The sequence below is a fragment of the Deinococcus sedimenti genome (assembly GCF_014648135.1).
In the GTDB taxonomy this organism is placed as follows: Bacteria; Deinococcota; Deinococci; order Deinococcales; family Deinococcaceae; genus Deinococcus; species Deinococcus sedimenti.
Window position 1 is genome coordinate 1 of record NZ_BMQN01000005.1, and the last position, 56,893, is coordinate 56,893.

Annotated in this window: 51 protein-coding genes, 3 tRNA genes, 1 rRNA gene and 1 pseudogene; 33 read left to right on the forward strand and 23 right to left on the reverse strand. The window is 63.7% G+C overall.

The window, feature by feature from the left end:
• The first annotated feature begins 100 nt into the window (after nt 1–100).
• The 7 genes from rrf to IEY69_RS11905 all read left to right on the forward strand — a co-directional run bounded on the left by rrf (nt 101) and on the right by IEY69_RS11905 (nt 9,213).
• Nucleotides 101–217, forward strand: a 5S ribosomal RNA gene (gene rrf, locus IEY69_RS11875).
• A gap of 68 nt (nt 218–285) precedes the next feature.
• Nucleotides 286–361 (forward strand) — tRNA-Gly (locus IEY69_RS11880).
• A 237-nt stretch (nt 362–598) separates the two neighbouring features.
• Complete coding sequence (gene tgt / locus IEY69_RS11885; RefSeq protein ID WP_189073378.1) at nt 599–1,786, forward strand: tRNA guanosine(34) transglycosylase Tgt; 1,188 nt, start codon at nt 599–601, stop codon at nt 1,784–1,786.
• A gap of 288 nt (nt 1,787–2,074) precedes the next feature.
• On the forward strand, nt 2,075–5,272 hold the full coding sequence (locus tag IEY69_RS11890; RefSeq protein ID WP_189073379.1) for an S-layer homology domain-containing protein: 3,198 nt from the start codon (nt 2,075–2,077) through the stop codon (nt 5,270–5,272).
• 104 nt (nt 5,273–5,376) lie between these two features.
• Nucleotides 5,377–6,321 (forward strand): manganese-dependent inorganic pyrophosphatase, encoded by a 945-nt coding sequence (locus IEY69_RS11895; RefSeq protein WP_189073380.1) that lies wholly within the window; start codon nt 5,377–5,379, stop codon nt 6,319–6,321.
• A 74-nt stretch (nt 6,322–6,395) separates the two neighbouring features.
• The gene (locus tag IEY69_RS11900) at nt 6,396–7,667 is read left to right on the forward strand and encodes a bifunctional folylpolyglutamate synthase/dihydrofolate synthase (RefSeq protein ID WP_229783907.1); all 1,272 of its coding nucleotides are present in this window, start codon (nt 6,396–6,398) and stop codon (nt 7,665–7,667) included.
• Nucleotides 7,668–7,728: 61 nt separating this feature from the next.
• Nucleotides 7,729–9,213: a carboxypeptidase M32 gene (locus IEY69_RS11905; protein ID WP_189073381.1), complete on the forward strand. Its 1,485-nt coding sequence runs from the start codon at nt 7,729–7,731 to the stop codon at nt 9,211–9,213.
• 71 nt (nt 9,214–9,284) lie between these two features.
• On the opposite strand, the gene IEY69_RS11910 is transcribed toward IEY69_RS11905, so the two are convergent.
• Nucleotides 9,285–9,536 (reverse strand): hypothetical protein, encoded by a 252-nt coding sequence (locus IEY69_RS11910; RefSeq protein WP_046843587.1) that lies wholly within the window; start codon nt 9,534–9,536, stop codon nt 9,285–9,287.
• A gap of 298 nt (nt 9,537–9,834) precedes the next feature.
• On the opposite strand from IEY69_RS11910, the gene IEY69_RS11915 reads away from it, so the two are divergent.
• Nucleotides 9,835–10,224 (forward strand): helix-turn-helix domain-containing protein, encoded by a 390-nt coding sequence (locus IEY69_RS11915; RefSeq protein WP_189073382.1) that lies wholly within the window; start codon nt 9,835–9,837, stop codon nt 10,222–10,224.
• Nucleotides 10,225–10,294: 70 nt separating this feature from the next.
• Here the strand turns inward: IEY69_RS11915 and IEY69_RS11920 are convergent, their stop codons facing one another.
• The 4 genes from IEY69_RS11920 to IEY69_RS11935 all read right to left on the reverse strand — a co-directional run bounded on the left by IEY69_RS11920 (nt 10,295) and on the right by IEY69_RS11935 (nt 14,275).
• Complete coding sequence (locus IEY69_RS11920; protein ID WP_189073383.1) at nt 10,295–11,980, reverse strand: polymer-forming cytoskeletal protein; 1,686 nt, start codon at nt 11,978–11,980, stop codon at nt 10,295–10,297.
• 15 nt (nt 11,981–11,995) lie between these two features.
• Nucleotides 11,996–12,493: a cyclic pyranopterin monophosphate synthase MoaC gene (moaC, locus tag IEY69_RS11925; protein WP_373291039.1), complete on the reverse strand. Its 498-nt coding sequence runs from the start codon at nt 12,491–12,493 to the stop codon at nt 11,996–11,998.
• A gap of 37 nt (nt 12,494–12,530) precedes the next feature.
• Nucleotides 12,531–13,136: a YceD family protein gene (locus IEY69_RS11930; protein WP_189073385.1), complete on the reverse strand. Its 606-nt coding sequence runs from the start codon at nt 13,134–13,136 to the stop codon at nt 12,531–12,533.
• A gap of 80 nt (nt 13,137–13,216) precedes the next feature.
• Nucleotides 13,217–14,275: a glucose-1-phosphate thymidylyltransferase gene (locus IEY69_RS11935; protein ID WP_189073386.1), complete on the reverse strand. Its 1,059-nt coding sequence runs from the start codon at nt 14,273–14,275 to the stop codon at nt 13,217–13,219.
• Between the two features lie 203 nt (nt 14,276–14,478).
• Here IEY69_RS11935 and IEY69_RS11940 point away from each other — a divergent pair.
• From IEY69_RS11940 to IEY69_RS12005, 14 genes and pseudogenes are all read left to right on the forward strand, one after another.
• A pseudogene (locus tag IEY69_RS11940) lies at nt 14,479–14,958 on the forward strand (mannose-1-phosphate guanylyltransferase); the annotation flags it as partial.
• Nucleotides 14,955–16,628: a polysaccharide biosynthesis tyrosine autokinase gene (locus IEY69_RS11945; protein WP_189073387.1), complete on the forward strand. Its 1,674-nt coding sequence runs from the start codon at nt 14,955–14,957 to the stop codon at nt 16,626–16,628. The pseudogene IEY69_RS11940 and the gene IEY69_RS11945, both read left to right, overlap by 4 nt.
• Before the next feature lie 3 nt (nt 16,629–16,631).
• On the forward strand, nt 16,632–18,065 hold the full coding sequence (gene wbaP / locus IEY69_RS11950; protein WP_189073388.1) for an undecaprenyl-phosphate galactose phosphotransferase WbaP: 1,434 nt from the start codon (nt 16,632–16,634) through the stop codon (nt 18,063–18,065).
• Nucleotides 18,066–18,142: 77 nt separating this feature from the next.
• Entirely contained in the window at nt 18,143–19,444 is a 1,302-nt protein-coding gene (locus IEY69_RS11955; RefSeq protein ID WP_189073389.1) for an oligosaccharide flippase family protein, read from the forward strand.
• Nucleotides 19,441–20,283 (forward strand): glycosyltransferase, encoded by an 843-nt coding sequence (locus IEY69_RS11960; RefSeq protein WP_189073390.1) that lies wholly within the window; start codon nt 19,441–19,443, stop codon nt 20,281–20,283. The genes IEY69_RS11955 and IEY69_RS11960 overlap by 4 nt, the downstream gene beginning before the upstream one ends.
• Complete coding sequence (locus tag IEY69_RS11965) at nt 20,258–21,103, forward strand: glycosyltransferase family 2 protein (RefSeq protein WP_189073391.1); 846 nt, start codon at nt 20,258–20,260, stop codon at nt 21,101–21,103. The genes IEY69_RS11960 and IEY69_RS11965 overlap by 26 nt, the downstream gene beginning before the upstream one ends.
• Nucleotides 21,104–21,218: 115 nt before the next feature.
• A complete protein-coding gene (locus IEY69_RS11970; protein WP_189073392.1) occupies nt 21,219–22,328 on the forward strand; it encodes an O-antigen ligase family protein in 1,110 nt (369 codons plus the stop codon).
• On the forward strand, nt 22,328–23,113 hold the full coding sequence (locus IEY69_RS11975; RefSeq protein WP_189073393.1) for a glycosyltransferase family 2 protein: 786 nt from the start codon (nt 22,328–22,330) through the stop codon (nt 23,111–23,113). Before IEY69_RS11970 ends, IEY69_RS11975 begins: the two co-directional genes overlap by 1 nt.
• On the forward strand, nt 23,110–24,345 hold the full coding sequence (locus IEY69_RS11980; protein ID WP_189073394.1) for a glycosyltransferase: 1,236 nt from the start codon (nt 23,110–23,112) through the stop codon (nt 24,343–24,345). Before IEY69_RS11975 ends, IEY69_RS11980 begins: the two co-directional genes overlap by 4 nt.
• Complete coding sequence (gene rfbB, locus IEY69_RS11985) at nt 24,342–25,367, forward strand: dTDP-glucose 4,6-dehydratase (RefSeq protein WP_189073395.1); 1,026 nt, start codon at nt 24,342–24,344, stop codon at nt 25,365–25,367. The genes IEY69_RS11980 and rfbB overlap by 4 nt, the downstream gene beginning before the upstream one ends.
• Nucleotides 25,364–26,263, forward strand: coding sequence for a glucose-1-phosphate thymidylyltransferase RfbA (gene rfbA / locus IEY69_RS11990; RefSeq protein WP_189073396.1), 900 nt, complete (start codon nt 25,364–25,366; stop codon nt 26,261–26,263). The genes rfbB and rfbA overlap by 4 nt, the downstream gene beginning before the upstream one ends.
• The gene (locus IEY69_RS11995) at nt 26,256–26,804 is read left to right on the forward strand and encodes a dTDP-4-dehydrorhamnose 3,5-epimerase family protein (RefSeq protein ID WP_189073397.1); all 549 of its coding nucleotides are present in this window, start codon (nt 26,256–26,258) and stop codon (nt 26,802–26,804) included. Before rfbA ends, IEY69_RS11995 begins: the two co-directional genes overlap by 8 nt.
• Nucleotides 26,801–27,517: an SDR family oxidoreductase gene (locus IEY69_RS12000; protein WP_189073398.1), complete on the forward strand. Its 717-nt coding sequence runs from the start codon at nt 26,801–26,803 to the stop codon at nt 27,515–27,517. Before IEY69_RS11995 ends, IEY69_RS12000 begins: the two co-directional genes overlap by 4 nt.
• Nucleotides 27,518–28,456, forward strand: a complete 939-nt coding sequence (locus tag IEY69_RS12005; protein WP_189073399.1) for a hypothetical protein — start codon at nt 27,518–27,520, stop codon at nt 28,454–28,456.
• On the opposite strand, the gene IEY69_RS12010 is transcribed toward IEY69_RS12005, so the two are convergent.
• Nucleotides 28,339–29,541 carry an O-antigen ligase family protein gene (locus tag IEY69_RS12010; protein ID WP_189073400.1) on the reverse strand — a complete coding sequence of 401 codons (1,203 nt, stop codon included), beginning with the start codon at nt 29,539–29,541 and terminating at the stop codon, nt 28,339–28,341. The two genes, IEY69_RS12005 and IEY69_RS12010, sit on opposite strands and share 118 nt — an antisense overlap.
• 52 nt (nt 29,542–29,593) lie before the next feature.
• Here IEY69_RS12010 and IEY69_RS22110 point away from each other — a divergent pair, with 52 nt between their 5' ends.
• Complete coding sequence (locus IEY69_RS22110; RefSeq protein WP_373291046.1) at nt 29,594–29,953, forward strand: hypothetical protein; 360 nt, start codon at nt 29,594–29,596, stop codon at nt 29,951–29,953.
• On the opposite strand, the gene IEY69_RS12025 is transcribed toward IEY69_RS22110, so the two are convergent.
• The 4 genes from IEY69_RS12025 to IEY69_RS12040 all read right to left on the reverse strand — a co-directional run bounded on the left by IEY69_RS12025 (nt 29,913) and on the right by IEY69_RS12040 (nt 34,026).
• Nucleotides 29,913–29,987 (reverse strand) — tRNA-Glu (locus IEY69_RS12025). The two genes, IEY69_RS22110 and IEY69_RS12025, sit on opposite strands and share 41 nt — an antisense overlap.
• Nucleotides 29,988–30,171: 184 nt before the next feature.
• Complete coding sequence (lpdA, locus tag IEY69_RS12030) at nt 30,172–31,578, reverse strand: dihydrolipoyl dehydrogenase (RefSeq protein WP_189073401.1); 1,407 nt, start codon at nt 31,576–31,578, stop codon at nt 30,172–30,174.
• Nucleotides 31,579–31,735: 157 nt separating this feature from the next.
• The gene (locus IEY69_RS12035; RefSeq protein WP_229783908.1) at nt 31,736–32,401 is read right to left on the reverse strand and encodes a response regulator; all 666 of its coding nucleotides are present in this window, start codon (nt 32,399–32,401) and stop codon (nt 31,736–31,738) included.
• A 5-nt stretch (nt 32,402–32,406) separates the two neighbouring features.
• Complete coding sequence (locus IEY69_RS12040) at nt 32,407–34,026, reverse strand: ATP-binding protein (RefSeq protein WP_229783909.1); 1,620 nt, start codon at nt 34,024–34,026, stop codon at nt 32,407–32,409.
• Nucleotides 34,027–34,341: 315 nt separating this feature from the next.
• On the opposite strand from IEY69_RS12040, the gene IEY69_RS12045 reads away from it, so the two are divergent.
• Nucleotides 34,342–35,670, forward strand: a complete 1,329-nt coding sequence (locus IEY69_RS12045; RefSeq protein ID WP_189073402.1) for a dicarboxylate/amino acid:cation symporter — start codon at nt 34,342–34,344, stop codon at nt 35,668–35,670.
• 71 nt (nt 35,671–35,741) lie between these two features.
• On the opposite strand, the gene IEY69_RS12050 is transcribed toward IEY69_RS12045, so the two are convergent.
• The 5 genes from IEY69_RS12050 to mqnE form a co-directional block, all read right to left on the reverse strand.
• Nucleotides 35,742–36,680 carry a pseudouridine-5'-phosphate glycosidase gene (locus IEY69_RS12050; protein WP_189073403.1) on the reverse strand — a complete coding sequence of 313 codons (939 nt, stop codon included), beginning with the start codon at nt 36,678–36,680 and terminating at the stop codon, nt 35,742–35,744.
• Nucleotides 36,681–36,753: 73 nt separating this feature from the next.
• Complete coding sequence (locus IEY69_RS12055; RefSeq protein WP_189073404.1) at nt 36,754–37,899, reverse strand: carbohydrate kinase; 1,146 nt, start codon at nt 37,897–37,899, stop codon at nt 36,754–36,756.
• Nucleotides 37,900–38,310: 411 nt separating this feature from the next.
• A complete protein-coding gene (locus IEY69_RS12060; RefSeq protein ID WP_189073405.1) occupies nt 38,311–39,246 on the reverse strand; it encodes a menaquinone biosynthetic enzyme MqnA/MqnD family protein in 936 nt (311 codons plus the stop codon).
• 29 nt (nt 39,247–39,275) lie between these two features.
• Nucleotides 39,276–39,611, reverse strand: a complete 336-nt coding sequence (locus IEY69_RS12065) for a nuclear transport factor 2 family protein (RefSeq protein ID WP_189073406.1) — start codon at nt 39,609–39,611, stop codon at nt 39,276–39,278.
• Between the two features lies 1 nt (nt 39,612).
• The gene (mqnE, locus tag IEY69_RS12070) at nt 39,613–40,755 is read right to left on the reverse strand and encodes an aminofutalosine synthase MqnE (protein WP_189073407.1); all 1,143 of its coding nucleotides are present in this window, start codon (nt 40,753–40,755) and stop codon (nt 39,613–39,615) included.
• Between the two features lie 132 nt (nt 40,756–40,887).
• On the opposite strand from mqnE, the gene IEY69_RS12075 reads away from it, so the two are divergent.
• Genes IEY69_RS12075 through IEY69_RS12085 form a run of 3 tightly spaced genes read left to right on the forward strand, consistent with a single transcriptional unit; the run spans nt 40,888 to nt 43,399 of the window.
• Nucleotides 40,888–41,898: a GGDEF domain-containing protein gene (locus tag IEY69_RS12075; RefSeq protein WP_189073408.1), complete on the forward strand. Its 1,011-nt coding sequence runs from the start codon at nt 40,888–40,890 to the stop codon at nt 41,896–41,898.
• Nucleotides 41,899–41,942: 44 nt separating this feature from the next.
• Nucleotides 41,943–42,293, forward strand: a complete 351-nt coding sequence (locus tag IEY69_RS12080) for a DUF3006 domain-containing protein (protein WP_189073409.1) — start codon at nt 41,943–41,945, stop codon at nt 42,291–42,293.
• Complete coding sequence (locus IEY69_RS12085) at nt 42,290–43,399, forward strand: ComEC/Rec2 family competence protein (RefSeq protein ID WP_229783910.1); 1,110 nt, start codon at nt 42,290–42,292, stop codon at nt 43,397–43,399. Before IEY69_RS12080 ends, IEY69_RS12085 begins: the two co-directional genes overlap by 4 nt.
• A gap of 55 nt (nt 43,400–43,454) precedes the next feature.
• Here the strand turns inward: IEY69_RS12085 and IEY69_RS12090 are convergent, their stop codons facing one another.
• The 4 genes from IEY69_RS12090 to IEY69_RS12105 form a co-directional block, all read right to left on the reverse strand.
• Nucleotides 43,455–45,266, reverse strand: a complete 1,812-nt coding sequence (locus IEY69_RS12090) for an ATP-binding cassette domain-containing protein (RefSeq protein WP_189073410.1) — start codon at nt 45,264–45,266, stop codon at nt 43,455–43,457.
• Nucleotides 45,263–47,065: an ABC transporter ATP-binding protein gene (locus IEY69_RS12095; protein ID WP_189073411.1), complete on the reverse strand. Its 1,803-nt coding sequence runs from the start codon at nt 47,063–47,065 to the stop codon at nt 45,263–45,265. The genes IEY69_RS12090 and IEY69_RS12095 overlap by 4 nt, the downstream gene beginning before the upstream one ends.
• 200 nt (nt 47,066–47,265) lie before the next feature.
• On the reverse strand, nt 47,266–48,486 hold the full coding sequence (locus tag IEY69_RS12100; RefSeq protein WP_189073412.1) for an MFS transporter: 1,221 nt from the start codon (nt 48,484–48,486) through the stop codon (nt 47,266–47,268).
• Complete coding sequence (locus IEY69_RS12105) at nt 48,483–49,805, reverse strand: GH1 family beta-glucosidase (RefSeq protein WP_189073413.1); 1,323 nt, start codon at nt 49,803–49,805, stop codon at nt 48,483–48,485. Before IEY69_RS12105 ends, IEY69_RS12100 begins: the two co-directional genes overlap by 4 nt.
• Nucleotides 49,806–50,037: 232 nt before the next feature.
• Between IEY69_RS12105 and hemC the strand changes: the two genes are divergently transcribed.
• The 3 genes from hemC (at nt 50,038) to IEY69_RS12120 (ending at nt 52,317) form a co-directional block, all read left to right on the forward strand.
• A complete protein-coding gene (hemC, locus tag IEY69_RS12110; protein WP_189073414.1) occupies nt 50,038–50,967 on the forward strand; it encodes a hydroxymethylbilane synthase in 930 nt (309 codons plus the stop codon).
• 2 nt (nt 50,968–50,969) lie between these two features.
• Nucleotides 50,970–51,176, forward strand: a complete 207-nt coding sequence (locus IEY69_RS12115) for a hypothetical protein (protein WP_189073415.1) — start codon at nt 50,970–50,972, stop codon at nt 51,174–51,176.
• Nucleotides 51,177–51,330: 154 nt separating this feature from the next.
• A complete protein-coding gene (locus IEY69_RS12120) occupies nt 51,331–52,317 on the forward strand; it encodes an asparaginase (RefSeq protein WP_189073416.1) in 987 nt (328 codons plus the stop codon).
• 69 nt (nt 52,318–52,386) lie between these two features.
• Here the strand turns inward: IEY69_RS12120 and IEY69_RS12125 are convergent, their stop codons facing one another.
• The 3 genes from IEY69_RS12125 to nth form a co-directional block, all read right to left on the reverse strand.
• Nucleotides 52,387–53,109 (reverse strand): zinc ribbon domain-containing protein, encoded by a 723-nt coding sequence (locus IEY69_RS12125; protein WP_189073417.1) that lies wholly within the window; start codon nt 53,107–53,109, stop codon nt 52,387–52,389.
• 71 nt (nt 53,110–53,180) lie between these two features.
• Nucleotides 53,181–54,437: an MFS transporter gene (locus IEY69_RS12130; RefSeq protein WP_229783911.1), complete on the reverse strand. Its 1,257-nt coding sequence runs from the start codon at nt 54,435–54,437 to the stop codon at nt 53,181–53,183.
• On the reverse strand, nt 54,434–55,114 hold the full coding sequence (gene nth / locus IEY69_RS12135) for an endonuclease III (RefSeq protein WP_189073418.1): 681 nt from the start codon (nt 55,112–55,114) through the stop codon (nt 54,434–54,436). Before nth ends, IEY69_RS12130 begins: the two co-directional genes overlap by 4 nt.
• 87 nt (nt 55,115–55,201) lie before the next feature.
• Here nth and IEY69_RS12140 point away from each other — a divergent pair, with 87 nt between their 5' ends.
• The 3 genes from IEY69_RS12140 to IEY69_RS12150 all read left to right on the forward strand — a co-directional run bounded on the left by IEY69_RS12140 (nt 55,202) and on the right by IEY69_RS12150 (nt 56,404).
• Complete coding sequence (locus tag IEY69_RS12140; RefSeq protein WP_189073419.1) at nt 55,202–55,423, forward strand: hypothetical protein; 222 nt, start codon at nt 55,202–55,204, stop codon at nt 55,421–55,423.
• Nucleotides 55,424–55,509: 86 nt separating this feature from the next.
• Nucleotides 55,510–55,585 (forward strand) — tRNA-Trp (locus tag IEY69_RS12145).
• Between the two features lie 183 nt (nt 55,586–55,768).
• Nucleotides 55,769–56,404: a hypothetical protein gene (locus IEY69_RS12150; RefSeq protein WP_189073420.1), complete on the forward strand. Its 636-nt coding sequence runs from the start codon at nt 55,769–55,771 to the stop codon at nt 56,402–56,404.
• 54 nt (nt 56,405–56,458) lie between these two features.
• Here the strand turns inward: IEY69_RS12150 and cutA are convergent, their stop codons facing one another.
• A complete protein-coding gene (cutA, locus tag IEY69_RS12155; protein ID WP_189073421.1) occupies nt 56,459–56,779 on the reverse strand; it encodes a divalent-cation tolerance protein CutA in 321 nt (106 codons plus the stop codon).
• Nucleotides 56,780–56,893: the final 114 nt, after the last annotated feature.

Below are 56,893 nucleotides of genomic sequence, written 5' to 3' on the forward strand. Positions count from 1 at the left end.
GCCGCTTGCGGCCGAGACGCACGACCCCGCTCGTTTCACCTCGTCTTGCTTCACTCCCGACGGTCAATTGACCGCCGTGAGGAATGACAAATCAAGACACCCCCGTGCCCATAGCACTGCGGAACCACCCCACTCCATGCCGAACTGGGTCGTGAAACGCAGCCGCGCCAATGATACTCGGACCGCAGGGTCCCGGAAAAGTCGGTCAGCGCGGGGGTTTTTTCTATACCACCACCGTCACTCACGAGTGACGTGCACAGACCGCGCCGCTTCTCGGCGCGACATGCGGGAGTAGCTCAGCTGGTAGAGCACTACCTTGCCAAGGTAGATGTCGCGAGTTCGAATCTCGTCTCCCGCTCCACATTCACCCCCCACCTCGAAAGAAGTGGGGGCTTTTTTATTGCCTGCACTCGAAAGGGCCGCCCTCGTTGATCTGGAGGGCGGCCTGTTTTCTCTTGCTGGATTTACTTGATTTCCACTTCCAGCGGATCAAAGGAAACGTGCGGGTACTGCGGTTCCATGCCCTTCAGGGTGTTCAGCAGAATTCGCGTCATCCTTTCAAAGACGCTCTTGCGGCGGTCTGCGGCACAATAGAGGGATGTTCGAGTTCGATATTCAGCACCGGGATGGCCGGGCGCGCATCGCGCAGTTTCACACGCCGCGCGGCACCGTCACAACCCCAATGTTCATGCCAGTTGGTACGCAAGGCACCGTGAAGGGCATCAGCCCGCAGGAACTGACTGACATCGGGTCACAGATGATCCTCGGCAATACCTATCACCTCATGCTCCGCCCAGGGGAAGCTCTGGTGGCTGCACATGGCGGGCTCCCGGGCTTCACCGCCTATCCTGGCCCCTTCCTGACCGATTCTGGAGGTTTCCAAGTCATGAGTCTGGGGCACATGCGCAAGATCACCGAGGAAGGCGTGATATTCAAGAGCCACTTGGACGGCAGCCTGGTGAACCTCACGCCTGAGCGGAGCATTCAGGTGCAGGAGGCGCTGGGGGCGGACGTCATCATGGCATTCGATGAGTGCCCGCCGTATCCGACCGAGCGGGAGTACATCCTGCGTAGCCTGGAACGGACCGAGCGCTGGCTGGCGCGTTGCCTGACAGTGAAATCAAAACCCGAGCAGGCGCTGTTCGCGATCGTGCAGGGGGGCGTGCATGAGGATCTGCGGCAGCGCAGCCTTGACCTGACCCTGCCCTATGAGACTCCCGGTTTCGCCCTGGGTGGGCTCGCCGTCGGCGAGCCGAAAGAAGAGATGTACCCGGCGGTGGCCTTCACTGCCGAGCGTCTGCCCGAGAATAAGCCCCGGTACCTGATGGGTGTCGGTCACCCAGAGGATCTGGTGGCGGGCGTGGCCCTCGGTGTCGATATGTTCGACTGCGTCTATCCGACCCGAACGGGCCGCTTCGGCTACGCCCTGACCGATCAGGGACGCCTGAACATGAATTCCAGTGCTCCACGGACATCCATGGAGCCGCTGGACTCGGCATGCGATTGTTACGCCTGTCGGCACTACACGCGGGCCTACCTCGCGCACCTGATCAGAGCTGAGGAGATGCTGGGGCCGCGCATGCTGTCCCTGCACAATCTACGTTACCTCCACCGTCTGATGGAGCGGGCGCGGGCGGCTATCGCAGAAGGGCATTACTTCTCCTGGGCGGCCTCCTGGGCTGCGAGCTATTTCCATCAGGGGGTGCCAGAGTGGTTCCAGCTGGCACTGGACCTTGGATCATCCGGGCATGCCGAAAACGTCAATCCTCGTGTTGATGACGAATAAAAATCAAGGCACGCGACCTTTTCACAACCTTCATGCTCCAGTCAGATAGCGGTCATGTGCGATGAAATCGGCCTTTTAGGCCATTCTCAGGGTTGACCCGGTCTCTTTCATGCCTGTATCATCCGCCTGATCTGACACTTCTGAACCGACAGGCAAAGAATGTCAGGTTGCGCGAAGGACCACAGGAACGGCGAACAGCTCTGGGAGAGGAAACCCGGCAACTCGCCCCACCGTCACCTTCAGAGCCGAGAACGTGCTCCGCCGCGCGACGACCTTTTGGGGGTTCATATGAAGAAAAGCCTGCTCATTCTCACCGCCGCGCTGTCCTTCGGCGTCGCCGCCGCTCAGACGGCGCCCGCCGCACCCCAGGTGCCCGCGCTGACCGACGTTCCCGCCGGTCACTGGGCCAAGGACGCCATCGACCTGCTCGTCAGCCGTGGCATCCTCCTCGGCTACCCCGATGGTACCTTCCGTGGCACGCAGAACCTCACCCGCTACGAAGCGGCCGTGATCATCGCCCGCCTCCTTGACCAGATCAAGACCGGCGAAGTGACCACCACCACCTTCGACGAGGAAACCCTGACCGCGCTGCAGAACGCGATCCAGGAACTCGCCGCCGACCTCGCCGCCCTCGGCGTGCGCGTCAGCGATCTCGAAGAGAACGCCGTCAGCCGCGACGACTTCGCCCGCCTCGAAGAGCGCGTCGAGATGCTCGCCGCCGCCAGCGGCGACGCCGAAGCCCTCGCCGGCCTCACCAGCCAGATCGAAGACCTGACCGCCCGCGCCGACGACTACGACACCCTGCGTGCCGACGTCGACGACAACGCCAGCCAGATCGCCGCCCTGAACGACCTGACCGTCCTCCTGAACCAGGACATCCTGAACCTCCAGGACCGCGTCAGCGCCGTCGAAGCCGCCCAGGCCGACCTCGTCGGCCGCGCCGACTTCGACGCCCTCGCCGGCCGCGTGACCACCGTCGAAACCAAGGTCACCAGCCTCGACAACCGCGTCACCCAGCTGGAGAAGTACGCCTTCAGCATCTCCCCCAGCCTCACCGCCACCTACTATGTGGCCCGCGCCAACCGTAACATGGATCTGGACCGCCTGATCCCCGGCACCGTCTTCAGCACGGGTACTGACGGTAACGCGACCACGGTCGACACCGCTGTCGACTACGCTGACCTGACCAACAGCCGCGTGGCAATCCGTCCTGTTGTTCCGAACGGTGTGACCCCCCCGACCCCCAGCGCCGAAGGCTTCTACGGATTCAGCAACGTCACCTACCGTAAGGACGTGGACGGGTACATTCTCGACGCGAACGGCGTTCGCATCATTACCCCCGACGGCAAGGCCATCCTGAAGGCCGATGGTACGTCCGTCGGTGGTGCCCCCGCAGTGCTTGCTGGTGGTCCTGCCGCCGTCGAAGGTCAGACGAACCTTAACTTCTCCATCACCTTCGGCAACAGCGGCAAGTTCGACACCGCTCGTAGCGACGTCAGTGGCGCCTACGTTCCTGGACCCGGTGGCCTGAACGTCAACAGTGTTGACGTGAGCTTCGGCATCCGCGCTGGCCTGCCCACTGCTGACAGCCGTTACCCCGACGTCGTGCAGGACGGCACCACCTACCGCCCCTTGTTCTTCTACTTCAACCAGGCCACCACGAAGTTCACCGTCGGCAACGCGCCCGTTACCGTGACCTTCGGCAAGGCTCTGAAGTTCAAGTTTGCCGACTACATCGGTGACAACGACGCTGTGGGCCGCGGCGACGGTTATATCGTCAACGTGGACGGCAGCACCCTGCCCGTGATCGGCGCCTTCAAGCCCATGATCACTGGCGTGTACGGCAGCCGTGGCGGCGCCAATGGTGACAACCTGTACTACCGCGGCGTTCGCGCCGAGATCACCCCCATCGGCACCCTGAAAGCTGGCCTGAACTACATGCAGGAAGGTGTGGACACCCTGGGTCGCGGCACTAACACCGGCACTGCCCCTAGCGACGTGACGGCCTTCGGCGCCGACCTGCACGGCACTGTGGCCGGCTGGCAGCTCGACAGCGAGTACGCAACCAGCCGTATCGCTCCCAGCCGCCTCCCGGGCGCTACGGCCGGCGCCGTGGAAACTCAGAGTGCCTTCTACGCCCAGACCAGCGGGACCCTGGGCCCAGTCAAGGTTTACACCCTGAACTACCGTACTGTCAGCGCCGGTTACGACGCTGTCGCGGGCGTGATGGAAGCCGATCCCACCGCTACCAACAGCACGGCCCCCTTTGAAGCGGGCCGCACCGGCTTCGGCGTGAAAGCTAAGGCGGATATCCTGGGTCTGATCAACCTAGGCGGGTACGTTGATAACAGCGTCAACTTTGGCAAGAGCCCCGTGAACACCGCCGGCGAGGCCAGCGCGATCGTTGACCGTGGCGTGGCTGCCAAGGTCAGCCTGTTCAACCTGGTAACCGTTCGTGGCGGGTACTACGAGTACCTGACGGGTATTCAGGCGCCTGTTGCGGCGGCTTTCCAGGGTAAGTTGGGTGTCCGCACGGCTGTCCGCGCTGACCTGGGCCTGCCCCTGGGCTTCAGCTTCGGCGCCTTCTACCGCAACGTGTCCACCGACGGCCGCCTGCGTGCCAACAGTGACGCTGGTCTGTTCGGCAACAGCGTCGCGTACAACAGCAACGAGTTCGGCCTGAGCACCAGCGAAATGGATTCCGGTACCTGCGGCACCGCCACCACCAGCGTCTGCTACAGCGAGTACGGCTTCGAAGCCAAGCACAACGGCAAGGACGCCGCCGCACTGGTCAATGGCCTTGACCTGACCCTGGGCTACGCTTCCCGCTACCGCGCGGCCACCAATGGCTACACCAACCAGGTCGTGTACGGCAGCGCCGCGTACGACACCAAACTGGGTGTCGCCGCCATCAAGCTGAACGCAGGCTTCAACACGAGCACCTATGCGGACAGCGAGCGTAACAGCACGGCCACCCTGGCCAACACCACCTCCTTCAATGGGAGCGTGGACGTCAAGACCGACGCCCTGAATACTGTCTTTAAGCCCAGCTTCGAAGCATATGTCAAGGCATACAACAAGAGCTACGACTACGGCACCGCCACTGGCGCTGCGGCTGACTTCACTGCGAGCGACGTGCTGTACCGTGTGGGCGTCAAGCTGAACGAGTTCCTGCTCCCCAACACCAAGCTGGCCGTGTACTACGCTGGTTACCAGGGCACGAACCGCGCCTACGCTCCCTACGTGGCTGCCTTCAACGCCGACGGCAGCGCCAAGGCTGGTACCGCTGGCGCGTTCATCGACCAGTACAACGGCAACCGCACCGTCAGCCAGGACCTGCTGTATGTGGAAGGCAACTACTACGACCTCAGCTTCGGCTACGGCTACGGCAACCTGCGCCTGCGTGAGAGCAACGGCGCGGCAGTCGCCGGTGCGGCGGATGCCCGCGGCAACGTCTTCAAGATCAGTTACAAGGTCAAGTTCTAAACCTAATCTGATGAATAAAATCCCCGCTCCGTGCGGGGGTTTTTCTTTTGATGTTGTGCGAGCAGGTGTGCGTTCCTGGAGTAGCAAATCGGTAGAATCGCTACATGATTGCTGTGTTTGGTCACCTGAACCCCGATACCGATGCCATCACGGCCGCGCTGGTGTACGCGCGGCTCCTGACCCGCCAGGGCGTCGAAGCCACCGCGTACCGTCTGGGCGACCTGAACTTCGAGACGGCCTTCGTCCTGCAGGAAGCTGGAGTGGGCGCTCCGGCGTTGCTGCCTGAACTGCCCGCCGGGGCGCCCGTGGCCCTCGTGGATCACAACGAGAGCGCCCAGTCCACTCCGAACCTTGCGGAGCTGAACGTCACGCGGGTCGTGGACCACCACAAGCTGGGCGACCTGACGACCTCGCAGCCGCCCTACCTGCGCTTCGAGCCGGTGGGCTGCACGGGGACGATCCTGCTGAAACTGCACCGCGAGGCGGGCCTGCCGGTTGAGGCGCTGGACGCCCGGTTGATGCTCAGCGCGATCCTGAGTGACACGCTGCACTTCCGCAGCCCGACCACCACCCAGGAGGACCGCGACGCAGTGGCGTTCCTGGCGCCCGCGGCGGGCATCGAGGACGTCGAGGCGTACGCGCTGGCGATGTTCGCTGCGAAGAGCGACCTGGGGGACACCCCGGCGGACACGCTGCTGCGCATGGACTACAAGGTGTTCCCGTTCGGGGACGTGGTCGCGCCGCACAGCTGGGGCATCGGCGTGATCGAGACCACCAATCCCGGCTACGTGTTCGGGCGTCAGGCGGAACTGCTCGCCGCGATGGATCAGGCCAAGGCGCAGGACGGCTTGAGCGGCGTGCTGCTGAGCGTCGTGGACATCCTGAACGAGACGAACCGCACGCTGGTCCTGAGCGCTACCGAGGAGAAGGTGCTGCGCGAGGCCTTCGGCGCCGACGTGGACGGTCGGGTGGCAGACCTGGGCGGCCGGATCAGCCGCAAGAAGCAGATCGTGCCGACCCTGGAAGGGTACTTCGCGCCGCTGAGCTGAACCCCGCCGACCTGATGGCCCGCTTCCCGCACAGGGGGCGGGCCTCTGGCGTTCCGTCGTCCTATGCTGGGCGGATGACTGATTCTGGTGACCTCTCTGGTGACTTGGCGTGGGTGTTCGCGCGGCAGCGCTTCGGGATGCACCCCGGCCTGGGGCGGGTGGAGGCCCTGCTGTCGCGGCTGGGTGACCCGCAGCGGGCGTTCCGGACGGTGCTGGTGGGCGGCACGAACGGCAAGGGGTCCACGGCGGCGTCCCTGGCGGCCATGCTGCGCGCCGGGGGTGTGCGTACGGGCCTGTTCACCAGCCCGCACCTGACGCGCTTCACCGAGCGGTTTGTGGTGGACGGCACGGAACTCCCGGAGGCGGAGGTCACGGCGGCCCTCGCGGAGCTGCGGCCGCACGCGGAGGAGGTGGGCGCGTCGTTCTTCGAGGTGATCACGGCGCTGGGCGCCGAGCTGTTCCGCGGGGCGGGCGTGGAGGTCGCCGTGATGGAGGTCGGGCTGGGCGGTCGGCTGGACGCCACGAACGCCCTCGATCCGGTCCTGAGCGTCCTGACGAACGTGGGCCTGGATCACACCGAGGTGCTGGGCGATACCCGCGAGGCGATCGCGCGGGAGAAGGCGGGCATCCTGCGCGCGGGGCGTCCGGCGGTGACGGGCGTGGCGGCGGACCTCCGGCTCATCCTGCGTGCCGAGGGCGCGGACCTGTGGGCGCTGGGCGAGGAGGCGCACCTGAGCGTGCAGGGGCGCGGCTGGGACGGCTCGGACGTCACGGTGGGCAGCCCGGCGGGCACGGTCACGCTGCGTACGCCGCTGCTGGGCGCGCACGGCGCGGCGAACGCGGGACTGGCGGCGCTGGCCGCCCTGCGCCTGGGCCTGAGTCCCGAGGCGGTGCAGGCGGGCGCGCAGGCGACGCAGTGGCCGGGTCGTTTGGAGGTCATCCCCTGGCGGGGCACGCGAGTGCTGCTGGACGGCGCGCACAACCCGGACGGCGCGCAGGCGGTCGCGGCGGCCCTGCAGAGCCTGGGCGTGGACCGCCTGCCGCTGGTGTTCGGCGCGGCGGGCGACAAGGACCTCGCGGGGGTCGCGGCGGCCCTGCGGCCCCTGGCGTCCGAGGTGATCCTCACGCGGGCCGCGCTGAGTCCCCGCGCAGCGGACCCGGCTGGTCTGGCCCACCTCTTCCCGGAGGTGCCGCTGACCGTTACGGACAGCCCCCAGGCGGCGCTGGCGGCCCTGGGGGACCGGCGTGCTCCGCAGGCGCTGGTGTGCGGCAGCCTGTACCTGCTGGGTGAGGTCCGCCCCCTGCTGCTGGGTCAGGCGGCCGAGGACCGCGAGCGCTGGCAGTGACCCCCTGCGTGCCTCCGCCAGATGGCGGATCGGCCCGCTCGGAGCGCTACCCTGAGAGGTGATGACCACCTTCGATGAACTGAGCCGCCGCCTGGGTCAGGTGAGCGATCTGGGCGCCGCCGCGAGCCTGCTGTCCTGGGAGCAGGAGACCTTCATGCCGCCCGAGGCGGCCCGCGTGCGCGGCCTGCAACTCGCGACCCTGGCGGGCCTCTCGCACGAGCTGTTCACCGCTCCCGAGACCGGCGCTCTGCTGGACTGCGCGCAGCCCGACGGCGACACGCAGGCGGCGATCGTGCGGGTCGCGCGGCGCGACTACGCGAAGGCCACGCGCCTCCCCACATCGTTCGTGGAGGACCGTACCCGCGCGCAGAACGAGGCGCACCACGCCTGGATTCACGCCCGCCAGCACAGCGACTTCGCCGGTTTTGCGCCGTACCTGGAACGCATGATGGACCTCGCGCGCCGTCAGGCCGACCTGATGGGCTTCGACGAGCACCCCTACGACGCCCTGATCGACGACTACGAGCCCGGCATGCGCGCCGCGCAGGTCAGGGCGGTATTCGCGGACCTGCGGGACCGCACGCTGCCGCTGCTGGAGCGGATCCGCGCCGCCGGGGACGCCGCCGACTACCGCGTCCTGACCCGCCCGTTCCCCGCCGAGGCGCAGAAGGCCTTCGCGTGGCGCGTGGCGGGCGAGGCGTTCGGCCTGAATGGCGACTTCGCCCGGCAGGACGAGAGTGCGCACCCGTTCCAGTCGAACTTCAGCCGCAGCGACATCCGCATCACGACCCGCGTCGAGGAGTACTGGCCTGCGTGCCTGTTCGGCACGTGGCACGAGGCCGGGCACGCCATGTACGAGCGCGGCGTGCACGAACGGTGGGAGCGCACCCCGGTGTCTGCCGGGGCGAGCCTGGGCGTGCACGAGAGCCAGTCGCGGATGTTCGAGAACCTGCTGGGCCGCAGCCTGCCGTTCTGGCAGCGCTACTTCCCGCAGCTGCAGGAGGCCGCGCCGCAGGTCACGGCGGGCCTGGACGCGGCGGCGCTGTACCGCGCGGTGAACCGAGTGAACCCCAGCCTGATCCGCGTGGAGGCGGACGAGGTCACGTACAACTTCCACATCATGCTGCGCTTCGAGCTGGAACTCGCGCTGCTGGAGGGCTCTCTGAGTGTCCGCGACCTGCCCGAGGCGTGGAACGCGAAGATGCAGGCGTACCTGGGCCTCACGCCGCCGGACGACGCGTCGGGCGTGCTGCAGGACATCCACTGGTCGGCGGGATTGATCGGGTACTTCCCGACGTACACGCTGGGGAACCTCCTGAGCGTGCAGCTGCTGGAGGCCGCCCGCCAGGACGCCGGGGTCGCGGCGGGCATCGACCGCGCCGAGTACGGCCCACTGCGCGCGTGGCTGGTCGAGCAGGTGCACCAGCACGGCCGCAGCCTGACGCCCGCCGAGCTGACCGTGCAGGCCACCGGCCGGCCCCTGAATGCCGACCCGTACGTGGCGTACCTGACGCGCAAGTACGGCGAGATCTACAACCTGAACTGAAGGGAAAAGAGGGCGCCCCGACCAGTCAACGGTCGGGGCGCCCTCTGCGGTGCTGGCGCTGCAGTGCTGGCTTACACGGCCTGGCGGCGCTGGGCGTTCGTGACGAGGTACGCGCGGGCGGAGTTCAGCCACGTCTGCGCGAGGTCGCTGTGGGGGTGCTGGCGTTCACGCAGCGCCTGGACGCTGAGGTTCAGCTGGCGTTCGACGCGGCGGACGGCGCCCAGGCCGCCCTCGTTCTCGACCTCAATCAGGGTGTTCAGGAGGGTGGTGGGGTGGGCGTAGCCGACGCGGATGCTTTCAGCGATGGTGTCCAGGGCGCGCATGGGGGGACTCCTTCCCGCCCACGGTGGGCGGCGAGGCGAGCAGGGTGAAATTCTGCTGTGGGCGAATCCTTCTTGTGATTACGATCTTAGCAGAGGGGATCGTGAAGGGCAAGAAGGGTTAATCCTTATTCTGTCTTGACCGTAGCGGGGGGTGGTGTTACACTCCAACCAAGGCTCCCGTATTCTGCCCACAGGCAAACCCTGGGGCAGCCGGACGGAACCCCAGGCGGCACGCGCCCCCCAGCCCCCAGCGGGCCGGTCCAGGCGTGAGGCCACGCCGCAGCCGAGGAGGTGAAACATGAAACTGCACGAAAGACTCCGCGAACTGCGCAGCGAACGCGGGCTGCGGCTCAAGGACGTCGCCGAGACCGCCGGGATCAGCGTCCCGTACCTCAGCGACCTCGAGCGCGGCCGCACCAACCCCAGCCTGGAAACCCTCCAGACCCTGGCCGGCGCGTACGCCATCACCGTTCACGACCTGCTCGAAGGGGTCGAGTTCTACGGTGCGTCCACCGAGGGCGCGCTGCCCAAGGGCCTCGCCGACCTGGTCGCCGATCCCACCCTGGGCCCGCAGATCACGCCTGACTGGGTCCGTACCCTGTCCCGCATCGAACTGCGCGGCAAACGTCCCCGCGACAAGGGCGACTGGTACGAGATCTACCTGCACCTCAAACGCATCCTGAACTGACGTTCAGTGCCAATAAACCCCCACCTGCACGGGTGGGGGCTTCTTGTGGTCCAGTCAGCTTGTGATCCGGTCAGGCCGCCTGCGGTTCCAGTGGAACTTCAGTCGGGCTGACCGTGCGGCTCAGCAGCAGCGTGCCCGCGCCCCAGGTGCCGCCTACCACCGCCAGCGCGAACGCCAGTGGCGGCAGACTCAGGCTGGCGGCCACGGCGCTCAGGCCCACCATGGCCCCCACCGCGTCCGGGACGGGCAGTCCCGCCCGATACGCCAGCGCGCGGCCCGCGTCGTACGCGCTGACGCTCAGGCCGACCGCGATCAGCAGCACCGCCAGCGCCGCCGCCAGCAGCGCCGGGCCCAGCAGGCCCGCCAGCGCCAGTCCACCCGCTGGGCCCAGCAGCGCCGCCAGGGACAGCACGCCCAGCGCCAGCGTCCGAACCGGCGCGTGCCGCTGCCGCCGCGCGAGCATCGGCGCCAGACCCGACACGAACAGCAGCAGCAGCGCCCCACCCGTCAGACCCACGAACACCTGCGGCCACGCCGCGCCGCCCAGCCAGCCCAGCACGGGGCGGAACGCGGCGGCCGTCACGGCTCCCAGCCCGCTCGGCGCCGGAATCTCGCGGGCGGCACTGTCACCGGGCGCCTGCCCCAGCAGCGCCGTGACGGACCCGCCCACCTGCGCGCCGGTCTCGCGGCGGATGTCGCCCAGCAGGGTCACGACCTGACCCTCCACGCGCGCGTCGGGGGCGAGCAGGACGTTCCCGCCCGCCGCGAGCACGTTGCCCTGCACGGTCCCGCGCACCACCACGTCCCGCCCGAAACTGACGGTGCCGTGCGTGACCACCCCGTACAGCGCCGGGAGGGTCAGCGCCGCGCTGAGCGCGAAGGCCAGCCCCCCGAAGCGCTGCGTGGCCGGCGCGGGCCGCCACGTCACGGCGGCGCTCGTCAACAGCAGCAGCAGCAGGCCCACCCCGGCCAGTGGCGACACCTGCGCCAGCAGCGTCTGCAGCACCAGCGCGCCCGCCGCAAGGTTCGGCCACGCGGTCGACACGGCCAGCGCCGTCAGCGCCACCAGCAGGGACACCACCATGATCAGCGGCGCCGGGTTGCGGGGACGGTTCCCGATCAGCGCCGCCGCCGCGGCCGGTGCCGGTGAGAGCACCTCCGCCGGGGTGAGCCGCACCTGCTGCGCCACGGCCGCCGCCACGCTGCCCGGCATCGCGGGAACCGGCGCCCCCAGCGTGCGGTCCAGGCGCAGGTCCTGCACGACGCTGGCCGCCACTGAACGTGGCAGCGGCGGAGCGGCCAGATGAGCCCCCAGCGAGACCTCCCGCACGGTTGCGGCCGCCACGCTCCGGGGCAGGGGTGGCCGGTCCTGCTGGAGATCACGGTGGAGGCGCACGTCCTGAACGACGGACGCGGCCACACTGCGCGGCAGGGCCGGCAGAGCACCCAGTCGGGCGGTCAGGGCCACCTCCGTGGCGACGTGGGCGGCCACCGTATGGGGCAGGGGAGGGGTGGCCAGCCGGACGGAAAGCCTGATGTCGCTCGCCACGTCGGCCGCCACGCTGCGTGGCGGGACCGGCGTGGTCCGCAGCAGGGCCGACACGCGGGCCAGTCGCTGCCGCTGCGCCTGTACCGCGGCCTGTGGGAAGCCCTGCAGCCGCTCGGCTTCGGCGGGGGTCAGGTCACCGTCCGCCTCGCGGTGCAGCAGCTCCAGCCACGCCCGTCCATCCCCCGATTGAAGAGTCTCCACGCCCATACGGTCCTTCTACGTTCAACCTTCGCCAGAAGTTCCCGCGCCCCCGGACCGGGCCACGTAATCGCCGCTCTTCCCGCCGGACTTCCCGAGCAGGCGCACCCCGGTCACCTCAATGGCCTTGCTGGCCGCCTTGAGCATGTCGTACACGTTCAGCGCCGCGACCGTCACCGCCGTCAGGGCCTCCATCTCAACCCCCGTCGGGGCAGTCGTGCGGACCCGCGCCCACACGTACACGCCCGCGTCCTCCAGCGTCACGCGCACCTCCGCGCCCGACACCGGAATCGGGTGACACAGCGTGATCAGGTCCGACGTGCGCTTGCAGCCCGACAGACCGGCCAGCCGGGCCACGGTCAGCGGATCACCCTTCGGGTTGGTCCCTGCCTCCAGGGCCGAGCGCGCCTCCGGCGGCAGGCGCACCCAGGCTTCCGCCGTCGCCTCACGTGCCGTGGCGACCTTCCCGGAGACGTCCACCATGCGCGGCAGCCCGTCCCGGAAATGCGTCAACTCCGCCACGTCAGTCCCCTGGGCCACCTCAGTCCGCTGTGTCACCTCAGTCCTCTGGGAGCTTTAGGTCCGCCAGCGACGCGAACGGATTCTGCTTGGCATGCAACGAGCCCGACGGGGTGCCCAGCTCATCGTCGATCTCCTCGACCGGCACCTGCGCCATGTGCTCGCACGGCCCCTCGTTCAGATCGTGCCCGCACACCTGACACAGCCCCTTGCAGGCCTCGTCGTGCAGCACACTCAGCGGCGCGTTCAGCAGCGTCGTCTCCGCCAGGTACGCACTCAGGTCCAGGTCCGGATCGCCGAACACCAGCACCTCCTCACCCGACTCCGCCTCCTCCAGGTACGGCTGTTCCGCCGACGGCTCGTAGCGCATCAGGGTGCCCAGCTGCACCTCCATGGGCACTTCCACGTCCCGCAGGCAGCGGGCGCACTCCATGATCAGGACCGGCTCGAACGACCCCTGCAGGTACATCTCAGAACCGCCCAGCGTGTTGACTTCCACCTCGAACGGCGCGGGCGCAGCGAAACGCAGCGTGTGCGTCTCGCCGCCCTGCTCGTACTGGAGGTGATCAAGGTGCCCTTCTGCCTGCGCGTCGTCCAGCGTGGACCGCATCAGCGCACCCAGGTGAATCCGAGGTGAATCCGTCATGCCCCCATCATAGAGCCGCGCCGCTGACAGAACCCTGCCCCGCACCTCAAAACGACCGCATTCGAGGAGCGCCTGCCAGATCAGGCGAGTTCGACGAGGCTGGCGTCACTGATCGTCAGCTTGTGCGTGCGCGGCACCGTTCGCCCACCCCGCACCTGCGCCCGCACCCCGATCAGGCAATCCTGCAACCGCTTGCTGACATTCTCGATACACGCCCCCTCATCGATCACGCTGTGCTCGACCTCCGCTCCCCGCACCACCGAGTTCGCCCCGATACTCGTGAACGGCCCGATGTACGCGTCCTCAATGAGCACGCCCTCACCCAGCATCACCGGCCCCACGATTTTGCTCCGGATCACCCGGGTAGACGCCGGCACCACCACACGACCCGTCAAACGGGACTCACTGACCTCCCCCTGAATGTCGCCCTCCAGCCGCTCCAGCAGCAGGCGATTGGCGTCCAGCAGATCCGCGGGTCGCCCCGTATCCTTCCACCACCCCTGGACGGCCTGCCCCTGCACGGTCAACCCCGCATCAATCAACCGCTGAATGCCGTCCGTGATCTCATACTCCCCCCGCGCCGACGGCGGCATGCCCTCCAGCATGCGGAAGATCTCCGGCGTGAAACAGTACAGCCCCGCCACCGCGAGATTACTGGGGGGATCTTTGGGCTTCTCGACCAGCCGCGTGATCCGCGTACCGTCTAGCTGCGCCACCCCGAACGCTGTGGGATCAGCTACCTCCACCAGAGCAATCAGAGCTGCCGGACGATCCTGCTGAAACGCCTGCACGAAAGGCGCCGCCCCATGCTCGAAGAGATTGTCGCCGAGGTAGACGCAGAAGTCGTCCTGGGCGACCCAGTTGCGGGCGGTGAGGACAGCGTGCCCGAGGCCGAGCTGCTCGTGCTGGTTGATGAGGGTGATTCGCACGCCAGAGAGGTGCTCGACGGCGTGCTGGATTTCGGCGCGGGTGATGTCGGAGACGACGACGCCGATGTCAGTGATGCCCGCGTGCACGAGGGTGTGGATGGCGTGGGCGATGATGGGCTGACCAGCAACGCGTAGGACCGGTTTGGGACGAGTATAGGTCAGTGGCCGTAGGCGTGTGCCCAGACCTGCAGCTGGAATGATTGCTTTCACAGCTCTACTTTATGTCTATCGTGCCTCTCATCTATCTGACCTGACCTTAGGGCACGGGTGGCCCACTGCCAAACGCCAGTAAGAATATGCGGACACTGTTATCATCAGCCGATGCAGCGGCTCAGGGTCATTCAGCAGACAGGTCAGATTTCACGCTATCAGGGTGAAGTCAAATTCTTAGGAGCAAGATGAGCGCAGATGTGATGTTCATCTGGAATGTCCAGGCCATCCTCAGGGCCTTCGAGCAGTATCAGCCCGCGCTGCATGCCCAGCTGTCGGAGGCGATGTTCCTCCACACGCCCCTGCAGCCGCGCATACCGCACGTCTTTCCTCAGCTTCCCAAGATCAGCATCAACTACGCCATTATGGAAAAAGCTAACAACGTAGTGGTTATTTCGGCGGAGTTCGGCTGGGACGACCTGGGTGACTGGAATGCCATGGAACGCCTGCTCAAAGGTGAAGGCGACAACGTCTCCGTCGGTCGGCACGTCGGCATCGATACCGGCGGGGCGATCCTGCACACTAGGAGCGGCGATGACCTGATCGCCACAATCGGCTTGGAAGACGTGGTGGGCATGCGTGCCGGCGACGTCACACTCTTCGTCTGGAAGGATCGCACGCAGGACATCAAGCAGGTCGTCCAACAACTGAAATCCCACCCTGAACTGGAGCGCTTCGCATGACTGACTACCCACAGATGGAGTCGCGCCGCGCGGCTCAGGAACCGCCGGAACCACGGGAACAGGAGATCGAACTCGGTACCCTCTGGAACGGAGTGCGGCGTCGCTTGCCCGTCATCCTGCTGGCAACTGGGATCATCGGTGCTGGTGTTTACGCTCTGTCGCGGGGGCAACCGGACGTATTTGAAGCGACTGCCAGCCTGGTGACAACCGGCAACAGCAGCAATCCCGGCGGGATCCGAGACAGTGTGGTGACAGCCGCTCCCCTACCAGCAGGCGCCCTACAGGAAGCACTAAACGGTCCAGTTGTGCTGGGGCGCATTATTGTTGGCCTGCGCAGCACGGAACGTATCCCTCAGGGCCTCCGCACAGCACTTGCTGAGGATCTGCAACGTGAACTGCAACTGCGGGAGGTCAGCACCCTGCAACTACAGAACCAGTTGGACTTCAATGGTAATGGGATCTATTCGGTCACCGCGCGCGCCGGCAGTCCAGCCGCCGCAAAATTCCTTGCAGATTTGAGTGCTCAGGCTCTGTTGGACTGGGATCGTGGGCGCGCGCTGAGTGGTATCCAGCGAGCGGAACGCAGCCTTAGAGCTCAGTTGGCTGAAGTGGAACGCCAGTTGACCCAGGGTAACCAGAGCGATCTGGAGCGCCAGACGCTGATCTCATCACGTGCCAGCCTTCAGCGCGCCTTGGCACAGGCAGGGATTCAGGCGGAAGGAGCTACTGGCTCGCTTGAACTGGTTTCTCCCGCTGTTGAACCGCTAAAACGTGTGGCGCCGAAACCTACTCGTAATGCGATTTTGGCGGGATTGTTGACCTTGCTTCTGGGCACAGGTCTTGCTGCTCTACGTACAGTGACAGATCGTACGGCCCGCTCTGAAGATGATCTGCTCAGCTTTGGTCTGCCAACACTGGGAAGCGTGCCCAAGCTACGCCGCCGGGATGTGGTCTTCAGTGGTATTGTCCGCGCGGCCCGTCAGGCAGGGCTGTATGAGGCGCTGGGTTTCCTGCGTGTGAATTTGCTGACCCGCCTGGGTACTCCTATGGGTCAGCGCATTATGATCTCCTCTACTGCACCTGGTGAGGGTAAAAGCAGCCTCACTGCCACGCTAGCTGACACTCTAGCCAACAGCGGTCTGCGCGTTCTGATCATTGATGCTGATATGCGCCGCGGTACACAGCAGGACGTCTGGGATAAGTACGAATCGAGCCATAACTGGTTCCAGCTCAGCGGTGAAGGTGGTGCCCGCACACTTCAGGATGCTTTACTTGCTCCGGAGAATGTGCAAGTGATCGAAGCTGAACGAGGCGTTCATGTTCTTCCTGCAGGGCCTGGACTACAGGACAGCATGGGCTTGCTCAACCGCGCTCCTCTGAATGAGATTCTGACCAGCTGGAGCAGAAGCTATGATTTAGTGCTGATCGATAGCCCTCCCATGCTCGCTCTGGCGGATGGTCTAATTCTGGGAAGATATGTGGATCAGGTACTGATCGTTGTCGAGGAAGGTAAGACCAGCCTGAACGCCGTGAAACAGACTTTGCGCCGAGCGCGAAATGCCAGTGTACCCGTGCTGGGGTTTATCCTGAACAAGGTATCCGCCAGCTCTCAGGAAGCTCAGGGCTATGGCTACGGTTACAGTTATGCGCCGCGAAAAAGGGAGGCTTGAAGGATGGGAGTACTGAATCCACCCGGCCTGCAGAGTCGGACGTTGGCTCTACTTTCAGCTGGCAGTAGCTTCCCCCAGGGTGCGGTCCTACTGCTGGGAGATCTATTGAGCCTGCTTGGCATTTACATGCTTTCACGGGTATTTCTGCCGCTGGTGGGCCTCTCTGTTGAGAGTCCTCACTCGACAATAGTCTGGGGAGTCGTGTGGCTGTGTTGGCGTGCCTATCAAGGACTCTATCCTGGTTATGGACGATCTCCGCAGACAGAACTGCGTCTACATGTTACGGGCACAGTACAGGTAGTGGCTGTTCAACTGGCTGCCGGGCTAGCATTGCAGCGTTTTTCTCCAAATGTGACAGGTACATTACTCATTTGGGCATTGTTATTGCTGCTCAGTCTGTTTGTACGGTATGGTCTTCGTTCATTGTTAATCAGTGCCGGCCGTTATGGTCGACCTGTTAGCGTGATCGGAGCTGGACAGACAGCTGCAATGGCTATTCAGCATCTACGTGCTCATCCAGCCTATGGTCTGAACCCGGTTGCAGCGTACGACGATAATCGAGAGCTTCATGGCACGACCCTACAAGGCGTTCCTATTTTGGGTACTATTGAGCAGGCCATTATCGATCCCCATACAGAGCAGGCACTTGTATCTATCCCTGGCGCCCGAGCTGAAACGCAGCAGCGCATTGTGAATGCCACGTACGCTGCATTCCGGCATACTTGGGTCATCCCGGATCTGTTTGGTATTCCCAATCAGGCTTTACAGCCTCATAATATTGGCAGTGTGGCCAGTCTGGAAGTTCGCAATAATCTTCGCAGTGTTCAGGCAAGAACACTGAAACGCACCATTGACTTGCTCGGGTCAGTGCTTGGTGGCTTCTTACTTCTCCCTATTTTACTATTGATTGCTTTAGCGATTAAGCTTGACAGTCCTGGCCCAGCCGTGTATCGAGCCCGTCGTCTGGGTCGTAACGGTGAGCCTTTCGACTGTTTTAAATTCCGTAGTATGCATCGTGATGCGGAAACCAAGCTCAAAAGTGTGCTAGATAGTGATCCTACATTAAAGGCCGAGTTTGAGGCTACACATAAGCTGAAGAATGATCCACGGGTTACCCGCGTAGGTGCATTTCTGCGGAAAACCAGTCTGGATGAATTACCGCAGTTGGCCAACGTCTTATTGGGGACGATGAGCTTAGTTGGGCCTAGGCCTATTGTGCAGAGTGAAGTTGCTAAATATGGTGAGATCTATGCTGTTTATAAACAAGTCAGACCTGGTATGACTGGTTATTGGCAGGCTAATGGGCGTAGTGATACCAGCTATGATGAAAGAGTTGGCATGGATAATTTTTACATTACAAACTGGACGCCCTGGCTGGATATGGCTATTTTAATCCAGACGCTTAAAGTAGTCGCAATGGGGCGTGGCGCTTATTAATGATTAAACAGGCAGTTCTGAAGCTTGGCGGTGTCCTACCTCTTTTTGTGAGACAGGCCGCTATACTAGTGTTTTCCTTGGGATTTTCTATCGTTTTAGCTAGATATGGCACATTTCATCAATTTGCTACTTTTTCAAACGCCGTAATATCAATGAATCTTTTAAACATAATGATTGACCCCTCAATATACGGGATTGCAATGAAACATGAATATAATTCAATTCAATTCAAATCAATTTTTTTGATGCATATTATGGTATCGGCATTACTGGCTGTGTTATTATTTTTTAGTGCTTTGTTTGTATCTAAAGCCTTATTCGTCGATGTGTTAGTTATATATTCTATTGCTTTGAGTATCCTGATGCTACCCTGGCAGGCCGCTATGCAATTTAAAAGCGAAAAGATAGGGAGCTTTTGGGGTAATGTCATTACGGAAACTGGGCAAATCGCTGTATTCTATTTAATATCTATATTCTCAATTATATATTTAGATGGTGTAGATCAGTCCTACGCATTGTCATTCGCTTTCATATTAAGAAGTTGTTTGGGCCTTGCTATTGCTTATTATAGATCTGGAGAGATACCCAGGACAGTATTTTTTGGCATAAATAGAGAATCATACTTCAATTCTTTGGCTATATTTGTCGTAAATCTTATGGGTTTCTCTAACTCCTTAGCCGCACCACTTATTATTGGGGCGAATCTTAGTCAGAAGTCGGTAGCGATAGTCAATTGGAGTGTATCAAACGCTCAATACGTACAACAGCCGATTCTAATTCTAAATAGATATTTGTTCCCGAAGCTTTCAAAAAGCACTAACGACAATTTCAGTAAAGTATATCTTTGCTTGATCGGCCTCTATGTGGGCATTTTAGGAGTTTTTGCTCTTTTTTCTAAAGAATTTATAAGTATCGTTTTTGGTGTTAAATGGTTGCCATATGCAAACATACTTTTGCTACTTCTATTAACTACTGTGCTTGTGCCTTTGAGTGTTCCAACAGGAGTAATTGCGAATATAAGTGGTAAGTCGAAAATTATATTTTCAATAAGTATTATAAGAATAGGTTTATTCTGGACTTCATTGGTTATCTTCGTGAAGCTTGATCTTGGAATAATTTCCTTTATTTTTGCTCAGGCTATAGCTGAATTGCTGCACATTGTAACATTTTTCTTAGTCAATAAGCAGACCGCCTTAAAAATCTTGCAAAGATACGCCTTAATAATTTTTTGCACATCTTGGATAATTATATTACCTCTCTATTTATATTCTCAAGTAGAAAGTAATATTGCAATTATTCTGATAAAATCATTAGCGGCTGTGTTATATGTTTTTTTGGTGAGTGTAATGTCTATATCTAGTCTTAAGAGGTCGATATGAAGAGTATAAAATTCTCTGCCATCATAATACACTATAAGAATTCGCCCCTTACTTTGGAGTGCATTGATAGCGTTCGACAAGCAATGACTGATTCGAAAATCAAAGGTGAAATCATTATTGTCGATAATAGTAGTGATTTTTCATATAAAGATCAAGAAGATATAATCTATATAGATCCAAAAAGAAATACGGGCTTCTCAAAAGCGAACAATTTAGGCATTATTAATTCTTCTGGTGAAGTGGTTATTTTACTTAATAATGACGCATTCATGACCACTGAAGCTCTTGTGCTGGGTTTGGACTACCTAAGCCATCACTCTGGAGCTGGAATATGGGCGCCAGAATTAGTATACGCCGACGGTCGGGCACAAAATTCCTCTGCTCCTTTGCCAACACTATTTAACCTTATAGATGAATATTTATTTTTCAATAGAGCACGTAAATTGTTGAATTTCTTTTTGGGAAAGTCAAGCCTGCCGCAACCTTTTGTGGTTGAAAGTCTGATTGGAGCTTGCTGGTTTATCAATAGGAAGGCTATAAATGATATTGGTCTTCTGGATGAAGATTTCTTCTTCACTAGTGAGGATGTTGATTATAGTTATCGTATGAAATCCCAAGGTTATCAATTAATTATGGACAAAAGAGTTAGAATCATTCATCTAGGTAGCGCATCACAGGACCACTTTAGATGGTATAAAGATAGTAATCTTCATGAAGGAAGAAAGCTATATTTTTATAAAACAGGGAGTAAAAAAATCTACTCTATAGCGTCCAAAGTAATAGATACAGGTATAAATATAAGGAGGCTTCTCGATGTCAAAAATAAGTGTCGTAATTAATACATATAACGAAGAGAAGAATATTGCCAACGTCATCGGGTCAGTTGAAGACTGGACAGATGAAATCATTGTAGTGGACATGCATAGTAGCGATAGGACAGCGACTATCGCTCTGTCTATGGGTGCGAAAGTCTTTTTACATGAAAACCTGGGATATGCCGATCCTGCCAGAGCGTTTGCTATAGCTAAAAGTTCTCACGATTGGATACTGATGTTGGACGCAGATGAAATGGTCCCATATGAGTTGAGCAAAATTCTTAAAAAGATTATGGAATCAGGTGATTTTGATGCGGTCAACATCCCATGGATTAATTATCTTTTTGGCAAGCATATTGAAAATACGGGATGGGGTGGCCATCAGGATAAACATATAAGATTTTTTAAGAAAGGTTGCGTCATAGCAGATAGCAAAATTCATAATTTTTTACATCCTATTGATACTGCACGTGTTCTAGATCTGAAGCTAGATAAGAATCTAGGTATTGTCCATTTTAATTATAAAAATCTTAGCCACTTTATAGAAAAAATGAACAGATATACAAGTATAGAGGCATCAAAAGTAAAAAGTGATGATAAAATGTTTTTATCACGATTACTTATTGTGCCGGTAATGGAATTTTTCAAAAGATTCTTATACAGAAAAGGATACAAAGATGGAATGTACGGGTTTATTTTATCTGTATTTATGATGTTTTACAAATTCCTTTCATACGCCAAAGCATATGAAGATACCGTGATTAAAAATTTTGGGAATTCTGATAAAACATACAAAATAATTGCCTCTGAGATTCTTAAAGAATATGAAAATCAGAAAGTTTAGTTTGACTCTTTCGGATATTATACCTGTTACCTTTATGTTGCTTCTTTTTTCTCAACCTATAACAGTCTTAACATACAGTATATTTAAGAAAAGCTTTAATACAAATTTTATTTATGTGATTGTTCTGAGTTTAGTTCTTTTATCTATTTTGAGAAAAATGAAAGTTATGGTTTGGCAAATATGTCTATTTATACTTACATTGGTTTCGGTTTTAATATCTAACTTAGTTTTTGTAAATAATGACATTATTTTTGGCCTATCTATAATCATTCAATGTTCAATCGCAATATTGTCAATCAATAATTTTGATCCTCAGCGTAAAAACGTGGAACTGTATTACAAGTGGTATACCTTGTTTATGGTGCCGAATATAATTATAGGAATCGCTCAGGCTGTCACGGGCAATCCTTTATTTATCGATTCGGTGATAGGTGCTCAAGGACTCGATACAAATAAAATAAATAATATTTGGCAATTTGGTGAAAACACTAGGTCTTTTGGTTTATTTTATAGCAATGGCTACTATGCCTTATATCTTGTTGGATTTGCATGTTTTGCAGTTTACCTCACTCGCAAAAATAAGGCTATTTTGTTATCTACTCTCATTATTTCTGTTATAGCTCTTTACTTTACTTATACAAGAACTGCCTACGTACAATCTTTAACTGCCGCGATTGCTCTTTTTGTTTTATTAGCATGCCTAAAATGGAAGCTCAAGGCGCCTATTGTGTTTGCTGTGCAGTGCTTATGTAGCATATCTATTTTTTACTTTATATTGATGTATGGAATCGGTAATTCTAGTGCTCAGGATCTATCTAATAGTCAAAGTCTTATAATTAGATATGATAATTGGGAGAAAATAGTAAACTTTATATTCTCTAAACCATATAATCTTATTTTTGGTAATGGAGTAAGCGCAAATGATATTATAATCACTAATATTATCAAAAAATCAAATTTAGCTACAAATTACTCAATCATCGTCGATAATGGTTACTTAGCCTATATAATATATGGCGGTTTAATTCTGCTTTTCTTGCAGCTATTTCTGCAGTATAAAATTTTTGGAAATATATACAGCAATATATTTTTAAATAAATATAAGTTTTTATTGCCTGCGTTGGTATTTTTATCTAGCACGCCAATATATAATATGTTTGGCAACTTGAATAGTTCAATTCTAATTCTTAGCATAGCGCCTATTCTTCTATCAAGGAGGCAGTAGTGAAAATTCTAGTAGCAGTTTTGAACTGGAAAAATTATGAAGACACTTTAGTCGCAATTCAAAGTGTTAAAGATAGTACACTTTTTGCTGATATAATACTGCTTGACAATGATTCGCGTGATGGATCATTTGAGCGTCTCCAAGATTATTTTGGAAGATCCGTAATTTATCAAGCAAATAAAGGCAATCTTGGATTCTCCTATGGAAATAATCCAGCATTTCTGAAATGTATAGAAGATAATTATGACTTTCTATTTCTTCTGAACAATGACGCTAAAATTCATCCCGATGCCATCAAAAATGCTGTAGACTATTTAAAAGATAAGCCAGATGTTGGAATATGTGGAATGAAATTGGTGAATATGCATGAACCGCATCATATCCAGGCTTTGGGTGGAGGGTATATTGATTATTTAGGTGTTGCTCATCATATTGCACATGAGGACAAGCTTTCTAAAATCACCTATATAACAGGTGCTGCTGCTTTGATTAGAGCACAGGTTATTCGCGATATTGGGATTATGGATGAATCTTACTTCATGTATTGGGAAGATGTTGATTATTCAGTTAGGGCTAGGCGGGCCGGCTGGAAGCTGAATGTAAGCACTGACAGTGTGGTTTTCCATAAGGAGTCCGCGTCTAGTGGTCTAAGATCATCCAGGCAAATAGCGATGAAAAACAAGTCTGCGCTCTTTTTCGCCAAAAAGTTTTATGGTCCATTGGGGCATGTGTATTATATCGGCATGATTGCTCGAGCTTTAAAGGCACGGGCACATAGATTATGAAGAAAATTCTATTTTTATCTTGTACCGACTATATTACTGAAAAACATGGTAAATCAATGGTTATTAATGGCATAGTGAACATACTAGATTCTCTTGAAGGTGTTGATCTCAGGGTAATTGGATTAGGAACTAATCTTCCTGAAATAGAAAACCATCCACTGCCACAAATGGGCAGCATAATGAGAAGTTTTCTAAGAAATATATTCAGTCTTAAGACTATACAGAGTATAATATACTATTCTGGTGAATTTCATAGAGATTTCTATAAAATTATTGAAGAAGTGCAGCCTGATATCATAATATATGATACAATGAGAACAGCGCAGTTTGCGAATGGATTGAAAACGTCGGCTAGGCAAATTGTTTATATGGATGATCTTTATTCAAAGAGATACCAAAGAATCATTTCATTTATGAAAGAAAATAATTCAAATATTAATCTTATGGGTAATTTTTCTAAAAAGCTTCCGTCTATCCTTGAAAAAATAAGTCAGAGCTATCTGATTCAGAGGTTATTGGTAAATTACGAAATTTCCGCACTGCGTAAAGAAGAGCGAGAATCGGTGGATTTATATGATAAGGTGGTTCTTATCAGTTCAGTTGAGGTCGCAGAGCTGGCTGAACTGACAGGTAAAAAAAATATTGAATCCATCAGGCCTCTGATTAAAGACGGATCTATATGCCGAGTACCACGAGAGAATGGGCGGTTTATTTTCCTTGGTGATCTCAGCCTGCCTCATAATGAGGCGTCAATATATAATTTTTTGGAGGAAAATACCGCTAGTATTCTTCAGGTTAATAAAGATATAGAAATAGTTATTATAGGTAAAGGAGCAAGCGAAAGGCTCTTGAAATATAGTCAGAAATACCCGAAGAATATTATAATTTTGGGATATGTAGAAGATATATCTCAAGAATTTGAACAAGCGAGTGCTATGATAGCTCCACTCATTTTCGGAAGTGGTGTAAAAATTAAAATAATTGAGGCAATGGCCAATTCACTGCCTATAATTGCCACTTCGGTTGCTTTAGAGGGTGTATATTTCGATAATAAATCATCTGGAGTATTTGAAGCCACTCCAAAGGAGTTCATATCGCATATGAGATACTTGGTGCATCCATCTAATTCAATTATGGAATCTGAAAGGATTGCTAATCAGTTCAGTAAGCATTATTCTTTAGATAAGGTCGAGGCAGAGTACAGATCGGTTTTCTTGGAGGAAATGAAATGAACATTTTGGTGACGGGTGGGTGTGGGTTCATCGGGAGTAATTTCGTGCGGTACTGGCTGGAGCAGCACCCAGAGAGCCGCGTGGTGGTGTACGACAAGTTAACGTACGCCGGCCGCAAGGAAAATCTTCATGACCTGTGGAGCAACTCAAATCTGTCATTGGTTGTGGGGGATATCGGGGATCAGGATCTGGTACGCCGGACCTGTCAGGACGAGGCCATTGATCTGATCGTGAACTTCGCTGCCGAGACGCACGTGGATCAGAGCATCCTGGGACCACTGGTGTTCACGGACACGAACGTGCGCGGCACGCACGTTCTGCTGGAAGTGGCGCGTGAACTGGGGATCCGTTTGCATCACATCAGCACCGATGAGGTGTACGGGCACATCAAGGACAACCACCAGAGCGTGGAGACCGATGAACTCGCCCCTCGCAGCCCGTACGCGGCGAGCAAGGCGGCCGCCGATCAGCTGGTGCAGGCGTACGCGATCACGTACGGTATTCCCGTGACGATCACGCGCGGCGCGAACAACGTCGGGCCATACCAGTACCCGGAAAAGGCCGTACCGCTCTTCAGCACGAACGCCATTCTGGGTGAGCCCATCCCGGTCTATGGGGACGGCCTGCAGATGCGCGACTACGCACACGTGTATGACCACTGCACCGGCATCGAGACCGTGCTCCTGAAAGGCGAGATCGGTGAGGTCTACAACGTCGGCACGGGCCGTGAGATGACCAACTTGGAGATGGTGGACATCGTGCTGGATACCCTCGGGAAGGATCATGGCCTCGTGAAGCACGTGACGGACCGCCCCGGCCATGACCGCCGGTACTCCATGAACGTGGACAAGCTGCGCATGCTGGGCTGGGAACCGAAGTACGACCCCCGGCAGGCGGTTGCTGAGGCTGCGCGCTGGTACGTGGACAACCGCTGGTGGTGGGAACCGATCCGCAGCGGGGAATTCCGTGAGTACTACGACCGTCAGTACGCCGAGCGTCTCGCGGGCCCCGAGGTCAAGTGACCGCCTTCACCACCTCCCGCCGGGGCATCATCCTGGCGGGTGGGTCAGGCACCCGCCTGTACCCAGCGACCATCGCAGTCAGCAAGCAGCTGCTGCCTATCTACGACAAGCCGATGATCTATTACCCACTAAGCACCCTGATGCTGGGCGGCATGCAGGACATCCTGATCATCAGCACGCCGGAGGACACCCCCCGCTTCAAGCAGCTGCTGGGTGACGGATCGCAGTGGGGCATCCGCTTGCAGTACGAGGTGCAGCCCAGGCCTGATGGCCTCGCTCAGGCCTTCCTGATCGGTGAGGAGTTCATTGCTGGCCACTCCAGCGCACTGGTGTTGGGTGACAACATCTTCTACGGCAATGACCTGTCGGACCTGATGCAGGCCGCGAACGGGCGCCCCGAGGGCGCCACCGTCTTCGCATACCAGGTAAGCGACCCGGAACGCTATGGCGTGGTGGACTTTGATGACAATGGGAAAGCTCTGTCGATCGAGGAGAAGCCAGCCGAGCCCAAGTCGGATTATGCGGTCACGGGCCTGTACTTCTACGACGAGCGCGTGGTCGATATTGCCCGCAGTATCAAACCGTCGCCGCGCGGTGAGCTGGAAATTACAGACGTGAACAGCACCTACCTGCACGACGGGTTGCTGGACGTGCAGCTCATGCGGCGGGGCTTTGCCTGGCTGGATACTGGCACCCACGAGAGCATGCTGGAGGCCAGTCTGTTCGTGCAGGCCATTGAGCACCGACAGGGACTGAAGATCGCCTCGCCCGAGGAGATCGCTTGGCGCAACGGCTGGATCAGCACCGAGATGCTGCTGGAGCAGGCGCAGAAACTCGCCAAGAACGGGTACGGGAAGTACCTGCTGAAACTGAGCAAGGAGAAACGCCATGGCTGAACACACCGTCCGTCTTGCCCCTGAGTACGCGCAGGCCCTGAACTTCGAGACGTATCCGGCGGCCCCACAGATTGACGGGGTGTGGTTTCACGCCCTGAAGAAGAACCGCAGTGAGAACGGCGCGTTCATGGAGTACGTCCGCCTGGACGAACAGGGCGTGCAGGGCTTGCCCGGCCAGCTCACCCCCCGCCAGATCAGCGTATCGTGGGCAGCCCCGAAACGTATCAACGCCTTCCACATCCACGTCAAGCAGGAGCAGAACGAAATCTGGTGCGTGCTACAGGGCCAGCTGACGATCTGGCTCGTCGACTGCCGCGAGGGCAGCCCCACCCTGGGCGTCAAACGCAAACTGGTCTTCAGCGGCGAGCAGCCCATGATGGTGCACATCCCCAGTGGTGTCGCCCACGGCTACCAGGCCGGTGAGCAGGGAGCAACGCTGCTGTACACCATGGACGCCCAGTTCGACATAACGGACCCGAACGAGGGTCGCCTGCCCTGGAATTTCTTCGGTGACGACCTGTGGGCCGAGGACATGGGATGAAGATCCTGCTAACTGGCGGCGGCGGACGCCTGGGCACCGAACTGCGCGCCCTACTGCCCGGTATCGTCGCCCCGAGTTCCGACGAGATGAACATCACGGACGCCGCGCAGGTGATGGATGTGGCGCGGCGCGAGCAGCCCGAGCTGATCGTGCACGCAGCCGCGTACACCAATGTGGGTGGCGCCGAGAAGGACCGTGACACCTGCTGGAACGCCAACGTCATCGGCACCCGGAATATGGCTGCCGCTGCGAACGCCGTGGACGCCAAACTGATTCACATCAGCACCGACTACGTGTTCAGCGGCGACACCGGCGGCTACCGTGAGGACGACACACCCGGCCCAGTCGTCAACTACTACGCATTGACCAAACTGATCGCCGAGGAAGCGGCCCGAGCCGCGCATGATCACCTGATCATACGTACCAGTTTCCGCCCACGGGAGTTCGCGTACCGCGTTGCTTTCAGTGACGTCTTCACCGGCCAGGATTACGTGGACGTGCTCGCTCCACAGATCGCGCAGGCCATCGTACATGCCCGCGAGATCCCGCACGATCTGCTCCATATCGTCACTGAACGCAAAAGTGTCTTCGAACTCGCCCGTCGTCGCAAGGCAGATGTGCAGGAAGGCACTCGCGCACAGGCCGGCGTGACCCTCCCTGGTGACGTTAGCTTGGATACTCGGCGCTGGCGGCAGTTGTCGAGTAAATTCTGAATGGATAATGTGGTCGGCTCTGTTGAAAAAATTGATGTGATCTCAGATGTTACGACAGCTGGTCAGCCTACGGGTCTGTCGGCAGAAATTTATACCGATCCGGCACCGTACCGAATACTGATTGACAGTAGAATATCATTTAGGATAAATGTCAAGCACAATGCTTTCGTGTATTTCGATGGTTCGGTATCAGTAGGCAATAATGATTTAACCTCTAATTTGTATATTGATGGCAAAAGAGAAGCAACTGTCTCCCTTAAAGGCCGAGGCGTCAAGGCGGCTGTAGCAGGAGGCGGTTTTGTTGAACCTGGAAATCATATTATAGATATAGTTTACAACTGTTCCATTGATCCATGTGTTGATGAAATCAGGCAGTATGGCGGAAGTCTGTCGGTAGTTAAGTTGAGTAATGATGCTCCTGATCGCCAGAGAGGACCGAGAACAAAGGAATTGTTCCTCGATGCTGTGGATTCAAAAATTAAAGTTTCTGGAATTGGCGAACCTCGGTTTGACGGCAATAATATATACTATCCGATGCCAAATGGAAAATTCAGAATGTCTTGGAGAGAAGGGAATATTATAGGTACGAAATTTTATATTTATCCAAAGGTGAGTTCTAAAATTGAAATAAAGGACAGCAATGACAAAACTTTATTTAATGATATCTTGAGCGATCAAGGTAAAACTATAGAAGCCTTTGTAGAACAGAAAGATGCGTCATATATAGATGTTAATATTATTTGCAAACTTAAAAATGAGATCTGCTCTCAAGTGTATTTTGTAAAAATGTATGTGGATACCACTCCAAGAGTCGAAATTTCTCAGTATGTTGGCGCATCTTTGTTGGTGATGTTGTCCTTAGCCGTTCTATATCGATTTGTCTTTGATTCTCCAATCGGTGGAATCCCCAATAGGCACCACCACAGTTCTGAAAAATGAACACTGGGTAATGTGAGTACAACATCAACCATGTTCATTGCTAAAAAGCCAAATGTAATTGCAAGTGTCATGGGATCGCCCTGACGTACAGATAGCCAGAGCCCGTATAGGGTCACAGCGAGTAGTCCCATCGTCCCGACTACTCCTGTTTCCAACAACCAGTGGAGCCACACGTTGTGGGCAATCAGTAAGACGCTGGCCCAGCGACTGAGGCTCTCGGGGCAGCGGATCTCATTACGTTCCAGTGTGGGGGTCAGTTGGCAGCCGTCCTTGAACAGGTAGGTCAGGTAAGGGCCACCCTGGTATGGGCCGACTCCGCCAATGGGTGACGTCTGCCAGCCCTGAATGGCGTCCTTCCAGACCAGTTCTCGCCCGCTGGTCTGGTCGTTCAGCAGTCGCTCGACAGGTTTGAATGGAATCTGGGCCTTGAAGCTCACCATGGCGAGGAGCACGAGGCCCACTGCTGGGAGCAGCAGCCATGGGTGGCGTTGCTTGCCTTTCTGGAAGGCCAGGGCGGCGACAGACCCTGTGAAGAGGGCCAGCAGTGGGCCGCGGCTGCCGGAGGCCAGCAGGGTCGCTAGCGCGAACAGCCCGGCAGGCCAGCGCCACCAGCCTCCGCCACGCCAGAAGACGATCAGCCACAGGGCGATCACCGCCACCAGGCCCAACGTGACCACGTAATAGTACGGGTGCCCCAGCCGCGCCTGCACGCCCTCCCAGCCCTGCGTGCCCAGCGTGTAGGCCCAGGCGCTGGCAAAGATGGCGAGCTGGCCCCACAGCAGCGGGCGCAGGAAGCGGCTGTCCTTGAGATAGGCCCCGGCCGCGACCATTGCCAGTGCCTCGGCCGTGCGTAGGGCTGCCAAGCCTACCGACGTCAGCGGGGCTGGCGTGAAGAGCGCTGCGATAAGCTGGGTGGCGGCAAAGAAGAACAGCACGCGCCGCGCGGTAATTGGCAGCTGGCGTAGGTGGCCCAGGGTGGCGAAGGCCGCCAAGTACAGTGGCGGGAAAATGGGGGTCAGGGCGATCAGCCAGCTCACCCAGCGGGGCGGGGGGCTGACCGGCGCCTCGGGCTGGTGAACCGTCATTCTGCGCAGTATAAGTGCCGTGTGGACGGCGGCTCGGTACACTGTAGGCCACATGCCGATCAAGTTCGGGACGGATGGCTGGCGGGACATCATCGCTGAGGATTTCACCTACGACAACGTGCGGATCGTGGCACGAGCCCACGCGCAGGTGCTGCGGGAGGGGGGGGCGTCGGCCATGTTCCGCGCGTCCGGGACGGAGCCGGTGGTGCGGGTGTGCGTGGAGGCCCAGAGCGAGGAGGCCGTCCAGACCATTCTGGCGGAGGCCCCCCGGCGCGTCCTGGCACTTGACCCCAGCGCGCACTCATCCTGGCGGCCAGCACTGGGAGGGATCAAAAAGCGCTCGCCTCTGCGCGTGCAGAGGCGAGCGTTCGTGGTGACCCCAACGGGATTCGAACCCGTATCGCTACCTTGAAAGGGTAGTGTCCTAACCGTTAGACGATGGGGCCACACCACTTCAGTTGTCGTTGGCTTGCGCCTTCGCTTACTGCCTTTCAAGGGGCGCCGTTTCCGGCACGCACAGAAAGATACAGGGTTTCTGTGATTTCGTCAAGCGGTGTGTGCGGGTGTCGTGCGTGGCATGGCAGGGGCGGGGCGGACCGCTGTGGTCACGCCCCGCCCGGAGTGTGGAAATTACATGTGCAGCGCGCGTTTGTCGGTGGCCAGGGCGGCCTCCTTGACGACTTCACTGAGGGTGGGGTGGGCGTGGACGGTGCGGGCGAGGTCCTCGCTGCTGCCGCCGAACTCCATGATCGCGACGACCTCGCCGATCAGTTCGCTGACGCCGCCGCCGATCATGTGCACGCCCAGCAGCCGGTCGGTCTGAGCGTCGGCGATGATCTTCACGAAGCCGCGCGTGTCGCCGTGCCCCAGGGCGCGGCCGTTCGCGCTGAACGGGAACTGTCCGGTCTTAATGCTCAGGCCCTTCTCTTTCGCCTGCTTCTCGGTCAGGCCGGCCCAGGCGATCTCGGGGCTGGTGTAGATCACCCAGGGGATCACGTCGTAGTTCACGTGCCCGGCTTGCCCGGCCAGCATCTCGGCGAGGGCCACGCCTTCCTCCTCGGCCTTGTGGGCGAGCATGGCGCCGCCGATCACGTCGCCGATGGCGTACACGCCGGGGAGGTTCGTGCGGTAGTAGTGGTCGACCTTCACGAAGCCGCGTTCATCCAGCGCCAGACCCACCGCGTCGGCACCGAGGCCCTGGGTGTGGGGCACGCGGCCGATGGACACGATCAGCTTGTCGAAGCGGGCCGTGACCTCCAGCTCCTTCTCGGTGTAGGTGACGCTGACGCCGGTCTCGTCCTGCTCGACTTTGCTGATGTTCACGCCGAAGTGGAAGTCCAGGCCCTGCTTCTGGAACAGCTTCAGGCCTTCTTTCGCGATGGCGTCGTCGGCGGCCATCAGGAAGCCCGGCAGGGCCTCCAGCACGGTCACCTGCGCGCCAAGGCGGCGCCACACGCTGCCCAGTTCCAGGCCGATCACGCCCGCGCCGATCACGCCCAGCTTGTCGGGCACGTCCGTGAAGGTCAGCGCGCCGCTGTTCTCCACCACATGCCCGCCGAAGGGCGCCAGGGGCAGCGCGCGGGGGCTGCTGCCCGTCGCGACGATCACGTGCTTCGCCTTCACTTCCGTACCGGCCGCGTCCACGATCCACCCTTCGCCGTCCTGGCGCACGAGGCGGCCCAGGCCGTGAATGCTGGTGATCTTGTTCTTGCGGAACAGGAACGCCACGCCGCCCGTCAGCTTGTCCACCACGCCACTCTGGCGCTTGAGCATCTGCGCGACGTCCACCGACGCGCCCTGCACGTTGATGCCGTGCTCGGCGAAGTCATGCTGGAGCATCTCAAACTTCTCGCTGCTGTCCAGCATCGCCTTGCTGGGAATGCAGCCCACGTTCAGGCACGTCCCGCCCAGGGACGCCTTGCCATTCCGCTCGAAGGCGTCCACGCAGGCCGTCTTGAAGCCCAGCTGCGCCGCGCGAATCGCCGCCACGTACCCCGCGGGGCCGCCACCAATCACCAGAACGTCATAAGAATCCATAGCGTCTCGCAGCGTACCACCGCCCCGAAAAGCCCAGCGTGACGCGTTCCCCGCTCAGGGACAGGGGAGGTTGATAGGTGATGGAGGATGGTTGATGGAAGCTCTGGCATGAGCCTGAGCGAAAGCTGGTCTATCAACGATCGACCATCACCCTGCCTCAGACCCGGCGGTAGCGTTTCGCGGGGCGGCCCCCGGTGCGGGCGTCGGTGCCCACGCTCGCCTCGCCGGTCTCGACGAGGTGTTCGAGGTACCGCCACGCGGTCACGCGGCTGAGGCCCACGCGGGTGCCCAGCTCGGCGGCGCTCGCCTCGCCCAGGTCGCGCAGGGCGGCCCGCACGCGCCGTAAGGTGTCCCCGTCCAGGCCAGCGGCGTCCGGGGCGGCAGGCGGGGCGAACAGGGCGTCCAGGTGCCCCTGGCGCACGTCTCCCTGCGCCCACAGCGCTGCGCGTTCCCGCGCCCGCTCCAGCGCCAGCGTGAAGCGTTCGGGCGTCACGGGCTTCACGAGGTAATCCGCCGCGCCGTGCAGCAGCGCGTCCTGCACGCTGGGCGCGTCGCTGGCGGCCGTGACCAGGATCGCGTCCACCCGCGCGCCACTCACGCGCGCCTCGCGCAGCAGGTCCAGGCCGCGCCCGTCGGGCAGATGCACGTCCAGCAGCAGCAGGTCCGGGTGCAGGGTGCGCAGCATGGCCCGCGCCACCCGCAGCGACTCCGCCTGCCCCAGCACCGTGAAGCCCCCGGCGCGCTCCAGCAACCGCCAGTGCAGCGCCGCGATCTGCGGGTCGTCCTCGACGATCAGCACGCGCAGCAGTGGGGGAGAGGACACGCCGCTCATTCTTCGGCCTCGGGGAGGGGCACGTCCAGCGTGAAGCGCGTCCAGTCCCGCCCGTCCGCCCTCACGCGGTCGTGGGAGAGGGCCGCGCCGAGCGCCTGCGCCCGGTCCGCCACGAGGGCCAGCCCCACGCCGCGCCCCGCACCCTTGCTGCTCACGCCGCGCACGGTCAGGGTGTCCGCGAGGGCCGGGGGCACGCCGGGACCCGTATCGCGCACCTCCAGCACCAGACCTTCCGGGTCGGTGGCGATCAGCACCCGCACCTCGGCGTCCGGTGTGCCGCTCGCAGCTTCCAGCGCGTTCTCGATCAGGTTGCCCGCCGCGAGTTCCAGAAGGTCCAGCACCCCCGGTGGCAGCGTCCCCGGCAGGGCCGACAGCGGATCGAGGGTGAGGGTCACGCCCCGTTCCGCCGCGCGGTCGAACTTGCCCAGCAGCAGCGCCGAGAGCCGCACGTGCCGCAGCGCCCCCACCGCCTGCAGGTGCGCCTCGTGCCGTGCCGACTGCGCATGGATGAGCGCCAGGGCCTCGCGCGTCTCGCCCAGGTGCAGCAGGCCCGCCAGGGTGTGCAGGCGGTTCGTGAACTCGTGCGTCTGCGCCCGCAGCAGCTCCGCGTAACGCTGCGACTGCGTCAGCTCGTCCGCCAGGGCCCGCACCCGCGCCAGATCCCGCAGCGTGACCACCACCGCGCCCTCCCCGGCCTCCTGCGCGGCCAGCAGCACCGGGCGACCCGCCACCTCCGCCGTGACCGGCCCCGCCCCCGGCACCGGCAGCGGGAGGCCCGGCGGCCACGGCAGCGGCAGCGCGGCGTCCGGAGTGCCCAGCAGCGCGCGTGCCTGCGGGTTCATCACGAACACCTGCCCCGCGCGGGCCACCAGCACCCCCTCCTCCAGTGTGTTCAGCACCGCCCGGTACTGCCGCAGGCCCCCGGCGATCTGCTCGGGTTCCAGGCCCAGCATCTCGGCCTTCACGCGCCGCGCCACACCCAGCGCCAAGGCCAGGGCCAGCCCCAGCGCCAGCAGGTACCACGGGAGGCCCGCGCGCAGCACCTCCAGGAACACGTCCCGCAACCGGGGCAGCAGGAAGCCCACGCTCGCCAGGCCCAGCACCCGCCCCGCGCCGTCCACGACCGGCACCTTCGACCGCACCGAGCGGCCCAGCGTGCCCTGCACCGTCTCCGTGACGCTCCGGCCCCGCAGGAACGCCGTGAAGTCCCCGCCCTGCATGCGCTGCCCCACCTGCGCCGCGTTCGGGTGCGTCAGCCGCCGCGCGTCCCGGTCGGTGACCACCACGTAATCCGCGCCCAATTGATCGCGGTAGCGGTTCATCAGGGCGTTCAGGTTCGCCCGCTCGGCCGCGTTCCCCGACAGGGCCGCCACGACCGGCGGGAGGGTCGCCACCAGCCGCGACTCCCGCAGGGACCGCTCCGCGAACGAGCGGTGAATGCCGCCCGACACGCCCTGACTGACCAGCCCCGCCACCGGCAGGCCCAGCAGCAGGAACGCGCCCAGCGTCGTCAGGAACAGCCTCGGCCCCACCCGCAGCAGGCGCGGCGTGTGCGGCAGCGCCACCTCACGCGCCAGCGGCGGCACGCGGGACGGGACAGGCAGGCGGGAGGGCACGGTGACCGCAGTGTAGGCCCGCCCCGACCCTGGGCGGCCACCATGCGGCCCTTGTGTTCACCGCGTGTACGAATCCCCACCCCGCCCAGGCAGGCCCTGCGCGCCCGGCAGGACGGCCTCCAGCCCCATCCCGCCCGGTCGCCGCCGCGCCCCGCCGGGGACAGGCGTCCCGCGCCGCGCGCATGCTGAGCGGCACCACAACCCCCACCCGGCCCTGCACCCGCGCAGGCTCACCCCCCACGGCGCACGCCCAGCGCGCCCCCACCCGCGCCCACCCCTATTCGCGCCCACCGTCGGCGCACCGGAGGACACCCCATGCCCAAACTGTTCCGCAGTCTCTACGCGCAGGTGCTGATCGCCATCGTGATCGGCGTGCTCGTCGGCCACTTCTTCCCCACCGTCGGGGAAGGGCTCAAACCCCTCGGGGACGGGTTCATCAAACTGATCAAGGTCGTCATCGGCCCGATCATCTTCTGCACGGTCGTCAGCGGCGTCGCCAGCATGCGCGATACGAAGAAGATCGGCCGGGTGGGCGGCAAGGCCCTGCTGTACTTCGAGGTCGTCACCACCGCCGCCCTCCTGATCGGACTGGTCGTCGTGAACCTCGTCGGCCCCGGACGCGGCATGAACATCAACCCCGCCACCCTCGACACCAGCGCCATCACCAAGTACACCGACGCCGCCGGCGAGCAGACCGTCGCGGACTTCATCCTGCACGTCATCCCCACCACCTTCGTCAGCGCGTTCACCGAGGGTGACCTGCTGCAGGTGCTGCTCATCGCACTCCTCAGCGGCTTCGCCCTGATCCGCATGGGCGACCTCGGCCAGCGCATCCTGAAAGGCATCGACGCCGTCAGCGTCATGGTGTTCAACATCCTGGGCTTCATCATGAAACTCGCCCCGATCGGCGCGTTCGGCGCGATGGCCTTCACCATCGGCAAGTACGGCGTCGGCAGCCTCCAGCAACTCGCGTACCTGATGGGCACCTTCTACGCCACCTGCGCCCTGTTCGTCTTCGTCCTCCTGAACGTCATCGCCAAACTCGCCGGATTCAGCCTCCTGAAATTCCTGCGCTACATCAAGGAAGAACTGCTGCTCGTACTCGGCACCAGCTCCAGCGAGAGCGCCCTGCCGCGCCTCATGGCCAAACTCGAACACGCCGGAGCGAACAAGAGCGTCGTCGGCCTCGTCGTCCCCACCGGGTACTCCTTCAACCTCGACGGCACCAGCATCTACCTGACCATGGCCGCCGTGTTCATCGCCCAGGCCACCAACACCAACCTCAGCTTCGCGCAGGAAGTCGCGCTGCTCGGCATCCTCCTGCTCACCAGCAAGGGTGCGGCGGGCGTCACCGGCAGCGGCTTCGTCGTCCTCGCGGGCACCCTTGCCGCCCTGGGCACCGTCCCCGTCGCGGGCCTCGCCCTGATCCTCGGTATCGACCGCTTCATGAGCGAAGGACGCGCCATCACCAACATCATCGGCAACGGCGTCGCCACCCTCGTCGTCGCCCGCAGCGAGAAAGCACTCGACATGAACCGCCTCACCCGCGTCCTCAACGGCGAACAACTCCCCCCCGCCACCGCCGACGTGCAGGCCGAAGAACACGGCGAAGGCCGCAAACTGAGCAGCGCACAACCCGCGTAGGGTTGATAGTGAAAAGTTGATGGTTGATGGAGTGGGGAATGCCCCGTCCATCAACCATCAACTTTCAACCGTTAACCCAGCTGAGCGTAGGCGACGGCGACCTGCGCGGCCACCATCGCGTTGTGACGCACCAGGGCGATGTTCGCCTGCAGGCTGCGGCCCCCGGTGATCTCGACCATGCGGCCCAGCAGGTACGGGGTGGTGTCCTTACCGGTCAGGCCCAGGGCGTCCATGTCACGCAGCGCCTGCTCGATCTGCGGGGTGATCTCCCCGGCGGGAATCTCGGCGTCCTCGGGGATGGGGTTGGCGAGCATCACGCCGCCCGACACGCCCAGATCCCACTTGGCCTTCAGCACCCGCGCGGCTTCGTCCGGCGTGGCGACCGTCAGGGGTGCCTTAAAGCCGCTCTGGCGGGAGTAGAACGCCGGGAACTCCTCGCTGCCCAGCGTCAGAGCCGGAATGCCGTGCGTTTCGAGGACCTCCAGCGTCAGGCCGATATCCAGGATGCTCTTGACGCCCGCGCTGACCACGCACACGTCCGTCTGCGCCAGCTCCAGCAGGTCCGCGCTGACGTCCATGCTGCGCTCCGCGCCGCGGTGCACGCCGCCCGTGCCGCCCGTCGCGAACACGCGGATGCCCGCCAGCGCCGCCACGCGCATGGTGCTCGCCACGGTCGTCGCGCCGTGCTTTCCGAGCGCCACCGTCACCGGCAGGTCGCGGGTGCTGATCTTCTCCACGCCCTTGTCGGTCGCCAGCAGGTGCAGTTCGTCGGGCGTGAGGCCCACCTTCAGGCGGCCTCCCAGCACCGCGATCGTCGCGGGCACCGCGCCGTGTGCGCGCACCACGTCCTCCACGCCGCGCGCCATCTCCACGTTCTGCGGGAACGGCATGCCGTGACTGATGATCGTGCTCTCCAGCGCCACCACCGCGCGCCCCTCCGCCAGAGCGGCAGCGACTTCGGGGTGAATGTCCAGGTAGGCGGCAACGGTCGGGTTGATGTCGTGAGTCATGGGAAACCTCGCTAGGGCCGTGGGCCCGGAATGATGAGTGGAGAGAGGGTGAAACGGAGGAGGGATGGTGCGGCTAATCGGTCGTGGCGGCCCCCGTCAGGCGCGCCTGGATGGCCGCCGGGGTGAGGGTGGGGGAGACCGCGTGGTCACTCTCCACGGTGAGCGCCGCCGCCGCGTGCCCGTGCCGCGCCGCGTCCACCGGGGACAGGCCCGACGCGAGCCCAGCCAGGAACGCCGCGAGCATCGCGTCGCCCGCGCCGGTTACGTCGCGCACGTCGGCGGGCAGGGCGGGCAGTTCCGTTACGCCGTCCGGGCCACTGAGCAGGCTGCCCGCCGCGCCCCGCCGCACCCACACCAGCCGCACGCCCTGCGCGTGCAACTCGTCCGCCGCCGCCCGCAACGCCTCCGGCTCGTCCGGCACCGCGTCCTGAGGGGAGGTCCGGCCCAGCAGCGCGCCCAGCTCCGGCACGTTCGGCGTCACCACCTGCGGCACCAGCCCCGCCGCCAGCGACGACCGCAACCGCGCCGCCTTCGGCACGCTCACCGGCTCGAACACCACCGGCACCCCCGCCTCCGCTGCCAGCGACAGCAGGTGAGAGAGCGACCCCTCCGGCAGGTTCCCATCCGCCACCACCCACGCCGCGCCCCGCAGCACCCCACGCCGCTCGTGCAACGCCGCCGGGGTCAGGGCCTCCACCGCTGCCATCGCCGCCACCGCCACCAGCAGCTCCCCACTCGCGTCCAGCACCGCCGTGTATGTCCCCGTCGACACCTCAGGCGCGCGCAGCACCGGCCGCACATCCACGCCCGCCGCCTCCGTCTCCCGCAGCAGCCAGTCGCCCAGCGCGTCGCGGCCCACCACGCTCAGCAGCGACACGGGTACACCCAGCCGCGCCAGGTTCTCCGCGACGTTCCGCGCCACGCCCCCCGGCGCCTGCGCCGTGACCCCCGGATTGCTCGTTCCGGGCACCGCCGCCTCCAGGGTGCGGGCCTTCACGTCGACGTTCGCGCCGCCCACCACCACCACGCGGCCCGGCCCGTCCGCCTCGGGCAGCAGGTAGCCCCGGCCCAGCAGCGCGCCCTTGCGCACCAGATTGCTCACGTGCACGTTCACGGACGCCCGCGTGGACCCCAGGCGGCGCGCCAGCTCCTCCGGGGTCGCCAGGGGCGTCTCGCGGATCAGGGCGAGGAGGGCGGATTCGGTGTCGGTCAGGGGCATCTGCTTTCTATAATAAAGGTGCTTTCTGTGATTAAGCAAGGTAGATGTCTGGTGGCCGGTTGCCCGTGTGCTGCCCCACCCCCCAGCCCCCTACCCCAGAGGGGCAGGGGGAGCCAGCGTTGCACTGGGCAAGAGGTTTGACTCGTGCGGCGGAGATGTATTGGGCGGTGACGGGTCCGGCCTGGACGCCATCCTGCCGCCCCCCGCAAGGCCCGCGCGCAGCGCGCACGACGGCCGGTGGCAGTCAGCGGTGACGCGCCGGGTGAGACGCTTCGCACCACTGATCGACTTTTTCCTCTCTGTTTTTACTCCTCCCCCTTGAGGGGGGAGGCCGGGTGGGGGTGGACGGGCCGTGCCCGTCCCTCACAGTCCAGAGCCCACAACCCACTTCCTACAACCCACTGCCCCGTTTCAGTCCGCTGCGCTGCTCCGCGTGCGTTCCTCGCCGGGGCGCGGGCCGAAGGTCAGTGGGGCGTGGCCGGGGACGGCTTTCGCGGCGAACTCGTGCAGGCCCAGGCGGTCGGGCGCTTCGAGGTGGTAGCGGAAGTTCCACAGGTAGTGCTGCACGACGCGTTCCGGCAGGCCCAGTTTCCGCGCGTGCCGCTCCGCGACGGCAGCGAGGTGCCCGATCCCTTCGCGGCGCGCTTCGCGCATGGCCTGCACGAGTTCACTTGGGGGTGGGTTGTCCTTGCGGTAAGCCCACACCGCGAACGTGAACGGGTGCCCGGTCAGGCGGAACCATTCCTCCGCGAGGTCCGTGACGGTGATGCCGCGCGCGGCGTGCGGGAGGCTGGTCATGGTCGTCTCGGGCGTCAGGGGGCCCACCACGCCGTACCACTCGCGCAGCGCACTGTCCCCTATCCGCAGCACCCCGTCGAAGCCCTGCGCCAGCAGCGTTTCTGCCTCGCCCTCCGCGCGTTCCAGCACTGGACTCAGGCCCCGCTCTCGCAGCAGCACCTCCAGCAGCGCCACGCTCATCGCCGACTGCGCAGTCAGGGCCACCCGCCGCAGGTCCTCCAGCGGACGCGTGTGGAACAGGTTCACGGAGTACACCGGGCCCAGCACCGCCACGCTGAAATCCGGCAGGGCCTCGAGCACGTCCGCGTTCCGGATGAACTCCACCGCGCTGATGTTCGCGATATCCACCTGACCCGACAGCAGCGCCGCGTTCATCTGCGTCGGCACGCCTGTGATCGCCGTCACGCCCGGCGGCAACACCAGCGAATCCAGGATCGGCGCGACATTCGTGAAATGAATCCAACCGGCCCGGTAGGGCGTGCCGGGGGAGCGCGGTGATGGGTGATGGGTGATGGGTGATGGAGAGGACTCAGCCTCGGGCTGCGCCATCTGCCATCCGCCATCCGCCATCTGCCCGCTCACGGGACGACCTGCGCGCTGATCGCCTGCCAGTGGCCGTCTGCGTAGGCGTAGACGCGCAGGACGGACTGGATGCGCTGAGGCCCTTCGTAGAGGGTCAGGCGGGTGATGCCCGTGTGGCCGTGGATGCGGGCGGCGTGCCGTTCGATCATCAGGGTGGGGGCCGGGTCGGTGGGGAAGTGCGTGATCAGGTCGGCGCGGCCGATGCTCCTTCCGTCCGGCAGGAAGCCCAGCCAGTCGGCAGCCAGGACGCCCTCCAGGGCACCTGGGTCGCCGTGGTGGTACGCGGCGTTCCAGCGGTCGTCCAGGGCCAGCAGGGCGTCCAGGTCCGGCATGTCAGTCGGCGGCTTCGTGCTGCGCGGGGAACGTGGCGAGTTCGTTGTAGTACGCGTCGCGCAGGACGGGGAGGCGTCCGGCGTGCTGGATCATGCGGATCATGCCCTGCTCGCTCAGTTTCATGGGGCTGGTCGCGCCGGCGGCGTGCGCGATGTGTTCCTCCTGGATGGTGCCGTCGATGTCGGACACGCCCCAGTCGAGGCTCACCTGCGTCAACTCACTGCCGATCATCACCCAGTAGCCCTTGATGTGCGGGAAGTTATCGAGGTAGATGCGCGCCACGGCGAGGTTGCGCAGGTCGTCCAGGCCGGTGGTGTACTCGGTCTTCCCGAGGTTCTGCGCCAGGGTGTTCCCTAGCGGCTGGAACGCCAGCGGAATGAACGCGTGGAAGCCGCCGCCGTAGCGGGCCATGGAGTCGTCCTGCAGGTCGCGCAGGCGGTGCATGTGGTCCAGGCGTTCTTCCAGCGTCTCGATGTGCCCGTACAGCATGGTGGCGTTCGTGCGCATGCCCAGGGAGTGTGCCTCGCTGTGGATCTGCAGCCACTTCTCGGCCTTGACCTTGTTCTTCGCGACCTGCTTGCGGACGCGGTCGGCGAAGATCTCGGCGCCGCCGCCCGGCATGGCGCTCAGGCCCGCCGCCTGCAGTTCGCGCAGGACGTCCAGGGTGGGTTTCTTGCTGATCTTGCTCAGGTGCTCGATCTCGGCGGCGGTGAAGGCCTTCACCTGCAGGTCCGGGTACGCCTCACGCAGCGCGCGGACCATGGCGGGGTAGTACTCCCACTTGTGGTTCGGGTGGTGGCCGCTGCTCATGTGCAACTCCGTAATGCCGGGCACGTAGCGGCGGCCCACCTGCCGCGTGACTTCCTCGGGGCTGTAGTCCCAGGCGCGGGCCTCGTTCTTGTGCGCGGCGAACGCGCAGAACGTGCAGCCCACGTAGCAGATGTTCGTGAACTCCAGCCGCATGGAGTGCACGAAGTACACCTTGTCGCCGTGCAGCGCCGTCTTGCGCAGGTTCGCGAGGCGCATCAGGGTGTTCAGGTCACGCGTCCTGAACAGCTGCATGCCCTCTTCGAAGTTCAGGCGCTGGCCCGCTTCCACCTTCTGGACGATGGGCGCGAGCGCCGGGTCGGAGAGCCAGTTCATACGTGCAGGATACGCCCGGCCCCCACGCGGGAATGTCCCCGATCCTCACTTCGGGGCCCGGTCCGGCCCTGGTCACGCCGGGGCCCGGCTGTGAGGACCTCGAAAGAGCTGATATGACACAATTTCCAGAAGGTGAACCTCTCAGACACCGACGCCACTCGGCAGATCGCCCGGTACCGCTCGCTGGTCCGGGTGATCGCCACCCTGTCCCGGACGGCGCAGACCGAGGACCTGCTGCGCACCATGCATCAGCAGGTGCAGGCGCTGTTCGCGTCCCCCGTGACGCTGCTGGCCCGCCCCACCGCCGGGGGCGGCTGGACCGTGCAGACCCTGGAAAGCGACGTAATCAGCGAGCAGTGGATCGGGCCGCGCCGCGACGGACTGCTGGAACGGGTCGTGGCGGGCCGCGTATCGCTGGAAAACGACCTGCCGGCCTACCTGGACCGCGAGCAGCTGACGGTCGTGCGCGTGCACTACCGCGCGGACCTGCCGCACACCCTGTCCTGGATGGGCGTGCCCCTGCGCGCCGGAGGTGAGGTGCTGGGGGTGCTGTCCGTGCAGAGCTACACCCTGAACGCCTTCACGCCCGAGGACCTGGAATTCATGCAGCTGCTGGGCGTGCAGCTGGGCATCGTCCTGGAGAACGCGGCGCTGCACGAGCGGCTGCAGCGCGACGCGAACACCGATCCCCTGACCGGCCTGCTCAACCGCCGCGAGTTCGCCGCGCGCGGCGAGGCGGCCCTGCGCGCCCCGGGGGACTGGACGCTGGCGGTGCTGGACGTGCAGGACTTCAAACGCATCAACGACGAGCAGGGGCACGCGGTGGGGGACGTGGTCCTGCGCGGCATCGGGGAGGCGCTGCTGGATCTGACCGCCGCGCGCGGTCAGGCGTTCCGGCTGGGCGGCGACGAGTTCGCGCTGCTGCTGCCGTTCGGCACTGGGCGCGCCGCGTCGCAGATCCGGACGGGGCTGGACGTCCTGTCCGGGAGGGTCCTGCCGGCCCGGCCGTTTCTGAACGTGGGACTGGTGGCCTGCCGGCCCGGGGAGACCCTGACGGACTGGCTGCGCCGCGCGGACGCGCGGATGTACGCGGCGAAGCAGGCGGGCGTGCACCTGCTGCCCGCGCCGGAGGACACGCCGTGACCGGGACCGGCCCCCGCGACCCCGGCAGGCGCTACGCTGAGGACATGAAGCCCGAAGAGCATCGTTCTGAAACAGAACGTCCCGGCGGGACGGACCGCCCGGCCGACCCCACCCCGGAGCGCTGGACGGTGGACGCCATCGAGGACACGCCGCGCGGCCCGGTCGCCCGGCTGGAACGCCCCGACGGAGAGACCGTGGACGTCCCCGCCCGCCACCTCCCGGACGGCGTGCGCGAGGGAGACCTGCTGGCCGTGCAGGACGGCCCGGACGGCGTGATCTTCCGCACGCTGCCCGAAGAGACGCAGGAGCGGCGCGAGCACGCGCAGGCGCAGCTGGACGCCCTGAACGCCCGTCAGGCCCCGCCCACCAACGAGCAGGGAGAGATCGACCTGTGACCGGCCCGAAGAAACCCACCCCGTCCGACCGGGCGAAGAAGGCAGGCTCCGGAAAAACGGCTGCCGGAAAAACCGCCGCGAAGAAATCGGGCGCGAAGAAGGCCGACACGCGGAACGACCCCGCCGCGACCGCCACCCCGAAAGCCCCACCGAAACCCACCGCGAACGCCGGGGCGAAACCCCCACCCCGCCATCGCACGAAGGGCAAAACGCCCGCCCGGAAGGGCCCCAGCCCCTCGGACCTGCTGGGCGTCCTCGTGCTGATCGGCACCGCCAGCCTCGCCGCGTGCGGCTGGATGAAACAGGGCGGCCAGAGCGGCGACACGAAACCCACCGGCGGCCCCGCCGGGCAGGTCACCATCCGCTTCCTGGACATCGGGCAGGGCGACGCCATCCTCATCCAGAGCCCCGAAGGCAAGACCGCCCTGATCGACGGGGGCCGCAGCAGCGACCGCATGCGCGACTACATCCGCGACCTGAACCTCGAAAAACTCGACCTGATGATCGCCTCGCACGCCGACGCCGACCACATCGCAGGCCTCGTCCCCGCCGCCGCGCTGAAACCGCGCGTGTTCATCAACAACGGCCTGGGCGGCACCACCCAGACCTGGGACCGCCTCGTCGGCGCCCTTCAGGACGTCGGAAGCACCTTCACCAAGGCCAGCAACCAGACCGTGAACCTCGGCAGCGTCAAACTCCGCGTGATCGCCCCACCCCCCGGCATGGGCGACGACCAGAACGAGAACAGCGTCGGCGTCGCCGTGCAGTTCGGCACCTTCCGCGCCCTGATGACCGGCGACAGCGAAACCCCGGAAACCGAGGGCTGGCTCGCGCAGGAACGCGACGACCTCAAAGGGCCCTTCCAGGTGTACAAGAGCATCCACCACGGCGCCGCGAACGGCGACAGCGCCGCCTGGCTCGCGTACGTCCGCCCGGAGAACGTCGTCGTCAGCGTCGGCGCCTCCAACACCTACGGCCACCCTACGAAAACCGCCCTGAACCTCTACAAGCAGGCCGGAGCGCGCGTGTACCGCACCGACCGCCAGGGCACCGTCACCGTCCAGGGCAGCAGCGACGGCACGTACACCATCACCACGGACCGCTGAACGGGCATGGGAACGGGGGCGTCGGCTGCCCGGACGCCCCCGCTCTGTGCCGCGTTTACGCGTCCTGTTCGGCCCAGAGGGCGCGCATCTCGTCGCTGCGTTCCAGCAGGTCGGGCAGGGTGCCCTCGTCGGTGATGCGGCCGTTTTCCATGAGGAGGATGCGGTCGGCGCGCAGGAGGGCGGCGCGGCGGTGGCTGACGACGAGGCAGGTGGCGTCGGTCTGGGCGAGGCCCTGCCAGAGTTGCGCCTCGGTGCGGGCGTCGAGGGCGCTGCTGACGTCGTCGAAGACGAGGAGGTCGGCGGGGCGGGCGAGCATGCGTGCGACGGCGGCGCGCTGGATCTGCCCGCCGCTGAGTTTCACGCCGCGCGCGCCGACGGGGGTGTCGAGGCCGCCGCTGAGGGCGTGCAGGTCGGGTTCGAGTACGGCGAGCTGCACGGCGCCGCTGAGGTGGGCTTCGTCGGCGCCGCTGGTGATGTTCTCGCGCAGGGTGTCGCTGAAGAGGTTCGGGAGTTGCGCGGTGTACGCGCTGCGGGGTGGCACGAGGAACGAGGCGGGGTCGTCCTGAATCTCGCCGTTCCAGGCGACGGTGCCGGACTGGGTGGGGATCAGGCCCAGCACGGCGCGCAGCAGGGTGCTCTTGCCGCTGCCGATGCGGCCGGTGACCACCACGAACTCGCCCCGCTGCACGCTGAAGCTCGCGTCGTGCACACCCAGGCCGCTGGGGTGCAGGGCGGTCAGGCCGTCCACGAGCAGCTCGCGCAGGGGGATGGCGGCGGGGGCGGGGGGCGCGGCTGGGGCCTCCTTGCGCAGGTGCGCGTCGTGGTGCTCGACGATGGTGGTGTCCGGCGCGTCCTGCAGCAGGCGGGTCATGCGGTCGTAGCTGACGCCCGTGCGGCGGTGACGGGCGATCGCGTCCCCGAAGAACCCCATGCTGCCGGTCAGGCGGGGCAGCAGCCCGATGAACAGCACGAAGTCCGCGACGTCCAGCGTCCCGCCGCGTACCTTGTTCGCGCCGAGCAGCAGCACGAGCCCCACGGCAAGGTTCACCATGTTCGTGTTCACGCCCCGGATCAGTTCGGTCAGCAGGACGTCCCGCAGGGCGGCGTGGCGGCGCGTCTCGCCCAGGGCGCGCAGGTGCGTGACCATGCCGCCTTCACGCGCGGCGAGTTTCACGGCGCTGACCGCCCCGAAGGTCTCGCCGATGAAGTCCGTGACGCGGGCGGTCGCCTCGCGCATGCGGCGGCGGTACGCGCGGATGGTGGGCGACAGGCGCTGCACGAACACCACCATCAGCAGCAGCGGCGTGCACACCAGCGCCGTGATCAACGGGTCCACGCGCGCCATTAGCGTGATCGCCACGACGGAGTACAGCACGAAGCCCGCGCCGTCCACCCACACTTCCGTGTACCCGGCGACGTCGTCCACGTCGTCCCGGAAGCGGCTGACCGCCTCGGCGGGCGTGTCGGGCAGGCGGCGGGAGCGGCGGGCGGTGAGCAGGTAACTCAGGAGGTTGCGGCGCACCAGGGCGTCCAGGGTGTACCACAGCTCGATCCACGCGCGGAACGCACCGTAGAAGATCCCGAAGCGGCTCAGGCGCACGAACGCGAACCACGCCACCGACACCCACGCCGCGGCAATCGCCGGATTGATCGGCTGCCCGCCGGTCTTCAGGCCGTCGGCCTGCTCCAGCGCGCGGAACACGCCACTGACCGCCAGGGTCAGCAGCGCCGGGCTGGCATGCACCATGCCCCACATGAACAGGTTGAACGCGAACAGCCCCGGCTTGTAGCGGAACAGTTCCTTCGACAGCGCGAACGTCCGCTCCTTCACGGGCACGGGCGGCTGGGGGAGGGGAGAGGTGGTCATGCGAGCACTCCTTCGTGTTCGTTCAGCTGTCCGGCGCGCAGCAGGGCCGCGTAGTGACTGCGGGGGTCGCGGGCGAGGTCGTCGCGGCGGCCGTCCTCCAGCACCTCGCCGTCCCCGAGGACCAGAATCCGGTCGGCGCGGGCGACGGTGTCGAGGCGGTGCGCGATGATGATCGCGGTGCGGCCCGACAGCAGGCGGGTCATGGCGGCGGTCAGCAGGGCCTCGGTGGCGGGGTCGAGGCGGCTGCTGGGTTCATCCAGGATGATCAGGCTGGGGTCGCGCAGCATGACGCGCGCGAACGCCAGGAGTTGCGCCTCCCCGGCGGACAGGCTCCCGGTCGGCAGCGGCGTCCGCACGCCGTCGGGCAGGCGGGCCAGCCAGGCGCTCAGGCCGACCTCGTGCAGCGCGGCCTCGACCTGCGCGTCGGTGACGTGCGGGTCGAAGAAGCTGAGGTTGTCGCGCACGCTCGCCTGGAACAGCTGCACGTCCTGCGTGACGACCGCCACGCGCGAGCGCAGCTCGTGCAGGGGGGTGGCCTGCACGTTCACGCCGCCCAGCAGGATCTCGCCCTGCGTCGCGTCGTACAGCCGCGAGATCAGGCGGGTCAGGGTGGTCTTGCCGCTGCCGGTGCGGCCCAGCAGGCCCACGGTCTGCCCGGCGGGCAGGTCGAAGGTCACGCCGCGCAGCACGCCGCGCGCCGCCGCGTCTTCGGGGGCGTAGCTGAACGTCACGTCCCGGAACGCCAGCGGCAGCGGCCCCGCCGGGAGGGAAGTGGTCCCGCCGCGGACGGCGCTGCGCAGCGCGAGCAGTTCCGACACCCGCCCCAGGCTCGCCCCGGCCTTCTGCAGATCCTGAAGCTGCTGCGTGAGCTGATCGATGGGTTCCTCCACCAGCGTCATGTACTGGTACAGCAGGAACGCCGTGCCCAGCGTGATCGCGCCGCTCGCGTACAGGCCGACCGCCGCGCCCAGCACGCCCACGTACCCGACCGCGAACAGCGCCATGCTCAGCTGCCACACCACACTCCGCCGCCGCCACGAGTTGATCGAGCGCGTGAAGAAATTGCGCTGCACGTCCAGGAAGCGCCGCAGGTGATGTCCGCCCGCGCCCAGGCTGCGCACGTCCTCCAGGCCCGCCAGTCGCTCCTCGACGAAACCGAACAGCCGCGCGCTCGCCTCACGCTCCAGGCGGGTGGGTTCCACACCCAGCTTCCGCACGCGGTTCATCGCGGTCAGCGTGATGGCGGTGAACACGGTCACGCCCAGCCCGATCCGCCAGTCCTCCCGGAAGAACATGACCAGCGCGCCGGTCAGCAGCAGCGCCGCGCCGAACACCCGCACCGCGAACTGCGAGAAGAAGTTGCTCAGGGCCGTCACGTCCCCGTCGATCCGTTCGATCATCTCGCCCGGCGTGCGCTCTTTGTGCTCGCGCATGTCCAGCGACAGCAGGTGCGCCATCAGGTCCGCGCGCAGGCGATTCGTGGCGGTCCAGCCGACCCGCGCGCCCACGTACGTCGCCCCGGCCGTCATGAGCTGCACGCCCACCGCCAGCAGGATGTACAGGCCCGCCAGCCGCACCAGCCCCGCGACGTCCGCGCCCGCGCCCCGCTTCGCGTTGTCCACGAACTGTTGCAGCAGCTGCGGCAGCAGCAGGTTCAGGCCCGTCCCCGTCAGCAGCAGCGCCGCCAGCGCCCCCACCTGCCACTTGAGCGGCCCCAGGTACGTGCCCAGCACCCCCAGCGCACTCCGGGGCGGCGAATCAGGCGGAACAGACGAAGACACAGCGGCAGAGGACGACATCCTCCCAGGCTAGCCACCCGGCGCTGGAAGCGCATCCGCCGAGTGGCGCATGGAGGGGGAGTTGTGGGAAGTGGGGAGTGGGTCGGTTGCCGTGCGCGGTCACGTCCGGGGCGCGGGGTGGTGGGGGTCACTGGCCTGCCGTGCACGTTTCCGCCCGATGCAGGTCACCCCCACAACCCACTGCCTACACCCCACAACCCTTACTTCACCCCGCGGATGCCCTGTACGAGCGCGGCGCTGACGAGCGTGATGACGGCCGCGACGAGGAACAGGGGGGTGTAGCCGCCGAGGCTGGTGACGAACAGGGCGCACAGGGCGGGCGCGAAGGTCTGGGGGAGGGTGAGGGCGACGTTGATCACGCCGAGGTCGCGGGCGCTGTCGTGCGCGCTGGGCAGCACCTCGGTGATGAGGGCGACGTCCACGGCGAGGTACACGCCGAAGCCTGCGCCCATGAGGGCGGCGGCGGCGAGCGTGCCGGGCCAGGTGGGCAGCAGCGCCAGGGTCAGGAGGCCGGCGGCGATGACGACGGTGGAGCCGATCACGAACACCTTGCGTCGTCCCAGGCGGTCGCTGAGGATGCCGCCGAGCATGACGGTCAGCAGTAGGGCGCCCCCGGCGGCGAGGTTCGCCTGGAACACCCCGGCGGCGGGGTCTTTCAGGCCGACGCGGTCACGCAGGAAGTACAGGAGGTACGTGGTGCCCAGCGCGTACCCGAGCGTGACGAGCCCGCGCGTGAGCCATGCCAGCGCGAAGTCCCGGTGCTGCAGGGGGCTGAGGAAGCCCGCCAGGGACAGGGGGGCGGGTGGGGTGGCGGGGGCCTGCGGGTCGCGGCTGGTCAGGACGAAGCCCAGCATGGCGAGGAGCAGCAGCGCGCCCAGCAGGGCGTACTTGGCGAGCATGACGGGCAGCAGGCCGGTGAGGCCCACGCCGAGGATCGTGCCGAGCACCTGGGACAGGCCCGCGAGGCCGCTGACGGTGGCGCGCTGGCTGGGGGGAACGCGGTCGGGGATGACGGCAGTCAGCGCCGCCTGGTAGGCGTTCAGCGCGAGCTGCGTCAGGCCCCACCCGGCGACCAGGATGGGCACGCTGCCGCCCACGCCCAGCAGCAGCAGGCCGGCGGTCGCGGCGACGGCCCCGCCGATCAGGTACGGGCGGCGGCGGCCCAGGGCGCCGCGGGCGCGGTCACTCAGCGCGCCGAAGATGGGGTTGGCGAGCAGGCTGATCAGCGCGCCCACGCCGAGGATCAGGGCGAGGTTCGCCTCCTTGCGGCCCTCGTCGAGGCTGATGAGCTGCTCGCCGATCAGGACCTGCCCGGGGGCGTTGAACGCCATCCACATCGCCAGGGTCGCCAGGGTGTACGGCAGCATGAACCGCCACGACACGGGCGTGCTGGGCACCAGGGGTGCGGGGGCGGCGTTCACGCCTGCTCCCGCAGCCACGCCTGATACCAGTCGAAGCTGTCCTTGCGGGTCCGCACCTGCGTCCCGAAATCCACGTGCACCAGCCCGAAACGCTGGTCGAAGCCGTCCGCCCACTGAAAATTGTCCATGAGAGTCCACGCAAGATACCCGCTGACCGGCGCACCTTTCTGGACTGCCATTCGGGTGGCCTCGATGTGCGCCTCCAGGGAGCGGATGCGCGCCGCGTCCCACACCCGCCCGTCCGCGTCCGGCGTGTCCGGCAGGCCGCACCCGCGGCCCGTGACGACCAGCGGCGGGCAGGTGTCCCCGTAGCGGCCTTTCAGGTCCAGCAGCGTCCGGGTGAGGCTTCCGGCCCGGGTCGCCTCGTCCTCCGGGACGGCGTTCAGTGTGGCCCCGAAGGGACGGCGCGGGTCGGCCCGCACCCGGTCCGGCGGGGCGTCGTTCACGCCCAGGACATCCAGCGGCGCGGCGATCACGTCCAGGTCACCGGAGCGCACCACCTCCAGCACCTGCGGGGCGTGCTCGCGCAGCAGGTCCAGCACCGGCGCGGGGTACGCGGCGCGCAGCAGGGGATCGGTGAACAGGTGGTTGTGCAGCGCGTCCATCAGGGCCGCCGCCTGCACGTCCGCGTCGCGGTCCGTGGCGGGCCACGCCGGGGCGTACGTGTTCGCGATGCCCACCTGCCGTGCGCCCGCCTCGCGCAGCGCCCGCGCCGCCAGCCCGTGCCCCAGCAGCTGGTGGTGCGCCGCCGGGAACGCGCCCAGGCCCAGCGTCCACCCCGGCGCGTGCGTGCCGTGCGCGTACCCGCGCAGCATCACCACGGACGGCGCGTTCAGCGTCATGAACGCCGCCGCGCGGTCCGCCAGCCGCTCCCCGACCAGGAACGCGTACTCCTCGAAGCGGTACGCCGTGTCGCGGCTCAGCCAGCCGCCCGCGTCCTCCAGTTCCTGCGGCAGGTCCCAGTGGTGCAGCGTCACCCACGGCTGCACGCCCACGCCCAGCAGCTCGTCCATCAGGCGGTCGTAGAACGCGACGCCCGCCGGGTTCGCCCGGCCGCGCCCGCCGGGCTGCACGCGCGGCCACGCCACGCTGAACCGGTACGCGCCCACGCCCAGCTCGCGCAGCAGCGCCACGTCCTCCGGCCAGCGGTGGAAGTGGTCGCAGGTGACGTCCCCCGTCGCGCCGCCCCGCGTGCGCCCCGGCGCATGGCTGAACGTGTCCCACACGCTCACGCCGCGCCCGCCCTCCTGCACGGCGCCCTCGATCTGGTACGCCGATGTCGCCATACCCCACACGAACCCGTTCGGAAATCCTGTCATCCGGCCTCCGGTGGCGTGGGGCGCAGCACCACGTCCACCCGGGCGAACTCGGAGAGCTGCGCCGCAGAGCGAGCAGGGGTCAAGCGGGTTCCGGGCGTGCAGTGAGCCGCCCGGTGTCCTGTCCGGGCGGTGAACGAAACAGACGGAATCCGTACCATGATCCTTCACATTCTGCCCCGCCCCCCACCTGTGGCGTGCAGGGCGGGCGCGCGGCCCGTATAATGCGCGGGTTATGCGGATGGTGACGGTAGGAACGCGCGGCAGCACCCTTGCGCTTGCACAGACCCAGTGGGTGGTGGCTCGCCTGAAAGAGGAATGGCCGGACACGGACTTCCGCATTCAGACCATCAGCACGAAGGGCGACCGCAACCGCGGCAGTCTGGAGGCCATGGCGCAGAAGGGGGACAAGGGCTTCTGGGTCAAGGAGATCGAGGACGCGCTGCTCGCCAAGCGGATCGACATCGCGGTGCACTCCCTGAAGGACCTGCCCACCGAGCAGCCCGAGGGGCTGGAGGTCAGCTCCATTCCCCGGCGCGTGGACGCGCGGGACGTGCTGATCGGCAAGGAAGGCATGAAACGCCTCGCGGACCTGCCGCAGGGCGCCCGCGTGGGCACCAGCAGCGTGCGCCGCAAGGCATTCCTGCGCGCGTACCGCCCGGACCTGCAGGTCATCGACCTGCGCGGCAACATCGACACGCGCCTCGCGGCGCTGGCCGGGAACGAGTACGACGCGATCATCCTGGCCGCCGCCGGCCTGATCCGCACCGAGATGCGCCACCGCATCGACGAGTTCGTCGAACCCGACATCATGCTCCCCGCCCCCGGCCAGGGGGCCCTGGCGCTGGAAACCCGCGCGGACGACGACCTGACCATTGAGGTCGCGTATGCCATTCACGACCACACCACCGACGACCGCATCACCGCCGAACGCGAATTCCTCGCGGGCCTCGGTGCCGGGTGCATGGCCCCGGTCGGCGCGCACGCCACCGTCAAGGGCGGCCTGCTGACCCTGGAAGGCTGGGTGGGCGCCCTGGACGGCGGGCACGTCATCCGCGCCACCACGCAGGGCGACCCCAGCGAATGCGCCGACCTGGGCGCGGAACTCGCCGCCGACATGCTTGACCGCGGCGCGCAGGCCCTGATCGACGCGGCGCGCAGCTGACCTTGCCCGACCAGCCCGTTTCTCCCGCTGGTCCGCGCCGTAGCCGCTTTCTGATCCCCACCCTGGCCGTGCTCGTGTGGCTGGGGGTCGGGCTGTGGCAACGCACCCAGGTGGGCACGGCAGTTCCAGACGCCCTGCTGGCCGAGCTGCCCCTGACCGTCGCCGTGTTCGCCGCGACGTTCGTCTGGCAACGCCGGCGCCGCCGATAGGCGTCCGCGACCGACCTGCCAGCCTTGCGAGCTGGCGGGTAATGTCGTTCTGTGGGAGCCGGCCGTCCGGCCCAGCGGGCCACCCTCGCCCTCAGACCCTTCGACCCTAGACCCCTGGCTGCGGCCCCCCGCCGCCGCGACTACCATGCCAGTGATGCCCAGCGACGCCACCCCGCCCGCCCACGCGCCCCGACTGGCACTGATCCACACGGGCGGCACGATCGCCAGCCGCCCCAGCCCCGACGGGCGCGGCCTCACCCCCCAGACGCCCCCCGCGCTGCCCGGCCTGGAACAGGTGCAGGTCACCGAAGCGCAACCGTTCAGCCTCCCCAGCCCGCACATGACGCCCGCGCACATGGGGCAGCTGGCGGCCCTGATCCGCGAACTGGCCCCCACGCACGACGGCGTGGTCGTCACGCACGGCACCGACACCCTGGAGGAAACGGCGTTCGCGCTGCACCTGATGCTGGACGTGAAGGTCCCGGTCGTCCTGACCGGCAGCATGCGCCACGCCGAGGAGATCAGCTGGGACGGCCCCGCCAACCTGCTGGACGCCGCGCACGTCGCCCTGCACCCCCACACGCCCGGCCGCGGCCCGCTCGTCGTGATCGGCGGGGACATCTTCGACGCGCGGACCGTCACGAAGATCCACACGACCGCCGTGGACGCCTTCGGCGGGTACCCCGGCCCCATCGGCCGCATCGACCGCGAAGGCCACACGCCGCGCCTGCACTACTTCGCCATGCCCGAACCGCGCGCCACGTACCACCCCGCCCACCTGCAAGCGCGCGTGGAGATCCTCTACGCCTACGCCGGGTGGACTGGCGAAGGCTACGCCGAGGCCGCCGAGCGGGCCGACGGGCTGGTCATCGCGGCGCTCGGCACCGGGAACCTCCCCGCCGAACTCCTGCCGCTCATCCAGGGCACGGAGAAGCCCGTCGTGATCGCCACCCGCACCCACGCGGGGCCCGTCCTGCCGGTGTACGGCTACGTGGGCGGCGGCGCGACCCTGGTCGAGGCGGGCGCGATTCCCGCCAGTTTCCTGAACGCCCACAAGGCCCGGCTGCTGCTGCTGATCCTGCTCGGGCAGGGCCTCACGCGCGAGCAGATCCAGACCGTGTTCGAACGCGACGAGTTCTGAACCTGGGCTGACTGCTCAAGCGAAACCCCACCCCAGGCCAGCAAGGCGGGGTGGGGTTTTCCCTGCGGTTTACGCGAGGTCGAGGCGGATCAGGAAGCGGCCGCAGCTGGGGCACTTCACGGGGGGCAGTTTGCCCTGTGCGGCCTTCTGCTGGACGTTGACGGGAAGGTTCACGTTGCAGCCGCTGCAGCGTCCGGCCTTGATCTCCACGACGCCCAGGCCCTTCTTGGCGCGGCGGATCATGTCGTACTCCCGGATGGTGCGCGCGTCGAGGTTCCCGGCGAGCTGCGCGCGTTCCTGACGGTCCGCTTCGCCCTGGTCGCGCAGGCCCTGCACGCGGGTCTCGTCCTGCTCTTCCAGCGTGCCCAGGGTGGGGCGCAGGGCGCGGTGCTGGCCGCGCAGGTCCGCGGCGCGCGCCTGGAGGGCCTGCTGCTGCTCGCGCAGGGGGGCGAGGTCCTCCTCGAGTTCGTCGGCGCGTTCGCTGAGCATCTGGATGCGGCTGCCGTACTGCGACTGCGCGCGGGCGTCGAAGGCGTTCTTCTCCTGCTCCTCGCGCGCGCGGCCGACCTGCTCGCGGATGCTGGACAGGTCGAGTTCGGTGCGGCGGATGTTCTTCTCGACGCCTTCCAGAGTGATCTCGGTGTCCTCGAGGGCGTTGTTCAGGCGTTCCTGCTCGGCACGGGCGTCACGCAGTTCGGTGGAAATGTTGCCTTCCTCGTCGCGCAGGCGGTCGAGGTTCAGGTCGAGTTCCTGAACGCGGTGCAGGCGGCGAAGGGGGGAGGTGTCGCTCATCACTGGCAGTCTACCCCCGTTCATGAGTTCGGAGGTCAACTGAGTATTCATCTGCCGGTCTGGCGCGCGGGTCATGGCGTGACCGGGGTGTGCGTCTGGGTGCGTGCGGCGCGGCGGTACAGGCCCAGGTAGATCGCCAGGACGCTCGCGCCGTACATCAGCAGCGTCCACGCGAACAGCGCGTTGAAGGCGGTGGTGAAGGGCAGCGCGCCGCGCACCACGCCCGACAGGACGCTGCTGATCGCCCAGCCCAGGTCCCACGCGATCAGGTTCACGGCGGAATACATGGGCCGGTCCTCCTCGGGCAGGGTGGTCATGGCGTAGGCGCTGTACACGGGTCCGGCGGCGTTCATCAGGGCGCCGCGCGTGAACAGCGCCGCCGTGACCATCCACAGCTGCGGCGCGAAGCCCAGCACCGCCAGGAACGGCAGGCTGCACGCCTGCACGAGCAGCACCGCCTGCAGCTGCCCCATGCGGCGCACCAGCAGGGGTTGCAGCAGGGCCGTGGCGGCGGTCGCCAGGCTGGTCCAGGCGAACAGGGTGCCCAGGCCCGCGTAGGACACGCTGAATTTGCCCTCGATGAACACGTTCAGGAACGGGATGGTCGCGCCCGCCCCCAGGCCCACGAGGATGTTCGGCAGGACCAGCCGGGCCATGGTGGCGCGGTCCCGGACGTGGAAGCTGCGCCCGGTGGGTTTCGTCTTCCCGGTGGGTTTCAGGCCCAGGACGGGCAGCACGCCCAGGAGTTGCAGTCCGGCGGCGACCAGCAGCGCCGCCCGTAGCGCCCCCAGCGCGTCCGGCGCGGTGCCGGTGCTCTGGGCGTACAGGGTGGGAATCTGCCCGCCCAGCAGGTTCCCCAGGAAGCCCGCGCCGGTCATCAGGGCGTTCTGCACGCTGAACAGCGTGACGCGGCTGCGTTCGTCGCTGTTGTTCGCCATGAACGGCGACGCGGCGACCATGCTCAGCGCGCCGCCCGCGCCCTGCACGACCGCGCCCACGATGACCAGCACCGGCCCGTTCGCCAGGACCAGCAGACCCAGGCCCAGCAGGTTCAGGGCCGCGCCGACCTTCAGCGCGTGCGCGTTGCTGATGCGCCGCGCGACCGCCACCGCCGGGAGGCTCAGGCACGCCAGGGTGATGGCGGGCAGCGCGTTCATGACGCCCTGCCACTCGGCACCCAGGCCCAGCGCCCGCAGGTAGAAGTTCAGGAACAGCGCCGTGAACGCCTGCGACAGCCCGAACGCGAACACCGACGCCAGGAACAGCCACACCTGCCGCGAGAAGCGCCACGTCTGCCCCCGCTGCGCGTTCAGTGGATCGCCGCTCACGCCACGCCGACTTTCGGGCAGAAGCTCGCCATGACGCACGCGCCGCACTCAGGTTTGCGGGCCGCGCAGACCCGGCGGCCGTGCAGGATCAGCGCGTGGTGCAGGAACACCCACCGTTCACGCGGGAACAGGCGCTGCAGGTCCGATTCCACCTTGTCGGGGTTCGACTGGGTGCTCAGGCCCAGGCGGCGCGCCAGCCGACCCACGTGCGTGTCCACCGCGATCGCCGGATACCCGAACGCGTTCGACAGGACCACGTTCGCGGTCTTGCGGCCCGCGCCCGGCAGCGCCACCACCGCCTCGAAATCGTTCGGGACCTCCCCGCCGTGCCGCTCGACCAGCAGCCGCGCCAGCGCCGCGAGGTTGCGGGCCTTGGCGCGGTACAGCCCGATCCGGCGGATGTACGGCTCGATGTCCTCCGCGTCCGCGCGGCTCATGGCGTGCGCGTCCGGGAACGCCTCGAACAGCGCGGGCGTCGCCGCGTTCACGCTCACGTCCGTCGCCTGCGCGCTCAGCACCGTCGCCACCAGCAACTCGAACGGCGTGCGGAACTCCAGTTCCGTCCGCGCGTCCGGGTACAGGCCCTCCAGCGCCGCCAGGACCTGCGGCGCCCGCACCCGCGCGCCCGGGGGCAGTCGCGCCCCAGTCTTCTTCTTCCCGCCTGTCTGCCCAGTCACCTCGCCACGCTACACCCCCCTCATGCGGCACGTCCGCGCGCCTGGGACAGCCGCAACCCCCACCCGCTCAACCGCGTACCTGACCACATGAGACTCATTGCCATCCTGCTGGGCATACTCGCCGCCATCGGCCTGCTACTGGGCTTCCTGCCGCTGCTGGGCTGGCTGAACTGGCTCCTGGTCCTGCCGCCCGCCGTGCTGGGCCTGATCCTCGCCGTGCTCGCCAAGGACCGGGGCGCGACCACCCTGAATGTCGTGGTGCTGGCCCTGGCCGCGCTGCGCCTCTTCCTGGGCGGCGGCGTGTTCTAGGCCAATTCGCCGGTTCCCGCGCACTCTTGCGCGATTCCGGGGTGAATGCTACTCTGCACAGGCCCGCGCGGACAGCGCGCGTGAACGGGTCCTTAGCTCAGTTGGTAGAGCGGCGGTCTCCAAAACCGTAGGTCGTGGGTTCAAGTCCTACAGGGCCCGCCACGAAACACCTCCACCCAGTCGGTGGGGGTGTTTTTCTCTTGCGGTTTCGGCCGCTCTGCCCCCCTGCCCGTCTGATGGAAGCACTGAGGGAATGAAGGTCAGATGTGGGCTTTACCCTACCGGACTTGGGCTGGCACTCATTAGAATGGGCCGGATCGTCCCCTGCACCGTTCAAGGAGTCCCATGAAGAACCTGCCCATCCTGTCCCTGGTCGTCCTGACCACCGTGCTCTCCAGCTGCAGCAAGATCGTCGGGGCGGCCATTCCTGCCCAGACGATCGCCAACCCCGCCGGTCTGGAAGGCAAGCAACTCGTGGCGTCCTCACCCCTGGTGATCGAGTCCGTGAAGGGCACCGTCAGCTACAGCACGGCCGGCGCCCCCTTTGATGACATCCAGATCCCGGACCTGCCCTTCGGCATCAAGCCCGGCGGGCTGGACTTCAAGACTGGCTTCAGTCAGGTGGCCGTGAACGGCGTGTGCGTGAAGCCGCAGACGTTCACCGTGACCGTCAGGGACGTGAAGGTGGACGCCAGCGACGCGGCGGCCAGCGCCACGTTCACCGCCGCATCGGGCGCGCAGTTCACGCTGACCAAGACGTCGGGTGCCGTTGACAGCGCCACGTACAGTGTCTCCGACACCAGGCTGAACGTCGCGGCGGACACCGCGACCGCCATGAAGTTCTTCTCGATCCTGACGGCGGGCGGCAAGAACACCGTGAGCGTCGCCGCCACCATCAGCGCCAGCGACAACGGTCTGGCCGGCTGCACCCTTGGCTTCACCCTCAAGGACGTCAGCGTCGTCCTGAGCAAGTTCCAGTAACTGCCCCCCGCCGGCCGCCGCTCCTGCATTCGCGGGGGCGGCGGCCGGCGCCGATCAGCGCTGCGGGGGCGTGAGCGCGTCGCGCAGCCACGCCTGGAATTCCGGCAGGGCCCGGTCGTACTGCAACGCGATGATCTCCGGCACCTCGTAGGGATGCACGGCCTTGATCCGCGCTTCGAGGTCCGGGTACTGTTCGCCGCTGGTCTTGATCAGCAGCAGACTCTCGGGGTCCTCGGCGACTTCGCCCTGCCAGCGGTACACGCTCTGCAGTCCGGGAATGATGTTGACGCACCCGGCGAGGTGTTCGGCAACGAGGATGCGGGCCAGGTCAAGGGCCCGCTCGGGGGGGAGGGTGACCATGACGACAAGTGACACGCGATCAGCATACGTCCTGTGGAAGTCAGGTCAGCAAGGGTGCCCCCCCGCCGCGTGGTTCCGCCCGCAGCGTCAACGTTCCCACAAGGGGCCGCTCGACTCTGGCAGCCGCAC

Bases quoted from the DNA above. Each gene is read 5' to 3' on its own strand.
- IEY69_RS12050 (WP_189073403.1), bottom strand. From the start codon at position 36,680: ATGACTCACGACATCAACCCGACCGTTGCCGCCTACCTGGACATTCAC.
- IEY69_RS12010 (WP_189073400.1), bottom strand. From the start codon at position 29,541: ATGACGGTTCACCAGCCCGAGGCGCCGGTCAGCCCCCCGCCCCGCTGG.
- IEY69_RS12080 (WP_189073409.1), top strand. From the start codon at position 41,943: ATGAAGCCCGAAGAGCATCGTTCTGAAACAGAACGTCCCGGCGGGACG.
- IEY69_RS12005 (WP_189073399.1), top strand. From the start codon at position 27,518: ATGGATAATGTGGTCGGCTCTGTTGAAAAAATTGATGTGATCTCAGAT.
- IEY69_RS11980 (WP_189073394.1), top strand. From the start codon at position 23,110: ATGAAGAAAATTCTATTTTTATCTTGTACCGACTATATTACTGAAAAA.
- rfbB (WP_189073395.1), top strand. From the start codon at position 24,342: ATGAACATTTTGGTGACGGGTGGGTGTGGGTTCATCGGGAGTAATTTC.
- IEY69_RS11995 (WP_189073397.1), top strand. From the start codon at position 26,256: ATGGCTGAACACACCGTCCGTCTTGCCCCTGAGTACGCGCAGGCCCTG.
- IEY69_RS11930 (WP_189073385.1), bottom strand. From the start codon at position 13,136: ATGACGGATTCACCTCGGATTCACCTGGGTGCGCTGATGCGGTCCACG.
- IEY69_RS12090 (WP_189073410.1), bottom strand. From the start codon at position 45,266: ATGACCACCTCTCCCCTCCCCCAGCCGCCCGTGCCCGTGAAGGAGCGG.
- IEY69_RS12060 (WP_189073405.1), bottom strand. From the start codon at position 39,246: ATGGCGCAGCCCGAGGCTGAGTCCTCTCCATCACCCATCACCCATCAC.
- IEY69_RS12065 (WP_189073406.1), bottom strand. From the start codon at position 39,611: ATGCCGGACCTGGACGCCCTGCTGGCCCTGGACGACCGCTGGAACGCC.
- tgt (WP_189073378.1), top strand. From the start codon at position 599: ATGTTCGAGTTCGATATTCAGCACCGGGATGGCCGGGCGCGCATCGCG.
- wbaP (WP_189073388.1), top strand. From the start codon at position 16,632: ATGGGAGTACTGAATCCACCCGGCCTGCAGAGTCGGACGTTGGCTCTA.
- IEY69_RS12095 (WP_189073411.1), bottom strand. From the start codon at position 47,065: ATGTCGTCCTCTGCCGCTGTGTCTTCGTCTGTTCCGCCTGATTCGCCG.
- IEY69_RS11910 (WP_046843587.1), bottom strand. From the start codon at position 9,536: ATGCGCGCCCTGGACACCATCGCTGAAAGCATCCGCGTCGGCTACGCC.
- IEY69_RS22110 (WP_373291046.1), top strand. From the start codon at position 29,594: ATGCCGATCAAGTTCGGGACGGATGGCTGGCGGGACATCATCGCTGAG.
- IEY69_RS11905 (WP_189073381.1), top strand. From the start codon at position 7,729: ATGACCACCTTCGATGAACTGAGCCGCCGCCTGGGTCAGGTGAGCGAT.
- mqnE (WP_189073407.1), bottom strand. From the start codon at position 40,755: ATGAACTGGCTCTCCGACCCGGCGCTCGCGCCCATCGTCCAGAAGGTG.
- IEY69_RS11960 (WP_189073390.1), top strand. From the start codon at position 19,441: ATGAAGAGTATAAAATTCTCTGCCATCATAATACACTATAAGAATTCG.
- lpdA (WP_189073401.1), bottom strand. From the start codon at position 31,578: ATGGATTCTTATGACGTTCTGGTGATTGGTGGCGGCCCCGCGGGGTAC.
- IEY69_RS11895 (WP_189073380.1), top strand. From the start codon at position 5,377: ATGATTGCTGTGTTTGGTCACCTGAACCCCGATACCGATGCCATCACG.
- IEY69_RS12105 (WP_189073413.1), bottom strand. From the start codon at position 49,805: ATGACAGGATTTCCGAACGGGTTCGTGTGGGGTATGGCGACATCGGCG.
- IEY69_RS12055 (WP_189073404.1), bottom strand. From the start codon at position 37,899: ATGCCCCTGACCGACACCGAATCCGCCCTCCTCGCCCTGATCCGCGAG.
- IEY69_RS12045 (WP_189073402.1), top strand. From the start codon at position 34,342: ATGCCCAAACTGTTCCGCAGTCTCTACGCGCAGGTGCTGATCGCCATC.
- IEY69_RS12000 (WP_189073398.1), top strand. From the start codon at position 26,801: ATGAAGATCCTGCTAACTGGCGGCGGCGGACGCCTGGGCACCGAACTG.
- IEY69_RS11920 (WP_189073383.1), bottom strand. From the start codon at position 11,980: ATGGGCGTGGAGACTCTTCAATCGGGGGATGGACGGGCGTGGCTGGAG.
- IEY69_RS12140 (WP_189073419.1), top strand. From the start codon at position 55,202: ATGAGACTCATTGCCATCCTGCTGGGCATACTCGCCGCCATCGGCCTG.
- IEY69_RS12150 (WP_189073420.1), top strand. From the start codon at position 55,769: ATGAAGAACCTGCCCATCCTGTCCCTGGTCGTCCTGACCACCGTGCTC.
- IEY69_RS11900 (WP_229783907.1), top strand. From the start codon at position 6,396: ATGACTGATTCTGGTGACCTCTCTGGTGACTTGGCGTGGGTGTTCGCG.
- IEY69_RS11915 (WP_189073382.1), top strand. From the start codon at position 9,835: ATGAAACTGCACGAAAGACTCCGCGAACTGCGCAGCGAACGCGGGCTG.
- IEY69_RS11890 (WP_189073379.1), top strand. From the start codon at position 2,075: ATGAAGAAAAGCCTGCTCATTCTCACCGCCGCGCTGTCCTTCGGCGTC.
- IEY69_RS11965 (WP_189073391.1), top strand. From the start codon at position 20,258: ATGTCAAAAATAAGTGTCGTAATTAATACATATAACGAAGAGAAGAAT.
- IEY69_RS12125 (WP_189073417.1), bottom strand. From the start codon at position 53,109: ATGAGCGACACCTCCCCCCTTCGCCGCCTGCACCGCGTTCAGGAACTC.
- hemC (WP_189073414.1), top strand. From the start codon at position 50,038: ATGCGGATGGTGACGGTAGGAACGCGCGGCAGCACCCTTGCGCTTGCA.
- IEY69_RS11945 (WP_189073387.1), top strand. From the start codon at position 14,955: ATGACTGACTACCCACAGATGGAGTCGCGCCGCGCGGCTCAGGAACCG.
- IEY69_RS12120 (WP_189073416.1), top strand. From the start codon at position 51,331: ATGCCCAGCGACGCCACCCCGCCCGCCCACGCGCCCCGACTGGCACTG.